Genomic DNA, 57,671 nt, shown 5'->3' with positions numbered 1-57,671 from the left:
TGAATCTTTAAAAGGAGATATCCATGCGTTTTAATCAATTTAGTTATTATCCCGTTACACCCCAACAAGCTTTAGAGGAATTATCTGAGCTTGGATTCAAGCTTGATCTTTCAGCTTCACATAAAGAACAGTTTGAAGCTTTTGTTAGAACTTGTTTTTTCAATTATAAAAATACGGATTATCCCCTCACTACTGTAGCAGTTGATAAAGAAACAGATTTGCTTACTTTCTTTAATTCAGACCGTGAATTGACAGCAGAAATTTTCTACACTGTTGCCTTTCAATTGCTTGGATTCAGTTACTTAGTAGACTTTGAAGATGGTCTTGCTTTTCACAAAGAAACAGCGTTTCCGATTGTTTACGGAGATTTAATCGACAATTTCTACCAGCTTTTAAATACACGCACTAAAAAAGGGAACACCCTTATCGATCAGTTAGTTAGTGATGGTCTTATTCCTGAGGACAATAACTATCACTACTTCAATGGCAAGAGTTTAGCGACTTTCTCAACTAACAATGTCATTCGTGAAGTAGTTTATGTAGAGACTCGTGTTGATTCTGATAAAGATGGTCTACCTGACCTCATCAAGGTAAATATCATTCGTCCAGCATACAATGGAAAGATTCCAGCTGTCATGACAGCAAGTCCATACCATCAAGGAACCAATGATAAAGCAAGCGATAAGGCTCTCTATAAGATGGAAGCCGAACTAGAAGTCAAGGAACCACATGAAATTACGTTAGAAAATCCAACCCTGGACTTGGTTGAACCTGTTGGGGATGCTGAACTTGTTTCTGAAGCTGAAGAAAAACTCACTCATATCAATAGCAGCTACACACTTAACGACTACTTCCTTCCAAGAGGATTTGCCAATATCTACGTATCAGGTATTGGTACTAGGGATTCTCAAGGTCAGATGACCAATGGAGATTACCGCCAAGTTGAAGCCTATAAGAATGTTATCGATTGGCTAAATGGTCGTTGTCGTGCCTTTACGGATCATAGTCCTAAACGTCAAGTTAAAGCAGATTGGTCAAATGGTAAAGTAGCAACTACTGGTCTATCCTACCTAGGAACAATGTCTAACGGCCTTGCCACTACAGGAGTTGATGGCTTAGAAGTCATTATTGCCGAAGCAGGTATCTCATCATGGTACAACTATTACCGTGAAAATGGTCTTGTGACAAGCCCAGGCGGCTATCCTGGAGAGGACTTCGATTCATTAGATGAATTAACTTATTCTCGTAATCTCTTAGCTGGTGACTTTATTCGTGGAAACGAGGCTCATAAAACTTCCATTGAAAAACTCAAGAAAAATCTTGACCGTAAAACTGGAGATTATAACCAATTTTGGCATGACAGAAATTACCTACTCAATGCCCAAAAGGTTAAGGCTGAAGTTGTCTTTACCCACGGTTCACAAGACTGGAATGTAAAACCACTTCACGTCTATCAAATGTTCAATGCTCTTCCAGGTCATATTAATAAACACCTCTTTTATCATAACGGAGCCCATGTTTATATGAACAACTGGCAGTCAATTGATTTTCGTGAATCTATGAATGCCCTTTTGACGCAGAAATTATTGGGTCAAAACACTGACTACCAACTTCCAAGAGTCGTTTGGCAAGACAATACTGCTCCTCAAACCTGGTTGTCACTTGAAGATTTTGGAAATCAAACTGACCATAAAACTTTCTCTTTAGGTACTGAAGAAGCTGTCATTCAAAACCACTATGAAGACTCTGATTTTGAACGATTTGGAAAAACTTACCAAACCTTTAATAATGAATTGTATCAAGGTAAGGTCAATCAGATTACAATTGACCTTCCAGTGACAGAGGATCTTCATCTTAATGGACGTGTTAAACTAAATCTTCGTCTCAAGTCAAGTACAAACAAAGGCTTACTTTCTGCTCAACTTCTCGAACTTGGTCAAAAGAAATATCTACAACCGTATCCAGGAGTCTTGTCCGTTCGTACGATTGATAATGGTCGTTACCATATGCTGGAAAACCTTTGCGAACTACCATTTAGCCCAAATGCTCAGCGTGCCATTACAAAAGGCTACCTCAATCTCCAAAACCGTCATGATTTATTGAAAATTGAAGAAGTTAAGCCAGATGAATGGATGGCATTCCAATTTGAACTCCAACCAACAATTTACAAACTAAAAAAAGACGATACAATCCGACTCGTTCTTTATACTACTGACTTTGAGATTACTATCCGTGACAATACAGACTATCAATTAACTGTGGACCTTTCGCAATCAAGTCTAGAAATTCCTTATCAAAAGTAGTAAGTTAATCAGAAAACCCGTGATATTATTATCACGGGTTTTTTATTCTTATTTTTTTTCTTCGGCTTGTTTCTTCATTCTCGCAAGTCTCAATGAACGATTGGGATTGAGGCGATTAAAAAGTTCTTCTAATTTCTTTTCATTCCAGACGTCTGCTGCAGAAACAAAATTTCCGTCAGCATCTCGGAAAGATATTGGTTTATCACCCATAGCTATCTCCTAGTCTACAAATTCAAACTCAAATTTTCCAATACGGACAAGGTCGCCGTCCTTAGCACCACGAGCACGAAGAGCTTCATCAACTCCCATACCACGCAACTGACGCGCAAATTTCATGACAGACTCATCACGATCAAAGTTAGTCATGTTAAAGAGTTTCATGAGTTTTTCACCTGACAGAACCCAAGTTGCATCGTCATCACGACCAATCTCAAATGGTTTTTCTTCTTCATCAAAGCCATAGTAAACCTCTTCTTCCATTTCTGATTCGTCATAAAGAAGGAATTCTGGCGTTTTATCAAGAAGTTCAGCCGTTGCGTCTAATAGAGGCGCAAGACCTTGCTTAGTCAAACCTGAAATTGGGAAGATTGGCGGTAATTCTTCAAATTCATCATAATTAGCAGCCAATTTCTTCTTGAACTCTTCAAGATTTTCTTGACTTTCAGGCATATCCATCTTATTGGCAACAATAATCTGTGGACGCTCCATCAGACGAAGATTGTAAGATTCAAGTTCCTTGTTGATTGCTAGATAGTCATCGTAAGGATCACGTCCTTCACTAGCTGACATATCAATAATATGCAAGATAACGCGGGTACGTTCGATATGGCGCAAGAACTGAGTCCCTAGTCCAACACCTTGGCTAGCACCTTCAATCAATCCAGGAAGGTCTGCCACTGCAAATGAATCCCCTGACTGAGTACGGACCATACCAAGATTAGGAACAATTGTTGTAAAGTGGTAAGCACCAATCTTAGGTTTTGCAGATGTGATGACACTAAGCAGAGTTGATTTTCCGACAGATGGGAAACCAACCAAACCTACATCAGCAAGAATCTTAAGTTCTAACTGTAATTCACGTTCTTGACCAGGTTCTCCATTTTCTGAGATTTCAGGGGCAGGATTTTTAGGTGTTGCAAAGCGGATATTTCCACGTCCACCACGTCCACCATGAGCCACAATAAATTCTTGACCATTCTCAATCAAATCAGTGATGACTTTCCCAGTCTCCGCATCACGTACAGTTGTCCCTTGAGGTACACGGACAATCAAATCTTCTGCCCCTCTACCATGCATTCCTTTTGTCATCCCTTTTTCACCTGATTGGGCCTTAAAATGACGATTGTAACGGAAGTCCATAAGGGTACGCAAGCCTTCGTCTACAACGAAAACAACGTTACCACCACGTCCTCCATCACCGCCCCAAGGTCCACCGTTAGGGACATATTTTTCACGACGAAAGGCAACCATGCCATCGCCACCATTACCAGCCTTTACTTTAATCTTGGCTGTGTCTAAAAACATACTCATATTCTCTTCTCACTTTAAAAAGGGCTGGGAAAATCCCAGTCACCAACTATTACAATTTGTACCTACAACAAGTATTTTAAAATCTGCTGAATACACCAATTGCAGTCGCAAAAATACCTGCTAAAGTAACAAACAACATGATTAATACGACAAACATTGTAAGTTTTTCAAAGAATGTTTTTTTACGTTTACCATTATCACCGAATGCCATGTTTTCTCCTTTACTCTAATACTCTATTTTTAAAATTCATCTGATACAGGAGCAATTGCCCACAAGATCAAGTAAGCAATAAGTCCTGCACCATAACAGAAAGCCAAAACTCCCCAAATAACACGAACAATTGTAGGGTCAATATCAAAATAATTAGCTAAACCAGCACATACACCACCGATTTTTTGATCTCTACCACTTCTCATAAATTTCTTTTTCATATTTTTATTTCCTTTCTTTGATTTGATTAATCATTTAAATATTTTCTTAAATTTCTTAATTGTTTTCTAGATGCCTTAAGAATACGCTTCGAACTTTTAACTGGCATCGTAACAGCCTGTTGCGGAATATAGAAGACTGTCTTTAAAATACGTTTTGTAACAGGTTCGTCAGCCCCTGTTTCCTTGGCAAAATTATTTGAAATAATGACGTCTAGATAAAATTCATGGACTCTTCTACCAAAATTCTCAGCAGAAATTTCATATAATTTTTCAGCCAAGTGTTTTTCATCCATTGACGGTGTTACAAGTAAGGCTTCAAGAATCGCTCCTGCCAAGTCCCTTTCCTCATAATAAAGGGTTCCAAACATTTTATCATTGATGAGATTATCCAGATAAGGATTCCCATGGGCAATAACAGGAGTCTTACTTGCCAAACTTTCCAAATAAGTCAATCCCTGAGTCTCACTTGTAGAAGCCGATATGAAGAAATCAGCTGCCTTATAATAGAGTGCCGTCTCATTTGGCGGAATCATACCTGTAAAGATAACAGAATCTTGAATTTTTAAATCTTCTGCTTGCTCCTTAAGGTTGTCTAAATGAGGTCCATCTCCAGCTACAACCAGTTTAACATTTGGTTCTTCTTTTAGGACATCTGGTAAAGCTCTAAGAACTGCTTGAATATTCTTCTCATAAGAAACTCGAGAAAGACTTAGAAGCATCTTTTCGGCTTGTTGGATCCCTAGTTTATCCCGTAAGTCACTAATGTGTTCAGGACCAATCTCAGGGCGTTCAAATTTGGCAAGTTCAATACCAGTAGGAATGACACGCTTTTCAACCTTTACCTTATAATCGGATAAAAGATCACGGACTATCTCACTAGGACAAATAACTCCGTCGACATCATGTAGAAAACCACGGACTAGGTATTTGACCATACCTGGACGAATCAACATCCCCTTAGCAATATAGTGGACATAATCCTCATACTGGGTATGATAGGTATGAATGACTGGGATTTTCAGTTCACGAGCAATCCATATTCCCAATAAACCAAGAGAAAACTCTGTCTGGGTATGAATAATGTCTAACTGATATTGTTTCGCAATCTCAAGAGCTTTTGTAAATCCACGGTAAGCAAAACGACGATCTTTAAAGGCAAAGAATGGAACACTAGGAATACGGATAATTTGCCAGTCTTCATAACGATTGACATCCTTATCAGTTGTCGTAAAGATAAAGACTGCATGCCCTTGCTTTTCAAGCTCTGTTTTTAAGGTTCGAATACTGGTTGCAACACCAGAAACCTGTGGGAAATAAGTATCTGTAAATAATCCAATTCGCATATACTACCTCATTTTTTTCCTAAAGCTGCTTGCTCCCGATAGAATTTTAGCCAAATTTCTAAGAGATGCTCTTCTGAATATTCTTTTGAAATAGCCTTAGCCTTTTCTTTTAACTCTTTCAAAGCTTCTGGATGCTCTCGATATTCCAAAATGGCTTCTTTCATTTCTTCTACATCGATGGTTGGTCTGTAATTTCCTTCTAGAATCACCTTATAAAGATCTAAGTCCCGAAGCATAATGGGAGCTTCACAACTCGCAGCTTCTAGAATAGTCATCGGAAAGAGCTCATTATAGCTAGGAAGTAAGAACAAATCTGCCAAAGCATACAGTTCTTTCATCCGTTCTGGCTCAACAATTCCAGGGAAAATCAGATTCTCTGGAGGATTATCCATGATTTTTTTATAGCGTTCATAACCATCTGTAATCCCACCAAATGAGAAGCCTCCAGCCCAAATAAAGGTGATGTCCGGTAGTTCCTCAGCAAGAGTGATGAAATCATCGATTCCCTTACGCTTCTGAACCTGCCCAGCTCCTACTACTACAAATTGATTTTCATTCAACCCCATATCTTGTCGAAGTTGACTTACCTTTTCTGCAGAAAGTGGGTGCCATTTTTCTTTGTTAACAAAGTTAGGAATATAGGTCACCTTTTCACGAGGAATACCAGCTGCAACCAAATCTTCGATAAAAGTAGGATTAACCACAACCAAGTGTTCCATACGGTCATAAAAAGAAAATACGTAGCGCTTAACAATCCCTTTTAGAAAGAATGGAATCTTCAAACTACCTTCTAAGGTGTCAGGCAAGAAGTGGACATAACCAATTCTACGACCTGAACGCTTCTTTTGAAAAGTTGACAGATAATAAGGAAGGTCGATTGTATGAAAATGAGTAACATCAGCTTCTACAGGAAGATTCTCCGTTACAATTAGTTGGTCTTTCGCATCACGTTTCAAAAGTTGCACAAGTTCACGGTAAGCTCCAGAAACACCTTGTCCTGCTACCTTTTCACTCGAACTTAGCATGTTGATGCGTAATTTCTCTTTTTCCATACTATCCATTATATCATTTTATTGAAAGAAAATCAGCAAATTAAAAAAGAGATAGCATAAAAGCTAGGGAATTTCCTAACACTTATACTATTTCTTTTTTTATATCATTCTATTTAATACCTAAAGCGATACGTGCATAGCGACTCATTTTTTCAACTGTCCAAGCTGGATACCAAACTAATTTCACTTCAACGTTAGTAACCTCTGGTACATCTGTCATAGCATCATAAATTTGATCGGTCAAGAGGTCTGCTAATGGACAACCCATAGTCGTTAAGGTCATATCAATCTCAGTATCACCGGTATCACCATCAAATCGAATCTCATAAATCAGACCTAGGTTGACGATATCGATTCCTAATTCTGGGTCGATAACTTCTTCTAATGCAGATAAGATTTTCGTTTTGATAGTTTCAATTTGCTCTTCTGTATAAGCCATGTGTAATCCTCCAATTTTAATCTTCGATAAAGTCACGAAGTGGTTTACTACGACTAGGCTGGCGAAGTTTTCTCAATGCTTTTGCCTCAATCTGACGAATACGCTCACGAGTAACATTGAAGACTTTACCAACATCTTCTAGAGTACGCATTTTACCGTCATCTAGACCAAAACGAAGACGTAATACATTTTCTTCACGGTCAGTCAAGGTGTCTAACACTTCGTCCAACTGCTCACGCAAGACAATACGAGTTGTGTAGTCCACTGGATTTTCAATCACTTCATCTTCGATAAAGTCACCAAGATGACTATCGTCCTCTTCACCAATTGGTGTTTCAAGAGAAACTGGCTCTTGAGCAATTTTCAAGATTTCACGAACCTTGTCAGGAGTCATATCCATACGTTCGGCAATTTGTTCAGGAGTAGGATCTTGTCCCAACTCTTGGAGAAGGTTACGCTGCTCACGAACAAGTTTGTTGATTGTTTCTACCATGTGAACTGGGATACGGATGGTACGAGCTTGGTCAGCAATAGCACGTGTGATAGCCTGACGAATCCACCAAGTTGCATAAGTTGAGAATTTGAATCCTTTAGAGTAGTCAAACTTATCAACTGCCTTCATCAATCCCATATTTCCTTCTTGGATCAAGTCAAGGAATTGCATACCTCGTCCAACATAGCGTTTCGCGATAGAAACTACCAAACGAAGGTTAGCCTCTGCTAGACGTTGTTTCGCTTCAACATCTCCTGCTTCAACAGCAAGAGCTAATTCTTTTTCTTCTTCGTTAGTAAGAAGAGGTACGACACCGATTTCCTTCAAGTACATACGAACAGGGTCATTGACTTTGGCAGATGTTGAACCAATTAAGTCTTCATCGCTAAGTTCTGGTTCTTCCTCTGTACTTAAGACACGTTCACTCGGATTTCCTTCGTTATCAGTGATTGCAATACCTGCATCTTGAATCCGTTGCAAAAGGTTCTCAATGCCTTCTACATCAAGAGCAAAAGGAATTACAAGTACATTGTTAATTTCATCATCTGTCGCAGTACCAGTTTTCTTATGGTTACGAATAAATTCTGCAACTTGGACATCAAAAGTTGTTACTTCTTTTTGTTTTTTTGCCATTCTTACTCCATTCTTCTTTTTTGGGCAATTAAGCGTTCAAGCTCTTCTAAAGCAGTATCTGTGTCGCCTACATGACTAGCTTCCTGAACTTTCTTTTTAATTTGCAAGTTTTGTTGATTCAAAAGAGCACGATTACGAGACTCCTCCACTTCCTTTAGTTCTTCTGGAGACATCTCAGAAGGTAGATCCAAAGCTAACACCTGGTACCAAGCATTTTCCACTTCTCTAGTCTGATTTGCCAAGTCTTCAGAAGAAATCGAACCATTATCAATCAAGAGTCCATACAAGGTCTGAAACTCTGGAGTTTCAAATACAAAATCATCTCTCAAACGATAATCATTCAACACAAGGGGGTGCTCCATCATACGATAAAGAATATGTGCTTCAGCTCTCATGACTGCCGTCAATTGTTTAGAAACCGACATAGTAATTGGTGTCGGATTAACAACCTGCTGCACTTTTTCTTGTCTTTGTCTGACACGACTTTCGTTGATAATATGCTCAACTTGTTGATAATCAAAAGATGGTAAATAATCCGTCAACAAATGAATATAGGTGTTCTGGGCTGTGATAGAAGGTTCTTTGACGATAAGAGGTGCAATTTTCTCAATGAACTCAATCTGTGCTTGGAGATTTTCACTATTACTAGGTTTGTAATGATGGATATAAAACTCAATTGGACTGATTCGAGTATTGGATAAAAGATAAGCCAAATCCTCTGAAGAATTCTTTTGTAAATACTCATCAGGATCCATTGCATCAGGAATCTGGACTACTTGTACAGGTAGATCTTTAAGCTCGTCCAAAGCTTTAGCAGTTGCAGCTTGTCCTGCCTTATCACCGTCATAAGTGATAATCACTTTTTTTGTAAAGCGTTTGAGATGTTCAACGTGTTCAGCAGTCAAGGCCGTTCCCATGGAAGCTACTGCATTTTCAATACCAGCACGGTAGGCTGCAATAACATCCATAAAGCCTTCCATCAGGTACATTTCAGGAGCTTTACCTGAGCCTTTTTTTATCCTATCCAAATGATATAATTCGTAACTCTTGTTAAAAATCGCCGTCGCTCGACTATTTTTATACTTGGCAGTTTGAGAATCTGTCTCTTGCCAAATCCGTCCAGAGAAAGCAATTACCTTTCCTTGGTCGTTTGAGAGTGGAAATATAATCCGGTTATGGAAAGTATCAAAAAATTGGTTACTTTCAGATAGATAAAATAGACCTGAGTCCAGCAAGTCCTTCTCACTATAATCGTCTGCTAAACGCTGATAAAGATAAGAGCGTTCTGCTGGAGCTAGACCAATCATAAAGTGTTTAATGACATCATCAGTCAAGCCACGTTTATAGAGATAGTTTCTCGCCTCCTCACCCATTTTAGTCGTCATTAGGATTGCATGATAAAAGCGTGCAGCCTTGTCATGCATATCGTAGAGATTTTGATGGGGTGACGTGTGTGGGACAGGGTTATGTGCAGGAGCTTCAAGGTGCATTCCGAGACGTTCGCCCAACATCCTTACCGCATCCGCAAAAGTTACTTGTTGATACTCTTCTATAAACTTAAAGACGTCTCCAGAACGACCACAACCAAAACAGTGGTAAAATTGCTTATCTTCGACCACGTTAAAGGAAGGGGTCTTTTCACCATGAAAAGGACAGAGCCCCAAAAAGTTCCGTCCAGATTTTTGTAAAGAAATCACTTCTCCTATGATTTCGACAATATTGGTATTGCTTTTGATTTCTTCGATGACTCTCTTGTCAACCATAGACAATACCTCCATTTTATCACAGTTTACTTTATATAGTATAGCTTATTTCTGAAAAAAAGTAAACCATTTCATACACTTTACATGCTTCTATTTCATAAAACTAGCTAGTGACTTTCTCAACTTTTACATCGTTTTCGGATACAAGGTCCACTAAAAAATGCGTTGACATTAATTTGTAGTGATGGAGTTTTTATTAACTATATTTGCAGAAGCGACCAAGTCCCCAAATTCTGCATTCTCGACTTCATAGATATAGTTGGTCAGATAAAGTGGTCTGTTCTTTTCTAATCCTTGCTCCCAGTAACTATCTTTTAATTCTAAACTTTCGTAGACTGAACGGAAAGCCCAAATTTTTGTAAAGGTAACACATTGGTTACTACCTTATTATTCTGAAACGACTATTGCAAAATAAAAATTTTCTCCATTACTATTTGTATACTGTTTGATATAATTTTTGGCCACAGAAATCGACTCCTGTGAATCATTATCTTTATTTTTAGGAGTATAGTACCAGCTATCATAAGTTATATCAAACATATCGCCTTGTCTTGAATACACATCTCCACCAAGAATAACAAACTTTTTTGATTTTATCCAGTCTATATATGCCAACATATCTTGATATGTATATGCATAACTTGCGACACCCAATTCTGCTAAAGAGTTACCTTTATTTTCGAAATTAAATTTACCTAGTTTCATATGATTGGACTCCTACTTTTTTCGTTTTTAATACGTTAGTTTTTCGAGCTGGTTATTGACATTATAGGTATAGATCTCCTTATCTCCGAGACTGGTCATGCGCTCCATTAGATTGAAAAGCTGGTCATAGCTATAGCTTGTGACCTTGCCATTTACATTCGTGACCAAAGTGACATTGCCCACACTGTCGTAGGTATAGCTAGAGGTGGAAGCCTTCTCTCCACTTCCTTGTGTCGCTGTAAGCAACTGTTCCTTTAGGTCATAGGTGTGACATAAAACTCTCAAAGAAACCCTTCCTAAAGAGTTTTTGCATGTTTCTATCACAACAGAAGATAGCTGTTCAATATAGAGCAACTAAATCCTAAAAGCCTAAAATTTGATTAGTCTATTTAGAAAAACTTAGTGGCACAATCTCTACATCCCCAAGATTGTCAACTGAGTAACGTTGACTACCATTTTTAAACCAGCGTTTTAGAACGACATCATAGAGCATGAAGTGGGATTTTTCGTTAATCCAAGCTTCATCAATCCCATGAGGTTTTAAATACTCTAGTACTTCGTTTGGATTAGTTAAGTAAAAATTTGGTTTTTCCACAGTGCCCGCTCTCTTAAAATACGACTCCAAATTTATCTCTCCGCTATCCTTATTTCTTATATTATACCCAGCTAAGTAGTATGCCAGTGAACTTTTAGAATCTGAAATTTCGATAGTTTGGTTAAGATTTTTATTCTTATAATTGTATCTAATAAATAGATATCTCCCATCAGATAATAGTTGCTGGTATTCAATAATAAAAGTTTCTTCAAAACCTACAATCACTTCTAACCTTTCATTTTCAGACAAGCCTGCATCAAGTCCTATGGGAATTATCCAGTCTGGATCTCTAAACGACTGACTTCCATCAACGGCTTTGCTAAAATCAGCGAGACAAGGCAAAATACCACTATGGGTTTCTGCATAGTTCATCTCTAAAAAGACATTACTTAAAGATTCATACACTCCTTTAAAATAATTCTTTTGATAGACACGATATAGACCAAACAAAGTTAGAAAAACTAATATCGTTATGACTAGAATTTTTAAAATTTTTTTCATTGACATTTTTCCTTACTTAAATCTTGGATAAACTGATAAGCAACATTGTTCTTCTCTTTTAACAGCTCCATTGCTTGGGCATCATCCTATTCAGATAAACTTAGTGTCACAATCTCTACATCCCCAAGATTGTCAACTGAGTAATGTTGACTACCATTTTTAAACCAGCGTTCTAGAACGACATCATAAAGCATGAAGTGGGATTTTTCTTTAATCCAAGCTTCATCAATCCCATAAGGCTTTAAATACTCTAGTACTTCGTTTGGATTTGTTATCTGAAAATTTGGTAAGCCTTTAGTCGAACTAAAACTATAGGAACTTTTTAAATGTAGCTCTAAATCAGATTCTTTTCCACTCTTCACTTCTATATTATAACCAATTAACCCGTAAGCTAATGATTGATCAGATTCTGAAACCTCAATAGTTTCTTTGAGTATTTTATCGCTATAATCATAGTCAATAAAAAGATATCTACCGTCAGGTAACGTCCGCCTATACTCAATTAGAAATGTTTCTTTAATACCTACATACACTAATATAATTTCACTTTCAGATAAGCCTGATTCAAGCCTCATACCAACTGTAATATCCTTATCGCGATATGATTGGCCTCCGTCAACGGCTTTACTAAAATCAGCAAGTCCAGGTAAAACACCACTATGGGTTTCTGCATAATTCATTTCTAAAAAGACATTGCTTAAAGACTCATACACTCCCTTATAATAATTCTTTTGATAGGCACGATACAGACCGAACAAAGTTAGAAAAACTAATACAGTTATGACTAGGATTTTTAAAATTTTTTTCATTGACATTTTTCCTTACCTAGAACTTATATACTCTTTGCTGTCAAAATATATTTTTAACGTCTTATTTTAAAGACGAGATAACGTTCAGACGATATAATCTTTTTAGAAATTTTATATCTCTAGATACCATATCCTTAGAATCATTATACTATAAAATCTTAGACGGTGACAATAAGACTAGTTTTTGACAAACTCCCTTTAACACAAAAAAAAGAAGTAGAAATTCTACTTCTAAGTTTTTAATGATACATGTTTTAAAAATTATCTATTCAAACAACTGATAGTAATCTGAAATTTTCATCTTGGCTTTTTCATCCTTGTTTAAATCTTGGATGATTCGTCCTTCCTTCATAACAATGAGACGATTTCCATACTTGAGAGCATCTTCCATATGGTGGGTGATCATAAGCGCAGTCAGCTTATCCTTGCTGACAAAGTCACCTGTCAATTCCATCAAGGCTACACTTGTTTTAGGGTCAAGGGCTGCCGTATGTTCATCCAACAAAAGGAGTTCAGGACGTTTCAAGGTTGCCATCAAGAGGCTCAAGGCCTGTCTTTGTCCACCTGACAAGAATTCAATCGGTGTATCCAAGTGTTTTTCTAGACCATTTCCGACTTTCTCAATGGTTGCTTGAAATTCTTCTTTGTAAGCTGAGAGTCTTCTCGGAAAAAGTCCACGTTTTTCACCACGAAACTTTGCAATCAAGAGATTTTCTGCAACCGTCATACGAGGGGCAGTTCCCATCTTAGGATCCTGAAAGACACGAGAAAGATACTTGGCGCGTTTTTCAGGGCTAAAATGAGTCACATCCTCTCCCATGATGCGGATACTACCACTAGTCAATGGTAGCGTTCCAGCTATACTATTAAAGAGAGTCGATTTACCTGCTCCATTTCCACCCAAGATTGTGATGAAGTCATGTTCATAAATATCAAGCGAAACATCGTTTAGGATAATCTTTTCTTCATCAAATCCATTTTTCACAATTTTTGTGGCATTTTTCAATTCTACAATCGCTGTCATTTGCTTAACTTGACTCCTTTCAAGTATTTATCCTTAAGGGTTGGAATGACTAGACAAGTTGCTAGGATAAGAGCACTGTATAGACGGAGGTAGCTAGTATTAAAGCCAAGAGCAATGACTCCCCATACCAAGAATTGGTAACTAATAGAACCAACAACAATAGTAACCAGACGTTCTGCTAATGTAAGACTCTTAAAGAGTACTTCACCGATAATTAAGCTTGCAAGACCAACTACGATAACCCCGATACCACGAGAAACATCTGCATAGCCTTCTTGTTGAGCGATAAGAGCGCCAGCAAGTGCGATCACACCATTTGACAATACCAAGCCCATCAACTCCATACGTCCAGTATTGATACCAAAACTACGAGCCATATCTGGATTATCTCCTGTTGCGATATAAGCTTGTCCCAATTTAGTATCTAGGAAGAAAAGCATAAGAAGGATAACCAAAGTCACAAAAATCAAACCTGTAAATAATTGATTAACCTCAGATGAGAAAGGAAGAACGTCCTGGATTTGTTTAGTTCCTAAGAGCCCAAGGTTTGCCCGTCCCATAATCATGAGCATGATAGAATGGCAAGAAGTCATCACCAAAATACCAGACAAGAGTGTTGGAATCTTTCCTTTCGTGTAAAGAAGACCAGTCGCTAAACCTGCAAGACAGCCTGCTCCAACAGCTACTAAGGTAGCAAGAAAAGGATTGACACCTTGTGTAATTAGTGTTACTGCTACCGCTCCGCCAAGCGGGAAGGAACCCTCGGTTGTCATATCTGGAAAGTTGAGGATTCGAAAGGTCATAAAGATTCCCAAACCTAGAATAGCCCAGACAAATCCTTGTGAAATAATCGATACTATCATGTTACATTCATTTCCTTCTTTTAAAAATTGGAGGAGATGTCTCCAACTCCTCCTTTATTCTTATTCGATTACTTGACCAGCTTCTTTAAGAACTGATTCAGGTATAGTGATTCCAAGTTCTTTAGCAACTTTTTTATTGATAACGGATTTACCAGTTGAGAAGACATTAACTGGTGTATCTGCAGGTTTTTCACCCTTCAAGACTTTAGCGATCATCTTACCAGTAGCCACACCAAGATCGTGTTGATCAACAACTACTGATGCCAAACCACCTGCCTCTACCATAGCAGTTGCACTTGGGTAGATTGGTTTTTTAGCTGTTTGATTACTTGATACTACAGTTGAGAACGCAGATGCGATTGTGTTGTCAATTGGAACCCAGATTGCATCCACTTTTCCAGTCATGACATTTACTGTAGAAGCAATTTCGTTAGTAGACGGAACTGCAAAAGTTTCTACCTTCAAACCAGCTTTTTCAGCGTAAGCCTTGAACTCTTCAACTTGTGATTTAGAGTTATCTTCGCTACTTGAGTAAAGAGCTCCAACTGTCTTGACATCAGGAGTCAATGTTTTAATCAATTCAACCTGTTGTTCAGCAGGGTTATGGTCAGATACCCCTGTGATGTTTCCACCTGGTTTTTCCAAGTTTTGTACAAGGTTAGCTCCAACTGGATCTGTAATAGCTGCCATGATAACAGGAAGGTCTTTTGTTGCACTTGCTAGACCCTGAGCTGCAGGTGTCGCAATTCCGACAACAACATCATTTCCATTTGACACCAATTGTTTACTCATTGTGGCAACCTTACTTTGATCACCTTCTGAGTTCATAAAGTCGATTTTAACTTGATCACCTTTATAGCCTTCTTCAGCAAGTCCATCTTGGATACCTTGGTAAATCAAGTCGAGTGATGGGTGACTGACGAACTGTAGAACACCAACCTTAGCTGTTTTGTTAGCTGTCTCGGTTTTAGTATCTTGTTTCGTTAAGTTAGAGTAGACCAAGCTTCCTCCAACTACAAGTGCTAGTGCTGCAATAATACCAATTAAACGTTTATTCATATCTATTTCTCCTTATTTCACTTAAACTTAGTAATGTTCATGTCACTTTCATTATAACTTTACCAAGCGTCGCCATCGTTTGATTTCCATCATTTTTTCCTCCCCATAGAAAAAGTCCTCACACAAAAAACTTGTGTGAGGACGTCGATGCGCGGTGCCACCTCAATTATAGGAATTATTCCTATCGCTCTTACTCGCTTCACGAGTTGCACTATAAGGTGTGCTCACCGAATTCTTATGATTTCAAATTCTTAATAACATCCAGCCCAATTTCATCATCTTCTTCTATCTGTTTCCACCAACCACAGACTCGCTAAAAAAATTCAATGATTACTTTCTGAATGCTTAAATTATATCATTTTACTAAAACTTGTCAAGGATTTTCATGAATTATTTTAAAAAATTATGAAAATTCCTACGGTTTTTGGAAAATATTGCTTTTATTAACCTGAATTACGTAATCCTGTAGCAATTCCGTTAATGGTCGTATGAATCAATCTTTCCTCATGTGAGGACAACTCTCCGCGACGTTGACGCTTAATCAACTCTAACTGAATGTAGTTAAGAACATTGAAATAAGGCATGCGGTAATTTAGACTGTCTTTCAAATAAGTGTTTTCTGCCAAGAGTTCTTCATGACCTTCGATAGCCAAGATAACGTTCTTAGTCAATTGCCATTCATCCAAAATAGTATAGTAGATTGCTTGTACTTCTTCACTTTCACAAAGTTTAGCATATTCAAAAGCAATATTCATATTTGATTTTGATAGAACCATATCAACGTTAGATAGGAGTGACTGGAAGAAAGGCCAATTTTGATACATGTCACGAAGATATTCAATATTTTTTGGATCTTGATCAATAAATTCCTTGAAACTTGAACCAACACCATACCAACCTGGGAACATGACACGACTTTGTGACCATGAGAATACCCAAGGAATGGCACGTAGACCACCAATTTCAGTGATTGTTTTACGTGCTGCTGGACGAGAACCAATATTAAAGCTTGAGATATTCTTGATTGGACTAGATTCAAAGAAATAATCGTAGAAATGATCATTTCCAAATACTAGTTCACGGTAGATATCATAGCTACGACTGACTACTTGGTCCATGATCGCCTCATAGCGATTTGATGTATTAGTATCACTCTTCTTCTGTGTAATCATACGGTTGATAGCCGCTGATACCAACATTTCCAAGTTATAGTAGGCTGCATCCTTGTTTCCATATTTATTTCCGATAACTTCACCTTGTTCAGTTAATCGAATGCGGTCCTTGATTGATTTGAGTGGTTGAGAAGCAATGGCGTCATAAGTAGGGCCACCACCACGACCAACAGTACCACCACGACCGTGGAAGAAGGTTACTTTGACTCCAAATTCATCACCGATAGCGGTTAATTGTTGTTGAGCTTTGTATAGAGTCCAACAAGATGATAGATAACCACCATCCTTATTACTATCAGAGTAACCTAGCATGATTTCTTGATAATTATCTTTTGAAGCAATCCACTTCTTAGCAAGCGGTAAAGAGAAATACTTTCTCATAGTCTCTTCAGAATGATCCAAGTCCTCAATTGTTTCAAAGAGAGGCACGATTTGAACACGTGCTTTTTCAGCATCAACAAGACCGACTTCTTTCAGCATAATCGCCAATTCTAACATATCAGACACGCTGGTTGCATGAGAAATAATCGTTTGACGAATGACGTCTTCTCCCAAACGATCTTTTAATTCACGTGCAGTTTGGAAAATGGCTAATTCTTTTTCAAGAAGTTCAGACTTTTCAGCATGAGTAGCTGACAAGATTCGAGGGTCTTCTAATAGTTCATGTAAAAGCAACTCGCACTTCTCATCTTCTGAAAGATCGCTATAATGGTCATTAATTCCAGCAGATGCTAACAATTCAGCAACACAGGCTTCATGAACACTTGAGTCTTGGCGCATATCGATAGATGCCAAGAAGAAACCAAAGACTTCAACAGCCTCCAAAAGCTCGGCAAACTCTCCAGTAAGCAAAGCCTCTGCCTTATTTTCAAGCAATGAATCTTTAATGATAGCTAAGTCTTGTTTAAATTCTTCAATTGTTTCGTAGTAAGGAGGACGATCTTCAGCCAATTCTTGAATGGCTCCTGAGAGACGGTTACTAATATAGTCAGTAACCACTCCTTGTTGATGTCCTTGAGTTCCAAAGAGTCGTTCAATGTGATGGCGTTCATCTGCTGATGAGCCTACAAGAGCCCACTCTTTCAAATTTAAAAGAGTTTGAATTAATTTTGATTGAATAAAGTGAAAAGCCCGACGATAAGGTTCTTTCTCGCGGAAAACAGAAGTATCTTGAGATTGAGCTGCCATTTCTTCAACAGCCTTACTTGTCTTAGATAAATTAGTAGAAAGAGAGAAAGTACGGTAGAGACTAGAAATCTTACTGATGTAGTAGTTTAAGATCACTTCACTTTGAATGGTAGCCGAACGCATGAGTGTTTCAGCAGTTACAAATGGATTGCCATCACGGTCTCCACCAATCCACATTCCCATGGTGATAGGTTTTGCTTGTTTTAGGTCAATTCCCTGCTCTTTTGCAAGACGCTTATACTCTAACATTAGATTTGGTACAGCTTGTAGGAAAGAACTATTGTAATATTCCATCACGTTTGTAATTTCATTCGTTACTTTTAGTTTCTTCTCACGAATCATATCCGTCTGCATGATAATCTCAATGTAGCGACGAAGATCATTGTGCCATTTTTCTTTGTTAATAAGTCCCATTCTCACATCACGGTATTTACGCAAGAGAGTATGGATATGATTAGTCAAGTCCAGCATACTCTTACGTTGAACCTGAGTTGGATGGGCTGTTAATACTGGCACCACGTTCAGATGTTCAAGAATTTCAGCCGCATTTTCTTTTTCAGCAACCATTTCAATGGTTGTTGACAATTTACCAAGATAATCTTGATCAATATTGTTTAGATGGTTAATCTCATAAGCTAAGTCTACGTCTTCGGAGATGTTAATCAAAAGTGGTAAAATAGAGAAATATCTAGAGATGTAGACCATTTCATCATTTGAAAGGCTTCTCACTACCTTATCTAGTCCTTGATAGTCTAGATTTGATGATAGCTTCTTCAACTGCATAATCTTGTCAAAAGTCTCAGCAGGAAGCATATTTTTCGTGATATCTTCAAGTAAATCTGTCAAGATTTGAACTTCTTCTTGGACTACAGTTTTGTTTCTGTTATTTTCTAGTTTTTGAAGAGACATATTTTTCTCCTTGTCACATTTTCTTAGAGCTGTGCTTCATATTCGCTGTAGAGTTTTGCACGTTTTTCACTAGCGTCAATATTTAACACAAAGGCGATAGCTACTGAAAGAACCAGGAGACTATTCCCCCCTTGTGAAAGGAATGGGAATGTTACACCTGTTGAAGGAATCAATCCTGAAATCCCTCCGATATTAACGAATACCTGAATTAAAATCATTCCACCAATACCGATTGCTACCATAGAGTTGAACGGATCTTTTGCCCGTACCCCCACTAAAATAATACGAAGAATTAGGAAGAATAATAGAGCTAAAATAAGACTGGCACCAACAAATCCAAACTCTTCAATCACAATAGAGAAAACAAAGTCCGTGTGTGCCTCAGGTAGATAGCCTCGTTTTTCGATAGAGTTTCCTAATCCTAGCCCAAACCATCCTCCATTTACCATAGCATAGTATGAATTCGCCAACTGGTGTCCTGCACCAGCGACATCATCAAATGGATTAAAGAAAGCACTGAATCGTTTAGCTACGTATCCAAATACTGGAATCTTAGAAAACTTATCAACACCAACAAGCTTAATGGTTGATAGAGAAACAAAGGATAAACTGGTCAATACTCCAAGAATAGTTGCAAACCATCGGTGAGCTATCCCACTAATTGAGTACATCAACAATGCTACCAAAAAGAGAATTGTAGCATTTCCAAGGTCAGGGAAAATAGCCAAACTACCAATCATGACTAAAAGTACAAATCGCCAATCGTTAAACGCTCTAGGCAACCATTGGTTTTGAGTTAAAACTTGGAAATCATAAACGGCAATTTCTTCTTGTTGTTTTGAAAAACGTTGAGCCAAGTACCAAATGATGATAATTTTCAAGTATTCCGCAGGCTGAACAGTAATAGGTCCTACTTTGATCCAACCGTAAGCACCATTGATGGGAATCCCAATCAAACGTGCTAAAGCTAGTAACACTAACTCAGCAAACATAACGATAAATAACAAACGTTCGTTTCGAAGAAAACCAAGTTTCAGCTTATAGATTACTGCAATAAGCAACAAACTAACGATCCAAAACAAGCCCTGATTTCGAACTAATTGAAAGGCGCTCTTACCCTCCTGAATCAAGGATGCACTCGTTGTTGAATATACCACTATCAATCCCAGAACGGATAAGAGAATATAGGGTACTAAAATAGAGTAATTCAACAGGTGCCTTTTACTAATTTTCATATTTCACCATCTACTAAATTTTTAATTTTCTATTAATTCTAGTTTTACATGCTATTATACCACTTTTTAGACTAGAAAAAAACTCTTATCCGTTAAAGCCTAGAATTTAAGCTTTTAGAATTCACAAACATTTATTTACATTTTTGACTTTTAGCTAAGAAAACTTCAAAAAAACTCTACCTTTCAAGAGTAGAAAGATAGAGTTTTCATCTTTAGTTTGAAGATGTTGTTGTCGTTTCAGCTGCAGTTGTTGTCGTTTCAGTTGCTACTGATGTAGTTGTCGTTTGAGTTGTTGTATCACTTTGAATGTACTGAGTAAAGATATTTTGGAAGGCTTGATCTTTAACCTTGATATTTGCTGCCTGCAACTCTTTACTAATTACACCTTGAACAAAGGTAGCATCATTTTGTTTTTGAGTCAGGATAACTGTCTTCAATTTTTCTTTATAATCATCGATATTAGAAGATTTTTCAGTTTTCTTAGTCAATTTCACAATATAGAAACTGTTTGAATAAGCTTGTGTACCTGGAGCTGTGATCACATCAGAGATTCCATCAACATTAAGGGCAAAGGCTGCTTTTTTAACAACGTCTGGCAATTCTGTTGATGCAGAGTCAAAAGTGATTTCTCCACCATTTGCTTTTGTCTTTTCGTCAGTTGAATTATCTTTAGCCAATTGTGCGAAGTCAGCTCCAGATTCTTTAGCTTTAGCAAGAACTTCTTTAGCTTTATCTTCACTATCAAGTTTAATAATTTGCGCAGTTACTTCTGGTGTGTACTCATCGTAAGCTTTTTTGTAGTTCTCATCTGTCAATTCAGCTTCTGCAGCTTTCTTAACAGCATACTCAACCAATTTACTTGTACGAATCTGAGCCTTACGACTTTCAGCTGTCATACCAGCACGAGAAAGAACGATTTGATAGCTATCACCATATTTCTTCTGTTCTTCTGCTACAGCTTCTTCAACTTCTTTATCACTTACTTCAGAACCATATTGTTTTTCAAAAACTTTTTGAATAGTCATGTTAAGTAAGACTTGTTGAGCAGTTGGATTATTCTTAACTTCTTCAAAGAATTGATGTTCAGTGATTACATCACCTTTCATGCTAATTAAATCAGCTCCTTGAGAACTAGTTGAACATGCAGCTAAAGTAGCTACTGACAACAATGTAACGGCACCAGCCAATAATTTTTTCTTCATGTTTACTCCTTTTTATACACTAGATAAATGTTTACCTTATCTATTTTACTAAATTGTCTTAAAAATATCTGAAATTAATCAACATCAGGCAGTTCAATTTCTGCTTGATTCTTTCTTAGCATCAAGATTCCATCTCCAAGAGGAACTAGACTAGCTGTTAATCCCGGATTGTTTAGAGTTGCGTCAAATAGTCTTTGCAAACCACGATAAATGGTTCGTTGCCCGCGTCGGACTTCCATAATATCCTTAGCAATGTCTCCACCTTGGAAAATATCATCCAAGACAACTACTCCACCAACCTCAAGGTGTTTTAGGATTTCTGGCAAAAATACGATGTATTTGGATTTTGCAGAATCCATAAAAACAAAATCATAGGTCTCTGTCAATGTTGACAAAACGTCTACCGCATCGCCTTCCAAAAGAGTGATTTGTTGGCGATTATCAAACTTGGCGAAATTTTCCTTGGCAAAACCAATCATTTCAGGATTTCTGTCAATGGTTGTAATTTTAGCCTCTGGGGCATGTTGAGCCATCAAAAGTGCCGAAAAGCCAATTGCCGTTCCAATTTCTAAAATACTTTTTGGTTGAATTGTTTCCATTAGGAAACGGAAATAAGCGACTGTTTCATGAGGAATGATAGGAATATTCTCCTTGCGAGCAAAGTTTTCTAGTTCTTTTAAAGAACCAGTCACCTGCTCTTGTCTGTGGCGCATAAATTCCACAATCTCATCCTTAACAACAGGCCGTCGCATGTTATGGTTAGCATTTTTACTGTATGACTCAACCATCTTATGCCAATCCTAATTTTTCAACAAGGGCTTCGAACTCATCCAAACGGCGTTCAAAGACTGCAAAGGCATCATTAAGATAGTCTTCTTTTTCCATATCAACACCAGCTTTTCGCATGATATTTAGAGGGTAGTCTGACTTCCCAGCCTTGAGGTAATCAATATAACGGTCACGATCATCTTGACTACCGTGAACAATCTTTTCAGCCAAGGCCGAAGCTGCTGCAAAGCCTGTTGAATATTGATATACATAGTAATTATAGTAGAAATGAGGGATACGAGCCCACTCGTACTGAATTTGAGGATTGTCTTCCTTGCTCAAACCATAATATTCTTGGTTCAAGTCAGCATAGAGATTGTTTAAGAACTCGCTTGTCAAGACTTCACCATTTTGATCGGCTTGGTGAATAGCATGTTCAAATTCAGCAAATTGAGTTTGGCGGAACACTGTTCCACGGAAACCATCCAAGAAGTTGTTGAGAATAGCAAAGCGTGTTGCGTCATCTTGAACTTCTTGCAATAATTTTTCAGTTAAGATATTTTCATTGGTTGTTGAAGCAATTTCTGCCAAGAAGATTGAGTAATCTCCATATACATAAGGCTGGGTTTCACGCGTGTAGCTAGAATGCATACTATGACCTGTCTCATGTACTAGAGTAAAGAGATTGTCTAGGTTATCTTGCCAGTTAAGAAGCATGAAGGCATTAGTATCGTAGGAACCACCAGAGTATGCACCTGAACGCTTGCCTTGGTTTTCATACACATCAATCCAACGTTCGCTAAAGGCGCGTTTAACACGACTCAAGTAATCCTCACCAAGAACAGCCAAAGCTTCCTCTGCCTTCTTCAAGGCTTCCTCATAAGTAAAGCTGTATTCTACTGAAGACAATGGTGTATAGACATCGTACATTTTAAGGTCTGGAATACCCAAGATTTTTGAACGAAGTGCGAGATAACGATGCAATAATGGTAAATGCTTACGAACAGCAGATACTAAGTTGTCATAGACACTTTCTGGAACAAAGTTGGCCGCAAGAGCTGCTTCACGCGCACTCTTGTAGCTCCGAACTTTTGTACGGTAGTTTTGTACTTTTACATTGGTCTGCAAGGTTTTAGCGTAAGTATGCTGGTATTGTTCATAGGTAGAGTATAGTGCTTCATAAGCACCACGACGAACTTCACGGTTCTTAGATTCTACTAAGCGCATATAGACGCCGTGTGACAACTGCACTTCATTTCCATCTTCATCTTTAACAAATGGAAAAACGATATCTGCATTATCTAAGATAGCGAAAGTTTCACTAGCAGCACCAAAGATTTCACCAGCACCTGCTAACAACTCTTCTTCACGTTGTGAAAGGACATGTTCCTTATTTTGCAACAGTTTATCAAAGAAGTGTTTATAAGGCTGGAGTTTTGGTTCTTCTGCTAAAAAGTTTTGATACTGCTCTTCAGTAATTGCCATAAATTCTGGCTCATAGAAAGAGAATACCTGGTCGAGTTGACTATAAAGAGTCATTGCCTTTGCATAGTATTCTTGATATTTAGCAACTCGTGTATCCTGGTCGTTTTTCATATGAGCGTAGACATAGAGTTTTTCAAGACGACGGCTCAAATCCAAATAACGCTCTGTAATGTTAAGAAGGCTTTCTGCGCTATCCAAAAGATGCCCTTCAAGTCTAGCTGCTTCTTTTGTATCCTCGGTTAATAGGGCTAATTCTTCTTCCCATTTTTTGTCTGTTTCAAAGATCGTTGATAGATCCCATGTATCTTTTTCATTGATTTCATTTCGTTGTAATACCATAAATTTCCTCCATCCTTTCTATTCTACCATATTTTTCGAAAAATAATGCTGATAAAAGGCAGGTGGATAGAGCTTTTGTTGCTGATTTTGTGGATTCAGTTCATAATAAGCCTGAAAGTTACGGTAATAATCATATAGATTTTGACTTATCTGACAAAAATGACCATGTTCTATCGGCCTTACTTGGGGATACCAGTCCTGAGTCTTCAAATTTAATAGGTTTTCTCCTCTCAAGTAAGCTTGAGCTTGTTGTTTCATCCAATAGGGATTTTGATAGTAGAGCTGTTTTTGAATGTAATGACAAATATTCTTGTCCTGTTCGACAGAAAAAGCAGTTAACTCATGCTGCTGGTAGGGACTACGTAAAATTTCTAGGAGATTTCCTTTGCCATAAGAAAATTCCTTGAGCTGATAATAGAGTTTCCCTTTCAAATCTTGGTGAAGGAGGTACTTGAGCCTCAAAACTTGTTTTTTATGGTCTAACTCCCAAAGATAAAATCCCATATTATGACTAAAATAAAGAAAATCTCTTTGAAGTTTAGTTAGTCTCTCTTTTAGCCAGAGCTTTTCTCCCAGTAGCCAAAGAACTTGAATTCCCAAACTTCGATAACCATTGCTTCTCTCCCGTAAAAGTTCGCAAGAAATAGGACTACACTGAACTTCCAGTGCTAATTGCTTATTGATGAGGATATCTGCGATTTGCTTCAGTTCAGGAATAGGGTATTCCATTTCTGCTTCAGCATCTTTCTTAGCCCAATTAAAAAGTGCCACCTTATTCTCCAAATGTTCTGGTCCTTCGTTCTCATAATAAAAATCACAACTTTTTAAACTTTCATGCGCAAAATGAGTCCTTACATTTTTCCCTTTTCTCAAGCGAACACTTGCACCACAAGCTGGACAATAATAAGCTTGTTTCTTTACTTCATTCTCTAACGCGTTGATTAAATAACCTTTTTTATCTCTAGCTAGAAACATATATCCCCCTTTTCTACTTTATTCGAAAAGGATAAGAAAAGAGAGTGGGACAGAAATCGGAAATTTGTTAGAATTCGATTTCGTCGTCCCACCTCCGCACAGTTGAGTAGGGTTGTAAAAGCTGATGAAATCAGCGTAGTAGAGCCCACTCAACCACTGCGTCTTGCTCGACAATCCAAAGACAATTGAGAGTCTAGAACTATTATCCCAGACTCTTCTGCACTATAACATCTAGTATTATTTACGTTTGTTCTTCATATATTTCCGTAACATGGGAATAAGATTCTGTATTTGATCCTGCTTTATCACCATTACACCATATTCCTGACAACGATGACTGTAAACTGGGTTAATCTTACCTGAACAAACAATCATTTTCAAACAATTATCACCTGCAAAATGATTGGCATAAACCTCAAGTTCGTTAATAGCCTCAACTGCTAGATCTGTCATTTTACAAGAAATGAAAACTACAGAGTGACCTTTACGAAGAATAACATCAATCTCATTTTGAACATTGTCTGCCTCAGGGAAAATCCCATTCCAGTCAATTTCAGTACCAATCATACATTCATCAAAATACTCTGATTCGAGGGCTAGTAAATAGATATACAATTCTAAAATATGCCCTTTTGTTCGACATAACAGATGTGCTTCTGGTGTTGGAAATGTATAAGTGACAGTATCTGTTGTTTCCTCTTCTACTTTCAATAAATTAGCTTTTGTGAACAAAGGAATCAAGCTACTGGGGTAAGAATAAATTTTTCCATTACTCTCCAAAACTTTTACTGTTTCAGCGTGAAAATCATTTGTTTTTGCCAGTGCAAAGAATTGGGTAATCTGATACCATTTTTCAGGATTTTCGATAGCATATTTGGCCAATTTTTTAATAGCTAGCACTTGCTTATTAGAATGCTGAGGCCTTCTTGATTTAAGGATTTTTCCACCACGTAAAGCTATCAATTGTTCAATGGATAAACTAGGAATCTCTAATTTTTTATCATAAATCTTATCCCTTTCCCAGGCATACTGCATTCCTTGTTCTACATCCATAGCAATAATGGGAATACCTTTCTCCAAACCATACTGATATAGAACTATTGCTAATAGATTATCTCCACCAAAAACATCGATGGTCACCGTCTCAAAATCATTGATAAATACGTCTAATTCCTGGCAGATATTTTCTAGGTGGAATTGTCGAAAATGTACTTGTTTTAAGTGTGGAACTTGTTCCATTAGAAAATGCTTCAAGGATAGCTTTTCTTCCTCAGAAATTTTTCTTGTAGAAAGGTATAAAATCTCATCGAAATCACTGACAAAAGCTTGGTAGACATTTTTCTCAATGCTATGACGATCGTATAGTTCAATTAAAAGACTAGTCATCTTAAGACCTCCTAGACAAAAAAGTCTGAAAGAATAATGGTCGATCAGAATCGTTTTAAAACTATCACAATTCTGATTAATTTCATCGACTTCTCCTACTTCTAGTATAGCATAAATTGAGATTTCCCTTTCTTATTAGGGTAACAAATAAGGAATAGAAAACGACCGCTCTCTATCCCTTTTATTCATTTATTTTACTTTTTTAGCCAACATTGTTGCAAAACGTAGTTGGATACGATTTCCGTTTTCATCGCGACGGTGGAGATGGCCAGGATTTTCATTGTACTTCACTAATTCCCAGTCCTTGTAGTAATTTGCCAACTCACCCTCTTTGAAGGTAAATGGGAAATGAACAGAACATGGATAATCTTCTGTATCCATAGCACACACAATCAAATTGTAACCTCCAATTGAGGTTTGTTCCTGCATGTTTTGAATAATAGCTGGAATGCGATCTGCTTGTAAAAACATCAGAACAACCGTTGATACGATAAAATCATAAGTTTGGCCAATGCTAGCTGAATTGATATCGTAGATACCGACAGGCATTTCTAAATCTTCTTGCTCCACAATGCTTTGCAAGATTTCAAGAGATAGCTCATTTTGATCTACAGCTGTGATATCAAAGCCATGTTGAGCTAGAAAGAGTGCATTTCTTCCTTGACCACATCCTAGGTCTAGTGCCTTACATGGTTTTACTGTATCCATAGCTTCTAAGACTTCCGAATGGACTGGATTAGTATTGTATTTCTTGGGGAAATAATCCTCTGCTTTACAATAAAATTCCAAGTACCATTCCACATCATCTGTGGCTGCTTCTACTCTGTGCCAGGCTTGAGGTTGCGCCATAGGATTATCAGCACCTGCTTCAAAGAGATGCTCAGCTATAATTTCTCCCTCCTCAGTCAATTCAATAAACTTAAGAGTCCCTTTTAATACGGTAATCTTGCCCCAGGTTCCGACCTTAGTATTGTGTTTTCTTTGAACAGCCTCTGGCATGGTGTCTTTATTCCAGACAGGCATGCGTTTGTAGGCAACTAGTTTTTCCATATTCTTCACTCTTTCTATCGATGGTTAACAGCTTTCATGACACGCGCAATATCACGATCTTGCTCGCGGCGTTTGATAGACTCACGTTTATCGTAATCATGTTTCCCTTTTGCAAGTCCTAAAAGAAGCTTGGCGTAACCATCTTTGATATAAACTTTAAGAGGAACCAAGGTCATACCTGTTCCTTTAGTTTCTTGCTCCAATTTCTGGATTTGTTTTTTATGTAGGAGGAGTTTTCGACGACGTTCTGGCTCCTGGTTCCAGATATTGCCCTCTTCATAAGGAGCGATATGCACATTGCTCAGCCAAACTTCCCCATTTTTCACTTGGGCAAATCCATCCTTCAGATTGATGCGAGCAGCTCGAACACTCTTGATCTCAGTTCCTGTCAGGACCATTCCTGCTTCTAGCGTATCTACGATTGTATAGTCGTGGTGCGCCTTTTTATTTTGCGCGACGACCTTTCCCTCGCCCTTTGCCATGCTTGGCTCCTTTCTTTGCTACTTCTTTGTAAAAAGGTTTCTTGCTTTTTTTCTTCTTGTCTTTTGGAGAATGCTTGCGCTTATCACCTAAGCGACCAGATTTTCTCTTGTCTTCTTTCTTATCTGAACGACGCCCTCTATCCTTACGACCAGAGTCTTTCAAACCTTTTTCAATGACATCAAATTCACTTGGAATAAAGGAGAAATCAATCTCGCCAGTCATCTTATCGGCTCTTTCGACACGAATACGGATCTGCTGTCCCACTCGGAAAGTGATTCCTGATTTCTCCCCACGGAGGGTTAAATCGCGTTCATTAAAGTGGTAAAATTCAGGTAGATTGGTAATGTGAATCAAGCCTTCGACTGTATTTGGCAATTCAACAAAAAGACCAAATTTAACAATACTTGAAACAACTGCATCATACTCTTCACCAACATACTCTTCCATGTACTCAGCTTTTTTCATAGCTTCGACTTCACGCTCTGCCTCGATAGCACGGCGCTCACGGTTGGAAGACTGGGTAGCAATCTCTGGAATGACTTGTTCAAAATGATCTGCTACATCCTTAGAACGTCCATAGTCACGAATCATCCGGTGAACAAGAAGGTCAGGATAACGACGAATTGGGCTAGTAAAGTGAGTGTAGTAGTCTGCAGCTAATCCATAGTGACCGTGATTATGCTCAGAATAACGAGCCTGCTGCATCGAACGCAGAAGCATCATGGACAATACATCCGCATATGGCTCGCCTTCAACAGCACACATGATGTCTTGAAGGGCTTCCTGACTTATCTCACTAGCAGTTCCATAGATACGCAATCCAAAACTTGAAGCATAATCAATAAACTTCTGAACTTTTTCAGCTTTAGGTTCCTCATGGATACGATAGATAAAAGGTAAATCAAGCTTGCTAAAGTGCTCGGCAACTGTTTCGTTAGCAATCAACATAAAGGACTCAATCATACGTTCAGCAACGCCACGATGACGAAGAACAATATCAACTGGCTTGCCTTTTTTATCTACCAAAATCTTAGCTTCATTGGTATCAAAATTTAAAGCACCACGCTTAATTCGCATACTTTCCAAAGTCTCATGGAGCTTGGCCATAAGTTCGATACTAGGAACAATTTTCTTATAGTCTTGTACCTTCTCCTCATCACCTGCTAGGATGTCATTGACATCACTATAAGTCATACGGAAACTTGTTTTGATAACGGTCTGTGTAATCGTATAATTACGAACACGACCATTTTTATCAATTTCCATAATAGCAGACTGAGTCAAGCGGTCCACTTGAGGGTTAAGAGAACAGATTCCGTTTGAGAGGCGCTCTGGCAGCATTGGAACTACACGGTCTGTCACATAGACAGAGGTCGCACGATTAAGAGCTTCCTTGTCTAGAGCAGATCCCTCTGTCACATAGTAGGAGACATCGGCAATGTGAACACCTAGTTCGATATTTCCATTTTTTAATGGTTTGATATGAACAGCATCATCCAAGTCCTTAGCATCCGCTCCATCTATGGTAAATGTAATTTCATCTCTCAGATCTAGACGTCCGTTCAAATCCGCTTCAGATGGTGCATCTGGAACGCTCTCTGCTTCCTTAAGAACAGCCTCTGGAAACTCTGACACAATGTCCATTGATTCCAAGACCTCGAGGACATCAATCCCTGCATCTGTAGAATGTCCAACAACATCTAGGACACTAGCGACAAAGAAATCATGTTTCTTACTTGGGTACTTATCAATAAAGACCTTGAGAACTTCTGTACCGTCTAATTGAATGGCTGGCTTTTTAACATAGATTGGTTGACTAATTTTTTGATTTTTTGAACGGATGTAACCTGCATACTTTGGCTTTTCCTCATCAAGAACAATTTGACCAACAACCGTTGTCAAACTGTGTTCTAAAATATCGATAATCTTAGCTTCAGCTGCGGTTCCTTTTTGACGATCCGCAACCTTCTTGATTACAATTTCAACAGTATCGCCATCAATGGCATAGTTAACATCATTTTTTCCTACAAAAAGATCGTCTTCCTCGCCTTCAAGACTAACAAAGCCGAAGCCATTTTTATGGGCATGAAAAGTTCCTTTAAGAGTAATCTCGTGTTTCTTCTTTTGGTCCAAGGTGAGACTACCATCTTCTTCAAAGCGAATTTGGTGTTTTCTCTCCATCAGGGACAAGGTTTTAATGAGCTCTCGAAAGTCCTTGGAACCATCCTTTCCAAGAGCTTGGGCCAAGTCATTTACAGTGACTCGTCCCTTTTCTTTTAAATATTCTTTTATTCTATCTTTCATGTTTTCTTTCTAGATTGTTAAATTTTTTTGGTGTAAATCCTTATTTCTTTAAAAAATAAAAATAGGCAAAGACCTAGTCCCGCCCATTATTTTCTTATCTACTTGATAATATCGTCAATGCTAAGGCAATGGCTAGCCAGAAAAAGACTAAGATTCCTGTCAAACGTTGCATTACGGCTTCAAAACCACGCGCTTTGCTACGTTCAAACAAATCACCTGAGCTGGCATCAAATACATTGCTAGATTGATTTTTAGTTGGTTGCATAAAAATTGCAATCACAATCACAACAGATAATACTAATAAAATGGTTAATAATAGGTTATACATATCAAACTCCTTAAAATCCCTATTATTCTACCATAATTTCTACTTAGATTCAAGATGTAGAGTCACTTTTCTTTCTTTGGGACAATACTTTAAGACTTCAATCTTATCTGGATGTGTTTTGGAGTTCTTACTGGTTAGATAATTCATGCTGCCACAAGAGGAGCATTTTAGATTAATTTTTACACGCACTAGATTTTTTGTATTTGATACTATTTCAATCTATGATGATTTGGACAAACAATACCAAAATTCTCCTTCCTAACAATGTTAATTTATAGACACATTTCTTCAAGCAACTGAACTACTTGAGCTATCAACTGTTCCTGATTTCCATTATTATCTAGACTGTGACTAGACAGACTAATTTTTCTTTCTAAAGGCCATTGAGAATTTAAACGGGATTCAGCTGCTTCTTTTGAAATTTGGTCCCGTTTCATTAATCGCTCCATTTGAACATCACGATTTACATAGACTAGCCAAGTTTCGTCAAACCATGAAGCATAGTTCTGCTCAAAAAGTAGGGGGATATCCATGAAAAAGAGAGCTTCTGTCTTAGCAAACTGATTTCGTAATGCAGCTAACTCCTCACGAATAATCTCACCTTGGATTCTCTTAGACCATTCTTGCTCTTCAGGATTTGAAAAAATAAGGCTAGCAAGTAAGGGGCGATTCAGTTCACCATTTTCAAGAAGGATTTTCTCCCCAAAATGCTCCACTAAAACCTGATGCAGTCGTCCACCAGGATTTTGTAGTTGGTGGACGACTGCATCCGCATCTACAACTTGAAATCCTTTTTGTCTTAAAAATTCTGTGACAGTGGACTTACCTGACGCAATACCACCGGTGATTCCGATTATTTTTCCCATCACTTTCTCCTTTGACACTTAGGACAAAAGTGGGTTCCACGACCACCTAATTGAATTTTTTCGATGATGGTTTCACAACGCGAACAAGCTTGACCTGCCTTGTCGTATACTTGATGGAATTCCTGCATGGTGCCATCTTCCCCAAATGCATTGGTATAAGTGCGAATTGTTGAACCACCCTTTTCAACCGCCTGACCTAAAACATTGATCGTTTCATCATGGACTTTTCTAGCCTCTTGTGCTGTTAAACTATTAGAGGTTCTAGAAGGATGGACTTTCGCTCTCCAAAGAACTTCATCAACATAGATATTTCCCAACCCTGCAACCAAAGTCTGGTCGAGAAGATGCGATTTGATTGGTTTTTTAGATTTTTTCAAGGCAAGTTTAAAACTCCCTAAATCAAAATCCTTCTCAGTCGGTTCCGGACCAAGTTTTTTTGAAATAAAGTAAGAATCCAAGAGTTCGGGTGCTAACAGTTCCAAGGTACCAAATTTACGAACATCCTCGTACACCAAAGTACCACCATTCTCAAAATGAATCAACACATGAGCATGTTTGCGTTCTGGCACTTGGTCTGGATAATAAAAATACTTGCCTTCCATTCTCAAATGAGAGATTAAAACTTTGTCGTCTAAATAGAAAAGTAAATACTTGCCACGACGTCCCATTGATTGAATGACTTGACCAGGCATTTCCTTCTGAAATTGCTCCAAATCTGTCTTAATCATCTTAGGATAGTGAATCTCAATGTTTGAAATTTTCTTCCCTAGGATCAATTGTTCCAGACCACGTCGGACAGTCTCAACTTCTGGTAATTCAGGCATAGCCCCTCCTTCTCTAAAAACAAGAAGCAGGCTCCTGCCCACCTCTTCTTAATATTCTTTTTCGTTGTAACCAAAATCGGCAAGATCTAATTTCTTATCGCGCCAATTTTTCTTAACCTTAACCCATGTTTCTAGGAAGACCTTGTCTCCTAGCATGAGTTCGATATCTTTACGAGCCATGGTTCCAATTTTCTTGAGCATAGCACCGCCTTTACCGATGATAATCCCTTTTTGGCTGTCACGCTCGACCATAATGGTTGCTCGGATATGAACCTTGTCAGTCTCTTCATCTCGTTTCATAGAATCAACCACTACTGCAACTGAGTGTGGAATTTCCTCACGCGTTAAGTGTAACACTTTTTCACGAATCATCTCTGATACTAGGAAACGTTCAGGGTGATCGGTGATTTGATCTGATGGGAAATATTGGAAACCTTCTTCTAAGTTTTCGCTCAAAATATCAATCAAACGCGAAACATTATTTCCTTGAAGGGCTGAAATCGGAACAATTTCCTTAAAGTCCATCTGATTACGGAAATCATCGATTTGAGCCAAGAGTTGATCTGGATGAACCTTGTCAATCTTGTTTACCACAAGAATGACTGGTACTTTAGCAGCCTTGAGGCGTTCGATGATCATATCGTCACCCTTCCCACGTGGTTCATCTGCTGGCACCATAAAGAGAACTGTATCGACTTCACGAAGAGTGCTATAGGCAGACTCAACCATGAAATCTCCAAGGGCAGTCTTAGGCTTATGAATCCCCGGTGTATCGATAAAGACGATTTGTTCCTTATCCGTGGTGTAGATTCCCATAATCTTGTTACGCGTCGTCTGCGCCTTATCACTCATGATGGCAATCTTTTGCCCCATGACATGATTCAAAAAAGTTGACTTCCCGACGTTAGGACGTCCTAAAATGGCTACAAAGCCTGATTTAAATGTCATAGTTACCTCTTTAGTGTTTTAAAATAGCAAATCCCAAATCCTAGGGATGAAAATGATAAGTCCAGTCACTGCAGCAAATAAAGACACAACAAGAACTGCACCTGCTGCCATGTCTTTAGCCTTCTTTGCAAGCATATCGAAGTGATAATGGCTAGCCAAATCCACTACATTTTCAATAGCAGAATTCAAAATCTCAAAAGCAATTACTAAAAAAATGCTTAATAGGAGAAAGAGCCATTCAATTCTCGAAACTTGAAAAACAATGCCTGCAAGTAGAACTAAGAGAGAAGTCACTGCATGCTTTCTCATATTACGCTCTTCTTTTATGGCAGTAAAAATACCTGTCAGGGCAAAATCTAAACTTGAGAGCAAGTCGCGATTCTTCCATTTTCGTTTATTGTCTTGTGAGTCCATAGGCTGTTAAAATTTCTTCTTGTAAACCGAACATCTCCGCTTCTTCTTCCGGAGTGTAGTGATCATAACCGTTTATGTGTAAAAAACCGTGCACAGCTAAAAAGCCCATTTCACGTTCGAAACTATGACCGTACTCTTCAGCTTGCTCATGCGCTTTATCAATTGAAATGAATAACTCGCCGATATAAGAATCAAATTCTGACATCATTTCTGCTAAGTCAGGATCTTCTGCCAAATCCTCTTCGTCAAAGGTAATCTCTAATTCAGGTTTGTATTCAAGGCTAATAACATCTGTTGGACGATCTGTATCTCGATACTCTAAATTGAGCTCATGACTGCGTTCATTGGTCACAAAAGTGACTGCCATCTCCTTGTCTTCTTTTCCAATCTTTTTAGCAGCAAATTCTAAAATTTCTTGAGTTTGCTTTAAAATTTCTTTAGAAACCTGACCAGTTTCATCTACCATTTCAATATACATGCGTTTCTCGATTCTCTTTACTTGGCTTTATTATACCATATTTCTATGATTTTATTCTACCTTTTTGATATAATACTATGGAATACATTCATAAGGAGAGAACCATGTCATTTGATGGATTTTTTTTACACCACATGGTTGAGGAATTGCGAGCTGAACTACTAAACGGTCGCATTCAAAAAATTAATCAACCTTTTGATCAAGAATTGGTCTTACAAATCCGTAGCAATCGCCAAAGTCATCGTCTGCTCCTTTCTGCTCATCCTGTTTTTGGACGCATCCAGTTGACAGAAACGACCTTTGAAAACCCTGCTCAACCTTCTACCTTTATCATGGTTTTAAGGAAATATTTACAGGGTGCTGTTATCGAGTCTATCGAGCAGATTGAAAACGATCGAATCGTTGAAATCACTGTTTCTAATAAGAATGAGATTGGGGACGATATTCAAGCCACCCTCATCATTGAGATTATGGGTAAACATAGTAATATCCTCCTCGTAGATAAGTCTAGCAACAAAGTTCTTGAGGTTATCAAACACATTGGTTTCTCTCAAAATAGTTACCGTACACTCCTACCTGGTGCAACTTACATAGCCCCACCAAGTACAGAGGCCCTCAATCCTTTTACCATTAAGGATGAAAAACTTTTTGAAATCCTACAAACACAGAAATTGACAGCTAAAAACCTTCAAAGCCTCTTTCAAGGTTTAGGCCGTGATACGGCAATTGAATTAGAGAATTTATTAACTGATGATAGACTTTCTAAATTTCGTGACTTTTTTAAGCAAGAAACCAACCCATGCTTAACTGATAAGTCTTTTTCTTGTGTCCCTTTTTCAACTAAAATTGAAGGACATTTTTCAAGCTTATCTCAACTTCTTGATGTTTTTTACAAAGATAAGGCAGAACGTGATCGTGTCAAACAACAGGCTAGTGAACTCATTCGTCGTGTTGAAAATGAATTGCAAAAAAATCGTCAAAAGCTTAAGAAGCAAGAAAAAGAACTGCTTGCTACTGAAAACGCTGAAGAGTTCCGACAAAAAGGCGAGTTACTAACGACTTTTCTACATCAAGTTCCAAATGACCAAGACCAAGTCGTCTTAGATAACTACTACACCAATCAGCCTATCACGATTTCTCTCGATAAAGCTTTAACACCAAATCAAAATGCTCAAAAATACTTCAAACGTTATCAGAAGTTAAAAGAGGCTGTTAAATATCTGACTGAATTGATCGAAGAAACAAAGGCTACTATTCTCTATCTCGAAAGCGTCGAAACAGTCCTCAACCAAGCTGGGCTAGATGAAATTGCTGAAATTCGTGAAGAATTAATTCAAACAGGCTTTATTAGAAGACGCCAACGCGAAAAAATTCAAAAGCGTAAAAAGCCAGAGAAATATCTGGCTAGCGATGGGAAAACTATTATTCTCGTTGGACGAAACAATCTTCAAAACGAGGAACTAACCTTTAAAATTGCACGCAAAGAGGAACTTTGGTTCCATGCTAAGGATATCCCAGGAAGCCACGTGGTCATCTCAGGAAACCTCAATCCTTCTGACGAAGTCAAGACAGATGCTGCAGAACTCGCAGCCTACTATTCGAAAGGACGTCTTTCTAATCTCGTTCAAGTTGATATGATTGAGGTTAAAAAACTCAATAAACCGACTGGTGGAAAACCTGGTTTTGTTACCTATACCGGGCAAAAAACTCTTCGTGTTACACCTGATTCCGAGAAAATTGAATCCATGAAGTTGTAATATCAGTCTTATTTTAAAAATATTATTACTTCACTTTTACACAAAAATAGGAGGGGAGCTCAATGCTACGGCATATTAAACCAACTATAACTATTATATTCGGAGCTGCTATCTTCGCCTTCGGACTTACTTATTTTGTTGTTCCACATCACTTGTTCGAAGGTGGAGCAACAGGGATAACCTTGATTACCTACTATCTCTTTAATATCCCTATTTCGCTGATGAATATCTTAATTAATATCCCTCTCTTCCTACTAGCTTGGAAAATATTTGGACTAAGATCACTGTATTCCAGTCTACTTGGAACCATTGCCGTCTCCGTCTGGTTAGCTATCTTTGAGAAGATTCCTCTTCAGTTTAACCTTGAAGGAGATCTCGTTGTGGTTGCTTTAGTAGCTGGTGTCCTCCTAGGTGTTGGACTTGGTGTTATTTTCAACGCGGGTGGAACAACTGGTGGTACTGATATCGTCGCTCGTATCCTTAATAAATACACCAATATCTCTGTTGGAAAATTGCTTTTTGGACTTGATTTTCTGATTCTAATGTTGATTTTAATCATCTTCCAAGACCTACGTCTTGTAACCTATACTCTCTTATTTGACTTCATCGTTTCAAGAGTTATTGACTTAATCGGTGAGGGTGGATATGCTGGAAAAGGATTTATGATTATCACTCAAAAACCGATGGAATTAGCCGATAAAATTAACGAAGAACTCGGTCGTGGTGTTACCTTTATCTCAGGACAAGGCTACTATAGCCAAAAGGACTTAAAGATTATTTACTGTATTGTCGCAAGAAATGAAATCGTGAAGATGAAAGAAATGATTCATACAGTTGATCCGATGGCCTTTATCACTATCACGGAAGCTCACGAAATCCTTGGAGAAGGGTTTACTTTCCCAGCAAGAGACGAGGTTTCTTAACCTTAAAATAAAAAAGTAACTTCAATAGTTGAAGTTACTTTTTTTGTCATATCATCAATTATTTTTCTGCTGTAAGTGCAGCCATTGTGATGTAGTTGTATGGTTTATTGAAGTGTGGCAAGAAGAATAGGTCTGTCAATGCTAATTTATCAATTGTAACGTGTTCTTGAATAGCAAGTGAGAACATGTGAATTCCCATGCTAATTGCTGAATCACGAGATACCATTTGAGCACCAAGGATTTCACGGCTATCTTTATCAAAGACGATCTTGATAGCTACTTCATAGTTGTCATGTTTCATAAATTCTGGTTTTTGAAGGTCGTTAAATCCAGTTTCAGTTGCATTGTAACCTGCAGCTTTTGCTTTTTCAAGTGTTAAACCAGTTGAAACCATGTGAAGACCATAGATTGAGATACCATTTGATCCTTGAACACCGATTCCTTCAAGCTCATGTCCACAAGCGTTGTAAGCACCAACGATACCAGTACGAACAGCGTTTGAAGCAAGCGCGATGTAGCTAGTGTCTTTACGAGCGTTGTCATAAACAGTCGCACAGTCACCAACAGCATATACACCTGGGATAGATGTTTCTTGTTTCTTGTCAACAAGGAAAGCACCGTTACGGAAGAGTTCGATCTTACCATCAGCAAGTGCAGTGTTTGGACGGAAACCAACTGCAAGAACAACCATATCCACATCAAATGTTTCTTTGTCAGTGATCAAGCGTTCAACTTTTCCTTCACCTTCGATAGCTTTAACAGTTTGACCAAGTGCCAAACGGATGTTGTGGTCTTCCAAGTTTTTAGCCATCATTTGTGTGAAGTCTTTGTCATAGTATCCGTTCAATACAGTGTCAACGATATCAACAAGTACAACTTCTTTTCCAAGACGTTCGAAAGCTTCAGCAAGCTCAACACCGATGTAACCACCACCTACAACAGCGATACGCTCAAGGTGTTTGCTCTTGTCAGCAAGTTTTTCGATAACTTCTTCTGCGTTTTGGTACAACTTAACAAATTGTACGTTTTCAAGAGTTGCTTTGAACTCACGGTTACCTTTAACGATTTCAACGCCTTCGATTGGTGGCAAGATTGGAGTTGAACCAGTAGCAAAAATCAATTTATCATAAGATTCTTTGTGTTCTTTACCTTCTACTTCTGCAGTTACAACTTTGTTGTCGTAGTCAATTGAAAGAACTGGTGAGTTCATGTAAACTTTAGCACCTTTCGCTTCCAATTTTTCTTTGTCAGAGTAGAACAAACCTTCAGGTCCATCAATTTGTTCACCAATCCAAAGTGCCATTCCGCATCCAAGGAATGAAATGTTTGAGTTTTGGTCAAATACAACGATTTCGTTTTCGTTTCCAAAGTTATCCAACATAGTGTTGATACATGCAGTTCCAGCGTGGTTAGCACCCACGACTACGATTTTACTCATAAGATAAATCCTACCTTTATTTTTTTATTTACCTCTCAAGTATACCATTATCTGTTAACGTTTTCAAGACTTTTGACCCGTTTGATGTTATTTAAGAAAGTTTTTGAAAGATATATCAATTTGTTTTCAAAGAGTTCTTATTGATTTGGAGCTGTTTTTATTTTTTTAAGCATATTTCTTGACTTTTTTTAAAAAATGATTTGTGAAAACGCTGACTTTATGATATTCTATTTATATGGAAATAAATTATAAATTTTAAATTTCTTATTAATTCAAGATTTGTAGCTATTTCCCAATGATTCGAAGGGAGTTGATTCTTTGTCTCTTAGTTCATCATCTGAGCGATTAATGGGAACTACGATTACTATTTCCTTAGTACATGAACAAGCCGATAATCTTCTCCGTCAAGCTTTTGATTTGCTCAAGGAACTTGAATTCCGCTTCAATGCCAACAGTACTGAATCTGAATTAATGGAAATTAACTATCAGGCAGGTATTGCCCCAGTTAAAGTCCACCCTGATTTGTTTGAGCTGATTTCATTAGGTCTAGAACACAGTCTAGCTCCTAAAAGTCATCTCAATATTAGTATAGGGCCTTTGGTTCAAACCTGGCGTATTGGTTTTTCCGATGCAAAGGTTGCAAGCCCTGAAGAAATTGCTTCAGCCTTACCACTAATAGACCCTCATTTTATTAAACTCGATTCAGTCAATTCTACAGTTTTCCTAGAGAAAAAGGGAATGAAAATTGACTTAGGGTGTTTAGCAAAGGGGTACAGTGCAGATAAGGTTGCAGCTTTCTTAAAAGAAAACGGCGTCACTTCTGCTCTTATCAATCTTGGAGGAAACATCCTCACAATTGGGAACAACCAATCAAAAGATGGACGTCCGTGGCAAATCGGCATTCAAGACCCAAATAATCCACGCGGTAATCACCTGATGACCTTGTCTATTACTGGAAAATCAGTTGTTACATCTGGGATTTATGAACGGCATCTTGAAATCAATGGCAAGGATTATCATCACATTTTTGATAGTGAGACAGGCTATCCCATTGAAACGGATTTAGCCAGTTTAACCATTGTATCTGACCGCTCAGTCGACGGTGAGATATGGACCACTCGTTTATTCGGAGAGCGAAGCGCTTCTATTATGTGGCAAGTCGAAAATATTGATGGTATCGAAGCCATCCTCATTGACAAAGATGGACATGTCGCTTGTTCATCTGGTATCCAACGGTAATTAATTTATAATGCAAAAGAGAAAGGAAAGCCCATGCTTAAACTTATTGCTATTGTAGGAACAAACTCAAAACGTTCCACAAACCGCCAACTGCTTCAATATATGCAGAAACACTTTGCTGACAAAGCAGAAATCGAATTGGTAGAGATTAAAGATCTGCCTGTATTTAACAAACCAGCTGACAAACAAATCCCAGCTGAAGCTACGGAAATCGCTGCTAAAATCGAAGCTGCTGATGGAGTTATTATCGGTACTCCAGAATACGACCACTCAATCCCAGCTGTTCTTATGAGCGCTCTTGCTTGGATTTCATATGGTGTATTTCCACTTTTGAATAAACCTGTTATGATTACAGGTGCTTCATATGGTACACTCGGTTCATCACGTGCTCAATTGCAACTGCGTCAAATTCTTAATGCTCCTGAAATCAAAGCAAATGTTCTCCCAGATGAATTCTTGCTTTCACATTCTCTTCAAGCATTTGATCAAAATGGTGACTTGGTAGATCTTGATGTCATCAAGAAATTGGATGCCATCTTTGATGACTTCCGTATCTTTGTTAAAGTTACCGAGAAATTGCGTAATGCACAAGAGCTTCTTCGCAAAGATGCTGAAGATTTTGATTGGGAAAATTTGTAAGATAGGAGATCGAAAGAATGAAATTTGTTGGACTTGTTGGATCAAACTACGATCAATCATATAACCGCAAACTCTTGGAGTTCATCCGCCGTCAGTTTAAATTTAAATTTGAACTAGAAGTTTTGGAAATCGATGAAGTTCCAATGTTTAACCAAGACGAAAAATGGGACGAGAGCTTCCAATTGCGCCTTCTTTACAACAAAATTACTCGAGCTGATGGTGTGATTATTGCTACTCCAGAGCACAACCACACTATTTCTGCTTCACTTAAGTCAGTCCTTGAATGGCTTTCATACGAAGTTCATCCATTTGAAAACAAACCAGTTATGATTGTGGGTGCTTCATACTACGATCAAGGAACTTCACGTGCTCAAGTTCACCTTCGTAAAATTCTTGATGCACCAGGAGTAAATGCCTACACATTACCAGGTAATGAGTTCCTTCTTGGAAAAGCCAAAGAAGCTTTCGATGCAAAAGGAAATATTATTAACGAAGGAACTGTTAAATTCCTTGAAACTTGCTTAGATAACTTTGTCAAATACGTAGGAGTCGTATCTAATTTGAAAAAACCAAAACCAATTGAACCAGAAGACTTAGATTGTGGAAAACCAATTGCCACAACTATTACAGAAGTTGACCCTGATGATCCAGAATGGGTAGAAAAAGTTGCAGAAATCACAGGAGCTGTTTCAGGTGATACATACGTTAAACTTGACCATGGTATCCTTACAGTTAACCAAATCGATATGTTCTTGAAAGCTATGCCTTTTGAATTAACATATGCTGATGACAACAACCAATTCCTATACTACAACAACGCTCATCAAGATCCAGATACAATGTTTGCGAAACGTGTACCACCTCAATCTGGTAGCCGTATGTCAACAGTTCACGGATCACTTCCACCTGCACGTATGAAAAACGTTGAGTGGGTTATTGGTACGCTTCGCAATGGCAACCAAGAATACGTACGTACAATTGTTCCTGGCTCACCTGCAGGTGTTATCAACACTCACAACTACCAAGCTATGTACTATCCTGATGGATCATATGCTGGTATCAATGAAATTGTCTTTAACTTCCAACCATGGCTTGACTGGTACTTGAAAGAAACTGGTCAACGTTTGGTAGGCGGTAGCGGACCTTTTGCTCCTGCTGCTGGAGGTCACGGAGATGCCGATGCTACTTCTGGTGCATCTGACGCTGGAGGACATGGTGATGGTGGCCACGGAGCTGCTGATGCTACTTCTGGTGCAAGTAACTAAAAAATAACCTAAAGGAACCACTCGGTTCCTTTTTTCAATAAAAAAATCTCGGTTCACACACAAACCGAGAATTTTTTTATTTATGAATTCGGATCATCAAGACTACGGCCGTGTAAACCTTTTTCGCGTTGTACTTGACGAAGTTTTTCAGGAGTCACATCATTACCATCTTCATCGACGATTTTGATTCCTTCAACGTGATGACGTACTGAACGACGATAGCCTTCGATATATTCCTCACGAAGTTTGGCTTGTTCTACTTTTTCTTCCGCAGTCAAGCCTTCTGTTTTTTTCTTTTTAGCAAGTTCATTAATACGAGCGATTTTTTCTGGTGTCATATTTGGGCCTCCAATCTACTTTTTAATTACTATTTTGTATTAAGAAGGTTAAAAGCAGCCACTGTTTTTGCTTTATTGACAAGTTCAGCTAGAATAGCCAAACGATTATTCTTAACATCAATATCCTCTGCCATAACCATAGTATTGTCAAAGAACGCATCAATAACTGGACTAAGAGCAAATAGTTGTGTTAATTTATCGCTTGCTGAACCTTTTAATTCTAGGTTATCTACCGCTTGAGCTAGTTCTTTTTCCTGCTCATTTTCAAAGAGACTTGCATCAACTTTGACTGAACCTTCTGCCTTTTCTGCTAGGTTAAAGGCACGAGATAATGACTCAACTGATGATTTGTAATCTTCAGTTTTCGCAGCTTCTGAAAGAGCTTCTGCTACTTCAATCATATCAGAGACAACAAAATTTGAACTTGCTAGAACAGCCTCTTTAATATCTTTTGCAGTAGAACCCATCATCTTATCAACACGAGCTTTGATGAAGTTAAGCACTTCTTCTTGGTTATCGTAAGTTAAACTATCAAACGATAAATCATAAAGACTCGCAATCAACTCGTCCATTGGAATATTCCATCCAAAGTCTTCTAAGATTCGAACAATCCCTTGTGTTGCACGACGAAGGGCATAAGGGTCGTTTGAACCAGATGGAATCAAACCAACAGAGAAGAAAGATAAGAGAGTATCTAATTTATCGGCTAGTGCAAGTATTGCTCCAACTTTAGATTCAGGAAGAGCTCCGTCTGCTGAGTCTGGAAGGTAGTGCTCTCGAATAGCTTGCGCCACTGCAGCATTTTCACCTGCAAGAAGCGCATACTTCTCACCCATGATCCCTTGAAGCTCATCAAATTCACCAACCATACCGGTTAAGAGGTCAAATTTATAAATGGCTGCAGCACGAGCAAGATCAATAGATTCATCAACTGATAGACCAGCTTTTTCAGCTAGCAGGATAGCAATTTGTCCTGTACGAATCATGTGTTCACGAAGTGAACCAATCTTTTCATGGAAGGTTACGTGTGAAAGTTTTGCAACTAATTCTTCAATCTTGAGTTTTTGGTCTTCACGCCAGAAGAATTCTCCATCTTCCAAGCGGGCAACCAAAACTTTCTCATTTCCTCGAATGACATTTTCCAAGTATTCAGCATTTCCGTTACGAACTGAAATGAAGTTTGGTTTTAGATTTCCTTCAAGATCACGGACAACAAAATAACGTTGATGAGTTTCCATTGAAGTAACCAAAACTTCTTCTGGAACTTCTAGGTATTTAGGATCAAAATTCCCCATAAAAGCAGTTGGATATTCAACCAAGTTTAAGACTTCGTTTAAAAGTCCTTCATCAATCTGTACTTGAACGCCATGTTCTGCTTCAATTTCCTTAATTTGTTCACGAATCATATTTTCACGTTCAATGCTATCAGCAATGACATAGACTTTACGTAAGTCTTCTTCGTAACTATCAGCATGACGGATTTCAACTTCATGTCCAAGGAAGCGATGTCCTCGACTCACTCTGCCTGAATGAATATCTAAGAAATCTAGTTCAAGAGCTTCATCATCCAAAAGCACTGTCAAAGTGTGGACTGGACGGATATATTCAAAAGTATTGTTTGCCCAACGCATGCTAACAGGGAAACTTAAGCTAGCCAAGACTTCTGGAATTCCATTCAGAACTTCTTCCGCTGGTTTTCCAGCTTCATGCTTAGTTACATAGACATATTCTTCACCTTTAATTTCACGGAATTCAATATCATCAACAGTCAAGCCTTTTCCACGGACAAATCCTTGGGCAGCTTTAGAGAAATTTCCTTCTGCATCCAAAGCAATTTTCTTAGAAGGTCCTTTAAAATCTTCAGTCAAATCTGTTTGTTGGTCTGCTAAACCAAGTACACGAACAGCTAAACGACGTGGAGTTGAGAAGGTTTGAATCCCTTCATATGAAAGGCGGTTGTCATCCAAGAAGGCTACCATTTTTTCGCCGAGTTGTTTTTCACTTGGTGTGACAACGTAGGCTGGTAACTCTTCGAGTCCTAGTTCTACTAATAAGTTTTTTGTCATGTTTTTTCCTTTACACAATTAATGTTCTTCAACAAGACCTTTAGTAGTGGGGGACGCAAGCAAACCTTCGGTTTCATTGCTAACTGTCAAGCCTTAAGTCTCGTCAGTTCCCCAGTCGGATAAGAAACTTCTTATCCGACTTTCACTACAGCGGTCTTGTTTTATTTAGCGACCTACGGTCGACTTTCAGTCATTTATTCCTGTAATTATGCCTATTCTTCCTCTTCTGCTAGGAGTTTGGCGCGTGTGGTTTCGTCTAGAAGTGGGTAACCGAGTTTCTTACGTTCTGCGACGAAGGTTTTAGCTACGACACGGGCTAAGTTACGGATGCGGGCAATGTAACCGGCACGTTCTGTAACCGATACCGCTCCACGAGCATCAAGCAAGTTGAAGGTATGTGAACATTTCAAAACGTAGTCATAGGCTGGGTGCACAAGGCCTAATTCCAAAGCGCGTCCAGCTTCTTTTTCAAACTTTTCAAAGTTTTCAAGAAGCATGTCTTGGTCAGAAACTTCAAAGCTGTATTTTGAATGCTCATATTCTGGTTGAAGGAAAATTTCTCCATATTTAACACCTGGAGCCCACTCAATATCGTAAACTGAGTCTACTTCTTGGATATAAGAAGCTAAGCGTTCCAATCCGTAGGTAACCTCAGCAGTAACAGGGCCTGTTGCTAAACCACCGACTTGTTGGAAGTATGTAAACTGGGTGATTTCCATACCATCAAGCCACACTTCCCATCCAAGACCAGCTGAACCAGTTGATGGGTTTTCCCAGTTGTCTTCAACGAAACGAATATCGTGTTCCAATGGGTTGATGCCCAATTTTTCCAAAGACTCTAGGTAGAGCTCTTGGATATTTGATGGAGATGGCTTCATAACCACTTGGAATTGGTGGTGTTGGTAGAGACGATTTGGGTTTTCTCCGTAACGACCGTCAGCAGGACGACGTGATGGCTCTACATAAGCTGCATTCCATGGCTCAGGACCAATGGCACGAAGGAAAGTATAAGGACTCATGGTTCCCGCACCTTTTTCGTTATCATAAGCCTGCATAAGCATACAACCCTGGTCATTCCAGTATTGTTGCAAAGTCAAAATTATTTCTTGAAAGGTTAGTTTATTGGACATTGAATACTCCTTAATTAAAAATGATTTCTTGCGACACGAGTCTGCCTCGTCGATTATACGAGGCAAGACGAGTTAGTACTGCGTCTAGCTCAGGCACCTTAGTGCTGAGCGTGGGGCAGTCCGACTGTAAGGAGGTCTCTGCCACTGACACAGTGGAAAGTCAATTTTTTAGACATTGTTTTCTCCTTTAATTTATATTATCTTCTTATATTTATTTATCAAGCAACCAAGAAAAGGCTGGGTCCTGAAAAATATGACGTTTAGGAATAGTTTGTAAATTCTGATTGCATTCATCTATTGTACCTAATTTCAAAGCACAGACTTCTGGTATATTTTCTTGAACAGTGAAAATTTGACTATGACAGTTCTGGCAGTAATAACGCTGTTTTCCTGGAGAAGAACTATACGTAACAAGTTTTTCTTTTCCATGCAATACTAGATTTTTACTGCTAACTTTGGCATTAACTGTATAGGCAGACGCAGTTGCTTTCCGACAGAATGAACAGTGGCAAAAAACTAATTCAGATAATTCCTCATCCAGAGTGTAAGTCACTGCTTTACATAAACAAGATCCTTTAAGCATTGTACTCCTTTCTACTTAGGCATTAGACGAATTCAAAAAGAACCGAATTTCAACACCCAAGCCTTGCGACTAGGGGCGTCAGAAACGCGGTTCCACCCTAATTTATTACTTCATTGTTTTTGAAAATACTACAGAAAGCGCCACACTTATCTCTCAATCACCTGACTCTCACTATCTCAGGCTCGCTTAAGATCTACCGATAAGATATTCTTTCTTGCGTCTATTATAACAAAATGCAATTAAAAAGTAAATTTTTTTCATAAGGAATCTCCAATAATTCACCTTAAATAGAAATACTAATCTAAAGTCATTCCTTTTCATGCTCCTTTTTGAACAAAAAGAAAAACCGCTACTCCTAAGAATAGCGGTTTAATCATGTTTTTAAGCTACAAATGTAGTCGCTCTATTATTTAAGAGTAACAATTTGCAAATCCTATTTTCTCCCAGTATTAGTGGGTTAATTCCTCAATTTTCAACTCTGGCAGGAATTTGGTAGGTAAATTGATAATCCAAGATTATCTAAACTGCTTGTAATCTCTTCTGAAATTGTTGAATCACCTGAATAATACCAATGACTATATGTATTCAACGTGGTTGACTTATCAGCGTGTCCTAATCGATATGAAACATATAAAGTATCCTTATGTAACACATTTATAAGATAAGATGCATGACTATGTCTTAATCCTTTCCCCGTAATTTCTGGTACACCAGTAATCTTAGCATGCCTTTTTATTATCCTAGAAATTGTAGACTTACACAAGGGGGCGCCAAAACGTGATATTACATAATCTTTTTCATCATTCTTGATTTGAACTTCTCGCCATTTTTTAAGTATTGTAATCGTAAAATCATCTAAATCAATTTTACGATTCCCTGCTACTGTCTTTGTTTGTTGTTTAGCATACCATACACCGTTTTTGTCTTTCTCAATTGTCGAATGAACATGAATCCATTTACGTTCAAAATCAATATCTTCCCATTTAAGAGCAATACCCTCACTAACTCTTAAGCCAGTCATAAAATATAACCAGATCGTCATGTAATTATGGAGTCCCTCATACTCACTAATATCAAAAGAGTTTATTACCTTCTTAAATTCATCAAATGTCCAAAATTTTGTATCAGGGTGCTTTCCTCTAGGATTATCTAATCCTTTAAAAGGAACTCTATCAATATAACCCAATCTTTCCGCATAGCCCAGACATGCTTTAAATCTAGACCACATATTTTTAGCATAGTTACTAGAATACTTGTCTATAATAGCTAAGCGAAATCTTTCACAGTCAATAGTACTAATATCTGATAATTTTTTACTACCAAATTGCTTAACAAATAACTGATGATGTGGTAAAGCGGTCTGATAAGTTACAAATTGAACTTTTTGTTGATAATATTTTAAATAAATCTCTTCCATAAACTCTCTAAAAGTTAGAAAACTATTATTAATAGTAGAGTTCACAAATTCATGTTTTAAACGAAGTATCTCTTCATATGCTTCCTTAAAAGAATTAAACGGTAGTCCCTGTTGATTTTTCCTTCCTTTCTTTTGAATTCTTTTCCCAGTTATTGGATCAACTCCTAATTCAATTTGAAAGTAAATTTTTCCTTTTGAATCTTTGTATACACCTTTATATTTCTTTGTCTTTGATATAACCATTTTTCTCACCTTCTATATCTGAAAAAGAAATACCAATTAAATTTTCTACAATATTTTTAGGAGCAATGCCTAACCTTTTATTATCGAAAGGTGAACATCCTAATTGTACCGCATTCTTATCATTTTTTCTAGCTTCTTCAAACTTTTTTACAGCAATCTTTTTTGCTTGTCTAATAATATTTCTAGATGTGTGCTCTGGAAAACCAATCGCAACTAAATCTTTATAGTTTACTGTTTCCATGATTTTACTACTTCCTTTCTTAGATTTTTTCACCTCCATGGCATGACTGATGAAGTCATCATAAGAATTACACTTGCTGCTCTTTTACGGTGGCAGCCTGAACGGTCAGAAGTATCATTGTATATCATTTGTATCATGGCATATAAAGTATCGCTCTATTTTATTGATGGTTTTAATGTCGCTCTTATCATGGCGAGCCATTCAAAACTGCTCCACAAATGAGGAAAGTACCATTTTGGACTATTCAATTGTCAAAGAACAAATAAAAAATCTCCTCATTTTTACACTCTATGAAATTGAGGAGATTATTTTCTAAAGCGAATTTTATCAGGAAAATCTGTCAATCCCAATAGATAGTCTGTACTGACATCGTAAAAGCTTGAGAGAGTTACCAATACATCTGCCGTCAAGGCATGCTCACCCCGTTCAATTTTAGCATAAGCTGAGTTTGTAAACGAAAGTATTTTAGCTATTTGTTTTTGGGTCAAATCGTGATCTTCCCTCAAATCTCTCAAACGTCTGTACATCTAGCTTTCTCCTGAGAAAAGTATAATATATAAAACTAAGAAATCTTTCAAAGTGTCCAAACTGGACATTTTGAACTAAAATTAATTTATTAAACACTTCTCATAAGCATATCTATTAACCGTCTGAGAGCAAAGATTTTATCAACTATTTAAAATTACTGACTTTCAAAAATTAGTCTTATTGTAAAATCAAGTGAAACACAAAAGACATGTTTATCTAATATATTATAGTCTCAAAAATATTACAAAATTATAGGAAAATGTTCACAAATCAATCATACAAGCACTTCTCTGAAGCTGAACAATACTAAATTTTAGTTTTATTTAAACAAAGGAAAAAACTGCTTATACTGCTCGTCGTTAGGATAGAAAACATTCTATTTTTACTTGTAAAACTAATCGAGATTCTATAATACCGGTGAAACAAATCAATGATAGAAGATCTACTGATAACAGTATTATGCAAATCCAATCTAGAATTTTCATTATCATTCTATAGAAGCTAGCCATTACTTATAACTAAATAAGATTTAGCCTGACTTTCTGACATAGTTCACATAAGTGAAGAAAGAAAAACCAAGGAGACATAGTATGAAAATTTTTATTCACACTTATAAATTCCAACATTTTGATTATGTGAATACTAGTCAGCATATTTCAGGAGTATAAAAAATTAAGCATTGAAAGTTGCACACTATATTTTACTACTGATTATTCCAAAACATTCCCTCCTAATAACAAGTTACTCTAAGTTGATCCCAGTGGGAATGACTGGTGATATTACTACTCATGGGAGTTTCACCCACTATCTTTTTACGATGGCAGCCTAAACGGTTAGAAGTATCATTGTCCTCACTTGTGTCATGGCAGATAGAGTACCACTCTATTTTATAGCTAATAATTTTCGCTCCTATCACGGCGTATATCACTAAATTGCTCGACAAATAAGAAAGTCCCACCTCGGTTTATTCAATTGTCAATGAACAAATCAAGGAGAGACTATTTCATTTTATGTTTTATTATATCTGGACAATCTGGTAACCCTAATAGGTAATCCGTACTAACGTTATAGAGTTTAGAAAGCTGCACAAGGACATCTGCCGTTAGGGCAACCTCTCCTCTCTCAATTTTTGCATAATTTGTATGAGGGAAGGAAAGTAAATTTGCAACAAATTTTTGGGTGAAATCGTGATCTTCTCTCAAATCTCTTATCCGTTAGTACATCTAGCTTTCTCCTAAGAAAAGTATATGTCACTTTCAGAAAAAGCTGGGAAATTGTCATAATATGACAGAAGTTTTTTATCTGTCTATTTTTTACAAAAATCAACACCAATTGAATAACTCATCATAGTAATTACTTCAATGCCATTTCGAATTCATTTTAAACTCTTCAATGCAAATTTTAAGAGTATACAAGTTAGTAAGTCACCTACTCCTACAACTCCAAAAACAAGTAATGTTTTAAAGTTAAAATATGAAAATACAACCGTTCCTAAAGGCATTAACATTAAAGCAAAAAATGCAATTATACTAAATACCCTTCCTAAATATTCCTTTTCAATTGTAGACTGTAAATACGATAACATTTGAACATTAAAAATTGTCATAGCTAATGATGATAATGAAAACAAAAGTAAAGTAATCGACCAGATCTTCACTAAAGGAATCATAATCAGTGGTAAAGATGATATCAAAAGGAATGTACTATATTGGTTTGACGAAAAACTTCTTTTAAAAAAATTATTCGATACAGCCCCAATAATATTCCCAACTGCTTGACCAATTAAAATCATGCCATATAACTTATCCAAATCGTACATTTTATTAATAAACGGTAAATAAAAGTTTATTCCTGATGAAAAGAAGTTAATCATCGAACTTGAAATCAGTAAAAGAAGTAACTCTTTATTGTTATAAATGTAACTAAATCCATACTTTATTGAAAAGGCGTCAGATTTTTGGGGAGAGTTATCAAAAAAATTTAATTCAGTGAAAAAAACTGATAAACACCCAGATAATAAAAAGCTAAGAGAATTAACTAGCATTCCATATTTATATCCTACTAATGCTATCGTGAGCATCCCAATAACTGGAGATAGGATGCTCAAAAATTCCGAAATTGATTTTGAATAAGAATTATATTTAATAATGTTATTTTTACTTAATAAATCTCCTACTATTGCTCTATAAGCAGGAGCATTAAATGCATATAGAATTGCTAAACAAATATTTGTAACTATCAACATATATACATTACTTTCACTATAAAACATAAAAACTATAAAGGTAAGTAAACTAGCTATAAAATCAGTAACAATTAATATTTTTCTCTTATTCTTACTGTCCGCAAATACACCTCCAAAAAGGCTGAATAACAATTGTATAATGATCTCTGAAAATTGATAAATCCTCATGTAGTAATTTGATTTACTCTCCGAAGAAGCTATAACCAATTTATTGGCGTAATCATAAATTGTAGTGCCAAATTCATTTAATTGACTACTGATAATTAATAGAAAAATATTCTTTTTTTCTAATTTGTTGTTTTTTGATTCCATCTAAATATCCCTCCCATGATATTCAAGATAAAAAATTCTCAAATTCTTGTTTGACTAGTTTACAAAACTCTTCCATGAATTCTAGTGAATAGTGTTGTGAGTCGCTAGTAATACTAATTTCAAATGCATTGTCTTTCTTTTCAAGAAGTACCATAAAAATTGATTTTTGATAATTATTATCCGATATCATGTTATTAATTGAATAATTAGTTCTTTTTAAAACTTTCCATGAAGTATCTGCAAAAGAGTCGCCCAAATAATTAAATAATATATCTGGGCAAGCAACCTTTGATAAAGATTTTTTCACCTTGCTATACATGAGACCATTATTTGGAACTGCTAACATTCTTCTTTCAATTTCATCACATTGAGCAACAAGATCTCTTTTTACATCAAAATTTATTGGATATTCTGAAGTAAACCACCCAACTACATCAATAACATTTTCTAAATAGTCTTTAAACATTCGTCCATGCCCTTCTAACATGACTTGAATATTATTTTTTTGAGATATCATTGCAAAACATCGTACAATTAGTGATAAAAGAAAATGCTCAACTTTTAAATTACTTTGAATCACTTTTAAATTATCTTGTGAGAATTCTAGCTTTAAATAGTTTTTTTGTATTTCTTGTGAGAATTCATAATTTTCAAAGTTATTTGATTTATGCGCCAAGGTTACTTGGTTCCAATAATTAAATTCTTCCTCATCTACAGGTAATTTGTTAATACTTTCAATTGCTTTTAATAGTCTAGATCTACTAGTATCACATTCTTGGTTACAAATATAATCATCTAAATCCTGTAAAATAATCCCCCAAGAAACAACATCTACTAACAGATGATGAATACAAATAAAAGCATAGTTAGTATCTGGAGTCTCAACATATTCGACTGCAATTAGATTGTTATCTTCTAAATTAATTTTAGAAATTATTTTTTCTGAGATTACATCAACAATTTGTTGAGATATTTGTTCTTTCAAGATTTGATTTTCAAAATAATACTTTCTGTACCCCGGTAAATTTATCTTAAAGTTGTGTTCCTCAGTAATCGACAGACGTAATGAATCATGTCTATCAATTAAGTAATTAATTCCATTTAAAAGCGTAGCAAGGGAAGTTTTAGAGATATCAACTACAATTGCTTGGCAAAAATGTGATGAATTTGGAAGATCTTTTTTAAGAAAGTCTTGCATGATCGGAGTTCCTAATGTCGTGTAGATGTTACTTTGTTTATTTTCATTATGAACATAATCCTGTAAATTGGTATTTGTAATAAAGTCTTTCAAACTCTTTGTTTTTAATAAATCCCTAACAGATGCAGAATAATTATTCTTCTTCAACTCAGATGTTACTTTCATTGCTCTTAAAGAGTCTCCACCATTATCCACAAAAGAACATTCAAGGTTTAAACTATCTCCTAATTCTTGCTTTAATATTTTGTAACATACTGTGCATAATATCGCTTCCTCTTCTTCAGCTTTTAAATTTGATTTCGCAATATTGCTAATATTTATCAATGCTTTTTTATCAGGTTTACCATTCGATGTTAAAGGAAATGATTCAATATTGATAAACTTATGGGGTATCATATACATAGGGAATGTCTCTGACATTCTTGCTTTTAAAATTTCACCGCGAATTGAATTACTTTGAATAAATGCAACTAATTCTTGTTTCTTATAATCAAAAACTACCACTACATCTCTTACTTCTTTTTGACTTAATAGATAGTTTTGAATTTCACCAAGTTCAATTCTATGCCCATGAAGTTTTATTTGTTCATCTTCTCTTCCGCGGAATATTAGATTACCTGAGCTATCCCAATTACCAATATCACCAGTTTTATAAAAAATATTTTGTAATATTTCGTCAAAAATAAATTTCTCATGTGTTAAATTGTCATTATTCCAATATCCTTGAGAAATACTTTCTCCACTAATAAGTATTTCACCCTCTTCTCCCTCTTCACAATATTTATTTCCATTCTTAATCGCTATATTTATATTACAATTAGGGATTCCAATCGGAACTTGTTTATTTTCAATATACGTTTGAAGTTCAAAGTGAGTTGCAGCTACAGTACATTCTGTTGGGCCATAAGAATTTACTATACGTTTTGTTCCAATATACTTTCTCAAACTTTTTTGATTAATAACCGTACCGCCATTTATTAATATTCTTAGTGGAGATAAATCATACATTGATACAACATGACTCGGGATAGCTGCTATCGTAACATTATTGACTTTAATAATATTATCAACTTTTTCGGGAATTAATCTATCATCTTTATCAATAAGTTGTAATGTAGCACCATTTAGTAAAGCCATAAATATTTCCCAAACCGATCCATCAAATCCTATATTTGCATACTGTAATACTGTATCCGATGGCTTAATACCTAATTCATTAATAAAATATGAATTAAGATTTAATAAATTTCTATGTGTTACCTTTACCCCTTTAGGACTGCCTGTTGTCCCTGAAGTATACATCACATAAGCTAAAGAATTTTCTGAGATTTGTTTTTCCTTAAATTGTTTTTTATCAATTCTTGAGAAAATTTCTTCAAATGAAATCTTTGAACCTTTTACATTAAAATCTCCTAATAGATCTTTTCCCGTAATCATAAGAATTGGATCAACCTCCTCCAATACTTGTTGAATCCTTGCAGTGGGAAATTCTTCATTAATGGGAACGTAGCAACCTCCTGCCTTTAGAACTGAAACAATTGCTAAAATTTGATTTACTGACCTTGACAGATGAATAACAACATTTTTATCAAAAACATCGTATTTCTGTAATAATAAATTAGCAATATTTGATGAAAGATTGTCTAGTTCAGAATATGTTAATTCTACATCATTATGGCGAACCGCTATCTTCTGAGGATAATTCCTAACAGTATCACTAAATCTTTTAATGACATTCGGATAGCCAATTTCTATTTTCTTTCCTTGATGTAAATATTTTTGTTTTATGTATTCTCTAAAATTAATAAATGATTGAAATTCATTTAGATCCATCACAAAATTTTCTGCTTCATTAAGCGTAGAAATAAACATTTTAAAGAAACATTCAATAAAATATTCATTGTATCTATTTACGTTATAATCTAACTCTATCTCAAATTTATTATCAATACTATTGACAATAAGGTTAATATCAAATTTACTAATATCATTATCAACCTGTAATGCCTTGGCTATCGTACCATTTAGATTGAGGTCATCTAAAACCATGTCATTAAAAACAAAAAAGTAGGTATACGGATTTAAATTTTTTATTTTATGATTTTGAAGTTTTTTATTCAATAATTCAAATGTTCCCTTTGTTGATTTATCCAAAAATGTTTTAGATAAATCAGAAACATTTTGCAACACATCACCAAACGTTTCGCTTTTTGATACTTTTACTCCAAAAGGAATAGAATCACTAAACATTCCTAAGGTATTATCTAATTCTAAAAATCTTCTTTGATTAATAGGGGTTCCAAAAATAACTTGACTATTATTTTCTATTTGTCTCAAAGAACATGCATAGCAAGAAGCAAAATATGAAAATAGTGTCACATTTTTTGAAGAAAGAATCTCTCTTAGTTTAGGAGATAACTCGATAGTTTGCTTTATACGACGTACTTTTTTATCATCATTTCCACTGTCTAAATTTGCTAGATTATCTAAATTAAGCGATGAAAAATACTCATACCAATAGTCATCGATTTTTTCATTAATTCTATTCTCTGAAAAATCAATATATTGATATTGTTCTTCATCATTTTCATTTACAGATTCTAAACCATTATTATAGCTTTGAGTAATTTCATTAATTAATATTTGATTACTAATTTGATCAGTTACAATGTGATGTAGATCAACAATAAACAGCCATCTATCTTTACCCAATTTATAAATTGCTGAACGAATGACTTCGCCTTGACTCAAATTAAATGGCCTAACAAAGTTATTAATTACTTCTTCGATACTAAAATTATATCCAACTAAGCTTTTTACTTCTACATCCATTTCTTTTATTACGCCTGGAATTTGAATGTATTCTCCATCTAGTAATTCAAATACTGTTCCTAATATTGAATGTTTATGTACAAGATTATTTAAAATTTTTACTAATTTGTTACAATCTAGGCTCCCATCAATAGTGTACGCCATTGTAACGTTATATGCTGTATCTTCTTGAATTGTCTGAGTTATAAACATTCTCTTTTGCATGTCTGTCATCGCATATTTTGCTTTTTTAGGTGCATGGTTCAAAGTTTTTAAAGTAGAAGTTTTTGTATCAATTTTTAATCTTTCCCCTATTTTTTTCGATACATCCTTCACAGTATCACCGTCGAAAATTTCTGAAATTGTTACTTCTACCCCAAACTCCTCCTCAATTAGTTGTAAAAGTCTCATAATTAAAATTGAATTACCACCACTAGCAAAAAAAGAACTGCTTGAATTAATTGAATTTTTATCTCTTGATAATAAGAAGGCAAAAATATTAATAACTTTTTCTTCTACTGAGTTTCTTTCTTCCAACTGAGAAGTTTTTTCAGTTATTTCTATCAAATTTTTATTATTAACAATTAAATTTCTATCTATTTTACCTGATGCTAATCTAGGGAATGATTTAATAAAATAATAAGTTGATGGTCTCATGTATAGCGGTAAAGTATTGATAAAAAAGCTATCAATTTCCTTTTTAGTTATCTCTATACTGTCTCCTTCAAATACAACAGAAATCTTTTTATTTTCATCATCACCCGTAGCAAAAGCTATTACATTAGAAATTGATTCAAGATTTAACGCAGCATTCTCGATTTCCTCTAATTCAACACGGATTCCAAGAATTTGTACCTGATTGTCTCTTCTACCATTAACTACTAACTTTCTATCAAAGTTAATCTTTCCAACATCCCCAGTATCAAAATACTTCTCGTTGTTAATATTAACAAATTTTTTATGATTTTCACCGATCTCATTATCATAGCCAGTAAAAATACTCTCTCCTTTTACAATAATACGACCAACAGTTTCTAAAGGGACTGGATTATTATTATCATCTACAATCAAAATATCCGTATTTGTGAATGGTTCCCCCTCTACGACATCATCTTTACATTTTATTTCACTCCCCGCAATATAAACAGCTGTCTCAGAAGAACCATATAAATTAATTAATTTAATACCTAATTGACCAATTGTTTTGTAAAAAACAGAGACCTTTTGCTTACTTAATTTTTCTCCAGCACACATAATCACTAAATTTAAGTGCTTACCAATCCCTTTTATTTTTCTATATAATACATTTGAAAAATTATCAATAAAAGATGGTACAAAATTTATGTAAAATATATCATAGTCAATGATAGCCTGAGTAATTAATTCAATATCTTTTTCTTCTCCGTCATTTAATATTACTAATGGAGATAGATGGAGTAAGAATCCAAAAACCTCTGTTAATGATACTCCAAAACAAAGTGGAGTTTTATGTAAAATGCGACCATCATCCAAAATATAGTGATTAAGATTTAACATTAAGTTTTTCACACTACGATAACTATTTGGAACTAACTTGGGAACTCCTGTTGAACCCGAAGTACATATTATATAACATATATCATCATCTTTACCAACTTGTTTATCTTCGATTAATTTTTCATTATCTAAAGAAAAAGAATTTATTTCATCGATAATTTGCTGGATCCTGACTCTTCCCTCACTTTCTACTTCTGAAAATGTAATTTTGGGTTTTAAAATTTTTAGTAAGTTATCTACCTTTGCATTCGGATATTCTTTTGAAATTGGGACATAAATTCCCCCTGCTAGCAATACAGAATATATTAAAATTAATGAATCAATACTTCTCCCTACTAAAAAAGCTACTTTATCTCTGTGAGAAACATTATACTTCTCTCTTAATAAAAATGCACCTATTGTTGAAAGTTGATATAGTTTTCCAATAGTGATTTTTTTATCTTTCTCAATTAAAACCACCTTATCAGGATGCTTTTTTGCTTGACTCTTAAATAAATCTAAAATACTTTTTACATTATCTAGTTCTACTCTACTTCCATGTAGTTCAACAATACCATTATTTGATATCATTTTTTATATCCTCCAAAATTTCTGTCTCTTTATTAAACTTGGCAATTTTACATACTTTATTAAAAATATTCACAATAGTTTCAGTCGCTGCCTTATCATAAAAGGATTCTAAGAATTCAAATTGAAACGTAAACTCATCTTGTTCCTCATACACAGTTAACGAAGCTCCAAATTTAGGAGTTAAATCATGAAGAGGAATCATATTTAATAACAATTCTTTTTTCTTAATTCTTTTGAAACTATCTTCTTTTGCATGATATGAATAAAAAATATTAAATAATGGATTACCTTTTGCAGTAGGTATAACATGTCCCAGTTCAACAATTTTATTGAATGGATATAACTGATGTTCCATACAACTTAAAAGATGTTCATTCTCTCTGTTTATAACATCCAGTAAACTAATATTTTTTTGTTCAAAATCATAAATTATAGGAAGTGTATTCGTAAATAACCCAATAATTGAATCAGTCTCTGGTATAGCCCTACCACTAACCGGAATTCCTATAGTTATTTGATCACAATTATGATAAATACTCATACTGATGGCAAATAACGTTTGAAAATAAGATGCCGATGTTAAATTTGGTACTGGTGTATAAATTTCATTTCTTCTAACTTTAATATTTTTTTCAAAATAGCTATTATCTTCTGTTATAACTTTTTTTATCACCTTTACTGCTTGTTCAATTTTCAACATCTCATTTTGCCAAAATATTTCTGATGGTGAAAAATCTAATTTATCAATATATGTACTATAATCCAAATAAGTTAAATTACTTCTTACAATTTTCTCTCCTAGTAAACCGGCAATAAATTCATTCCAAAAAATCTTCATTGATTGTTCATCTGATACTATATGGTGTGAATCTAAAAATATAAATTGTTCTCCCCTAAAATTAAAAATTCGCATCCTGATCGTATTACCTAATTTTAGATTAAATGGTTGGATCAAATTTTTAGAAAATTCAATTGGTGATTGAATAATTTCCCCTAAGTCTTTAAAATCTACATCGTAATCATTGACAACCTCTTGAAAGAATCCTTCTCTTTTTATTTTAAATGCAGTTCTGTACTCAACATGATTATTAATAATAGATTCAAATACTTTTCGAATTTTATCCGAACATATAGGAGTAGAGTTAGAATATAAAAATGGAACATTATAAGTTAGTCCTCCCATACTCTCACTTAAATAAAGCATCCTCACTTGTGCATTTGTCATAGGAGCAATAGATAGCTCCTGATGTGTTAGATGTTTAAAATCACTCTTAGTTGCATATTCAATCATTTG

51 protein-coding genes and 1 other annotated feature (1 of these 52 only partly in view) are annotated in these 57,671 nt (G+C 36.4%); of the genes, 6 read left to right on the top strand and 45 right to left on the bottom strand.

What is annotated here, in order from left to right; translation table 11 throughout:
* Window positions 1–23: 23 nt before the first annotated feature.
* Window positions 24–2,303 (top strand): Xaa-Pro dipeptidyl-peptidase, encoded by a 2,280-nt coding sequence (locus ACESNQ_RS00815; protein WP_373074272.1) that lies wholly within the window; start codon window positions 24–26, stop codon window positions 2,301–2,303.
* Window positions 2,304–2,351: 48 nt separating this feature from the next.
* Here the strand turns inward: ACESNQ_RS00815 and ACESNQ_RS00810 are convergent, their stop codons facing one another.
* From ACESNQ_RS00810 to ybeY, 33 genes are all read right to left on the bottom strand, one after another.
* Window positions 2,352–2,513 carry a hypothetical protein gene (locus ACESNQ_RS00810; RefSeq protein WP_006148428.1) on the bottom strand — a complete coding sequence of 54 codons (162 nt, stop codon included), beginning with the start codon at window positions 2,511–2,513 and terminating at the stop codon, window positions 2,352–2,354.
* Window positions 2,514–2,522: 9 nt separating this feature from the next.
* On the bottom strand, window positions 2,523–3,833 hold the full coding sequence (gene obgE, locus ACESNQ_RS00805) for a GTPase ObgE (protein WP_373074270.1): 1,311 nt from the start codon (window positions 3,831–3,833) through the stop codon (window positions 2,523–2,525).
* A 76-nt stretch (window positions 3,834–3,909) separates the two neighbouring features.
* Window positions 3,910–4,044: a DUF4044 domain-containing protein gene (locus ACESNQ_RS00800; RefSeq protein WP_000863850.1), complete on the bottom strand. Its 135-nt coding sequence runs from the start codon at window positions 4,042–4,044 to the stop codon at window positions 3,910–3,912.
* Between the two features lie 29 nt (window positions 4,045–4,073).
* Window positions 4,074–4,265: a PspC domain-containing protein gene (locus ACESNQ_RS00795; RefSeq protein WP_000726417.1), complete on the bottom strand. Its 192-nt coding sequence runs from the start codon at window positions 4,263–4,265 to the stop codon at window positions 4,074–4,076.
* A gap of 26 nt (window positions 4,266–4,291) precedes the next feature.
* Entirely contained in the window at window positions 4,292–5,608 is a 1,317-nt protein-coding gene (locus tag ACESNQ_RS00790; RefSeq protein ID WP_373074267.1) for a glycosyltransferase family 4 protein, read from the bottom strand.
* An 8-nt stretch (window positions 5,609–5,616) separates the two neighbouring features.
* Entirely contained in the window at window positions 5,617–6,660 is a 1,044-nt protein-coding gene (locus ACESNQ_RS00785; RefSeq protein ID WP_373074703.1) for a glycosyltransferase family 4 protein, read from the bottom strand.
* 109 nt (window positions 6,661–6,769) lie between these two features.
* Complete coding sequence (locus ACESNQ_RS00780; RefSeq protein WP_004252676.1) at window positions 6,770–7,099, bottom strand: metal-sulfur cluster assembly factor; 330 nt, start codon at window positions 7,097–7,099, stop codon at window positions 6,770–6,772.
* 16 nt (window positions 7,100–7,115) lie between these two features.
* Entirely contained in the window at window positions 7,116–8,225 is a 1,110-nt protein-coding gene (gene rpoD, locus ACESNQ_RS00775; RefSeq protein ID WP_004252673.1) for an RNA polymerase sigma factor RpoD, read from the bottom strand.
* Between the two features lie 2 nt (window positions 8,226–8,227).
* Entirely contained in the window at window positions 8,228–9,988 is a 1,761-nt protein-coding gene (gene dnaG / locus ACESNQ_RS00770; RefSeq protein ID WP_373074265.1) for a DNA primase, read from the bottom strand.
* 387 nt (window positions 9,989–10,375) lie between these two features.
* On the bottom strand, window positions 10,376–10,693 hold the full coding sequence (imm40, locus tag ACESNQ_RS00765; protein WP_368909721.1) for an Imm40 family immunity protein: 318 nt from the start codon (window positions 10,691–10,693) through the stop codon (window positions 10,376–10,378).
* A 27-nt stretch (window positions 10,694–10,720) separates the two neighbouring features.
* The gene (locus tag ACESNQ_RS00760; protein ID WP_368909720.1) at window positions 10,721–10,978 is read right to left on the bottom strand and encodes a hypothetical protein; all 258 of its coding nucleotides are present in this window, start codon (window positions 10,976–10,978) and stop codon (window positions 10,721–10,723) included.
* A gap of 100 nt (window positions 10,979–11,078) precedes the next feature.
* Complete coding sequence (locus ACESNQ_RS00755) at window positions 11,079–11,789, bottom strand: TipC family immunity protein (RefSeq protein ID WP_373074263.1); 711 nt, start codon at window positions 11,787–11,789, stop codon at window positions 11,079–11,081.
* Between the two features lie 86 nt (window positions 11,790–11,875).
* Window positions 11,876–12,598: a TipC family immunity protein gene (locus ACESNQ_RS00750; RefSeq protein WP_373074261.1), complete on the bottom strand. Its 723-nt coding sequence runs from the start codon at window positions 12,596–12,598 to the stop codon at window positions 11,876–11,878.
* A 265-nt stretch (window positions 12,599–12,863) separates the two neighbouring features.
* Window positions 12,864–13,622, bottom strand: coding sequence for an ABC transporter ATP-binding protein (locus ACESNQ_RS00745; RefSeq protein ID WP_373074259.1), 759 nt, complete (start codon window positions 13,620–13,622; stop codon window positions 12,864–12,866).
* Window positions 13,619–14,485 (bottom strand): ABC transporter permease, encoded by an 867-nt coding sequence (locus ACESNQ_RS00740; protein ID WP_036752806.1) that lies wholly within the window; start codon window positions 14,483–14,485, stop codon window positions 13,619–13,621. Before ACESNQ_RS00740 ends, ACESNQ_RS00745 begins: the two co-directional genes overlap by 4 nt.
* A 60-nt stretch (window positions 14,486–14,545) precedes the next feature.
* Window positions 14,546–15,544: a tryptophan ABC transporter substrate-binding protein gene (gene trpX, locus ACESNQ_RS00735; RefSeq protein ID WP_373074257.1), complete on the bottom strand. Its 999-nt coding sequence runs from the start codon at window positions 15,542–15,544 to the stop codon at window positions 14,546–14,548.
* A gap of 134 nt (window positions 15,545–15,678) precedes the next feature.
* Window positions 15,679–15,893: a binding site (T-box leader), on the bottom strand.
* 94 nt (window positions 15,894–15,987) lie between these two features.
* On the bottom strand, window positions 15,988–18,813 hold the full coding sequence (gene ppc, locus ACESNQ_RS00730; RefSeq protein WP_373074255.1) for a phosphoenolpyruvate carboxylase: 2,826 nt from the start codon (window positions 18,811–18,813) through the stop codon (window positions 15,988–15,990).
* 23 nt (window positions 18,814–18,836) lie between these two features.
* Window positions 18,837–20,048 (bottom strand): cell division peptidoglycan polymerase FtsW, encoded by a 1,212-nt coding sequence (gene ftsW / locus ACESNQ_RS00725; protein WP_373074253.1) that lies wholly within the window; start codon window positions 20,046–20,048, stop codon window positions 18,837–18,839.
* Window positions 20,049–20,260: 212 nt separating this feature from the next.
* Entirely contained in the window at window positions 20,261–21,250 is a 990-nt protein-coding gene (gene prsA / locus ACESNQ_RS00720) for a peptidylprolyl isomerase PrsA (protein WP_373074251.1), read from the bottom strand.
* Between the two features lie 74 nt (window positions 21,251–21,324).
* Window positions 21,325–22,038 carry an O-methyltransferase gene (locus ACESNQ_RS00715; RefSeq protein WP_373074249.1) on the bottom strand — a complete coding sequence of 238 codons (714 nt, stop codon included), beginning with the start codon at window positions 22,036–22,038 and terminating at the stop codon, window positions 21,325–21,327.
* A 1-nt stretch (window position 22,039) separates the two neighbouring features.
* On the bottom strand, window positions 22,040–23,842 hold the full coding sequence (gene pepF / locus ACESNQ_RS00710; protein ID WP_373074247.1) for an oligoendopeptidase F: 1,803 nt from the start codon (window positions 23,840–23,842) through the stop codon (window positions 22,040–22,042).
* 18 nt (window positions 23,843–23,860) lie between these two features.
* A complete protein-coding gene (locus tag ACESNQ_RS00705) occupies window positions 23,861–24,817 on the bottom strand; it encodes a competence protein CoiA (protein WP_373074245.1) in 957 nt (318 codons plus the stop codon).
* Window positions 24,818–25,054: 237 nt separating this feature from the next.
* Window positions 25,055–26,203, bottom strand: coding sequence for a PDDEXK family nuclease (locus ACESNQ_RS00700; protein WP_373074243.1), 1,149 nt, complete (start codon window positions 26,201–26,203; stop codon window positions 25,055–25,057).
* A 189-nt stretch (window positions 26,204–26,392) separates the two neighbouring features.
* Window positions 26,393–27,253 (bottom strand): SAM-dependent methyltransferase TehB, encoded by an 861-nt coding sequence (gene tehB, locus ACESNQ_RS00695; protein ID WP_373074241.1) that lies wholly within the window; start codon window positions 27,251–27,253, stop codon window positions 26,393–26,395.
* A gap of 14 nt (window positions 27,254–27,267) precedes the next feature.
* Entirely contained in the window at window positions 27,268–27,735 is a 468-nt protein-coding gene (smpB, locus tag ACESNQ_RS00690; RefSeq protein ID WP_001051741.1) for an SsrA-binding protein SmpB, read from the bottom strand.
* A complete protein-coding gene (gene rnr, locus ACESNQ_RS00685; protein WP_373074238.1) occupies window positions 27,698–30,040 on the bottom strand; it encodes a ribonuclease R in 2,343 nt (780 codons plus the stop codon). The genes smpB and rnr overlap by 38 nt, the downstream gene beginning before the upstream one ends.
* A 94-nt stretch (window positions 30,041–30,134) precedes the next feature.
* Window positions 30,135–30,368, bottom strand: a complete 234-nt coding sequence (secG, locus tag ACESNQ_RS00680) for a preprotein translocase subunit SecG (RefSeq protein ID WP_373074236.1) — start codon at window positions 30,366–30,368, stop codon at window positions 30,135–30,137.
* 39 nt (window positions 30,369–30,407) lie between these two features.
* Complete coding sequence (gene rpmG / locus ACESNQ_RS00675) at window positions 30,408–30,557, bottom strand: 50S ribosomal protein L33 (RefSeq protein ID WP_007519517.1); 150 nt, start codon at window positions 30,555–30,557, stop codon at window positions 30,408–30,410.
* An 83-nt stretch (window positions 30,558–30,640) separates the two neighbouring features.
* On the bottom strand, window positions 30,641–31,234 hold the full coding sequence (coaE, locus tag ACESNQ_RS00670; protein ID WP_373074234.1) for a dephospho-CoA kinase: 594 nt from the start codon (window positions 31,232–31,234) through the stop codon (window positions 30,641–30,643).
* Entirely contained in the window at window positions 31,234–32,058 is an 825-nt protein-coding gene (gene mutM, locus ACESNQ_RS00665; RefSeq protein WP_373074232.1) for a DNA-formamidopyrimidine glycosylase, read from the bottom strand. Before mutM ends, coaE begins: the two co-directional genes overlap by 1 nt.
* A 48-nt stretch (window positions 32,059–32,106) precedes the next feature.
* On the bottom strand, window positions 32,107–33,006 hold the full coding sequence (gene era / locus ACESNQ_RS00660) for a GTPase Era (RefSeq protein ID WP_004252648.1): 900 nt from the start codon (window positions 33,004–33,006) through the stop codon (window positions 32,107–32,109).
* A gap of 18 nt (window positions 33,007–33,024) precedes the next feature.
* Entirely contained in the window at window positions 33,025–33,420 is a 396-nt protein-coding gene (locus ACESNQ_RS00655) for a diacylglycerol kinase family protein (RefSeq protein ID WP_004252647.1), read from the bottom strand.
* Entirely contained in the window at window positions 33,401–33,898 is a 498-nt protein-coding gene (gene ybeY, locus ACESNQ_RS00650; RefSeq protein ID WP_368909702.1) for an rRNA maturation RNase YbeY, read from the bottom strand. The genes ACESNQ_RS00655 and ybeY overlap by 20 nt, the downstream gene beginning before the upstream one ends.
* Window positions 33,899–34,002: 104 nt before the next feature.
* On the opposite strand from ybeY, the gene ACESNQ_RS00645 reads away from it, so the two are divergent.
* Together ACESNQ_RS00645 and ACESNQ_RS00640 are read left to right on the top strand one after the other, a co-directional pair.
* Window positions 34,003–35,655, top strand: a complete 1,653-nt coding sequence (locus ACESNQ_RS00645; RefSeq protein WP_373074229.1) for an Rqc2 family fibronectin-binding protein — start codon at window positions 34,003–34,005, stop codon at window positions 35,653–35,655.
* 62 nt (window positions 35,656–35,717) lie between these two features.
* Entirely contained in the window at window positions 35,718–36,578 is an 861-nt protein-coding gene (locus ACESNQ_RS00640) for a YitT family protein (RefSeq protein ID WP_074324730.1), read from the top strand.
* A 58-nt stretch (window positions 36,579–36,636) separates the two neighbouring features.
* Here ACESNQ_RS00640 and nox read toward each other — a convergent pair whose 3' ends face one another.
* Window positions 36,637–38,016: a H2O-forming NADH oxidase gene (gene nox / locus ACESNQ_RS00635; RefSeq protein ID WP_371499209.1), complete on the bottom strand. Its 1,380-nt coding sequence runs from the start codon at window positions 38,014–38,016 to the stop codon at window positions 36,637–36,639.
* A 318-nt stretch (window positions 38,017–38,334) separates the two neighbouring features.
* Here nox and ACESNQ_RS00630 point away from each other — a divergent pair, with 318 nt between their 5' ends.
* Genes ACESNQ_RS00630 through ACESNQ_RS00620 form a run of 3 tightly spaced genes read left to right on the top strand, consistent with a single transcriptional unit; the run spans window position 38,335 to window position 41,159 of the window.
* On the top strand, window positions 38,335–39,255 hold the full coding sequence (locus ACESNQ_RS00630) for an FAD:protein FMN transferase (protein ID WP_373074226.1): 921 nt from the start codon (window positions 38,335–38,337) through the stop codon (window positions 39,253–39,255).
* A gap of 33 nt (window positions 39,256–39,288) precedes the next feature.
* Window positions 39,289–39,894, top strand: a complete 606-nt coding sequence (locus tag ACESNQ_RS00625) for an NADPH-dependent FMN reductase (RefSeq protein WP_004252640.1) — start codon at window positions 39,289–39,291, stop codon at window positions 39,892–39,894.
* Between the two features lie 17 nt (window positions 39,895–39,911).
* Window positions 39,912–41,159, top strand: a complete 1,248-nt coding sequence (locus ACESNQ_RS00620; RefSeq protein WP_373074224.1) for an NAD(P)H-dependent oxidoreductase — start codon at window positions 39,912–39,914, stop codon at window positions 41,157–41,159.
* Window positions 41,160–41,239: 80 nt separating this feature from the next.
* Here ACESNQ_RS00620 and ACESNQ_RS00615 read toward each other — a convergent pair whose 3' ends face one another.
* From ACESNQ_RS00615 to ACESNQ_RS00565, 11 genes are all read right to left on the bottom strand, one after another.
* Window positions 41,240–41,497: a DUF896 family protein gene (locus ACESNQ_RS00615; protein ID WP_070678121.1), complete on the bottom strand. Its 258-nt coding sequence runs from the start codon at window positions 41,495–41,497 to the stop codon at window positions 41,240–41,242.
* 29 nt (window positions 41,498–41,526) lie between these two features.
* On the bottom strand, window positions 41,527–43,563 hold the full coding sequence (gene glyS, locus ACESNQ_RS00610) for a glycine--tRNA ligase subunit beta (protein WP_373074221.1): 2,037 nt from the start codon (window positions 43,561–43,563) through the stop codon (window positions 41,527–41,529).
* A 212-nt stretch (window positions 43,564–43,775) separates the two neighbouring features.
* Window positions 43,776–44,693 (bottom strand): glycine--tRNA ligase subunit alpha, encoded by a 918-nt coding sequence (gene glyQ, locus ACESNQ_RS00605; RefSeq protein ID WP_373074219.1) that lies wholly within the window; start codon window positions 44,691–44,693, stop codon window positions 43,776–43,778.
* 211 nt (window positions 44,694–44,904) lie between these two features.
* Window positions 44,905–45,276 carry a GFA family protein gene (locus ACESNQ_RS00600; protein ID WP_006148389.1) on the bottom strand — a complete coding sequence of 124 codons (372 nt, stop codon included), beginning with the start codon at window positions 45,274–45,276 and terminating at the stop codon, window positions 44,905–44,907.
* 472 nt (window positions 45,277–45,748) lie between these two features.
* Window positions 45,749–46,936, bottom strand: coding sequence for a tyrosine-type recombinase/integrase (locus ACESNQ_RS00595; protein WP_373074217.1), 1,188 nt, complete (start codon window positions 46,934–46,936; stop codon window positions 45,749–45,751).
* Complete coding sequence (locus ACESNQ_RS00590) at window positions 46,908–47,177, bottom strand: DUF3173 family protein (RefSeq protein WP_000450956.1); 270 nt, start codon at window positions 47,175–47,177, stop codon at window positions 46,908–46,910. The genes ACESNQ_RS00595 and ACESNQ_RS00590 overlap by 29 nt, the downstream gene beginning before the upstream one ends.
* Before the next feature lie 305 nt (window positions 47,178–47,482).
* Complete coding sequence (locus tag ACESNQ_RS00585) at window positions 47,483–47,704, bottom strand: helix-turn-helix domain-containing protein (RefSeq protein ID WP_049498444.1); 222 nt, start codon at window positions 47,702–47,704, stop codon at window positions 47,483–47,485.
* 999 nt (window positions 47,705–48,703) lie between these two features.
* Window positions 48,704–48,916, bottom strand: coding sequence for a helix-turn-helix domain-containing protein (locus ACESNQ_RS00580; protein WP_239683319.1), 213 nt, complete (start codon window positions 48,914–48,916; stop codon window positions 48,704–48,706).
* Window positions 48,917–49,080: 164 nt separating this feature from the next.
* Entirely contained in the window at window positions 49,081–50,262 is a 1,182-nt protein-coding gene (locus ACESNQ_RS00575; protein WP_023916205.1) for an MFS transporter, read from the bottom strand.
* Window positions 50,263–50,284: 22 nt separating this feature from the next.
* The gene (locus tag ACESNQ_RS00570; protein WP_373074214.1) at window positions 50,285–56,377 is read right to left on the bottom strand and encodes a non-ribosomal peptide synthetase; all 6,093 of its coding nucleotides are present in this window, start codon (window positions 56,375–56,377) and stop codon (window positions 50,285–50,287) included.
* Window positions 56,364–57,671 carry the final stretch of a non-ribosomal peptide synthetase gene (locus ACESNQ_RS00565; RefSeq protein ID WP_373074212.1) on the bottom strand. 5,925 nt of this gene lie beyond the right edge of the window, so the window shows 1,308 of its 7,233 coding nt (coding positions 5,926–7,233); the start codon falls outside the window, past its right edge; the stop codon is at window positions 56,364–56,366. The genes ACESNQ_RS00570 and ACESNQ_RS00565 overlap by 14 nt, the downstream gene beginning before the upstream one ends.

The sequence above is a fragment of the Streptococcus infantis genome (assembly GCF_964243025.1).
Lineage (GTDB): Bacteria > Bacillota > Bacilli > Lactobacillales > Streptococcaceae > Streptococcus > Streptococcus infantis_N.
Note: the sequence above shows the minus strand (reverse complement) of the source record. Positions and strands in the feature narration are given on the sequence as shown.

Coding starts and splice junctions, on each gene's coding strand:
- glyS (WP_373074221.1), bottom strand. CDS start 43,563: ATGACAAAAAACTTATTAGTAGAACTAGGACTCGAAGAGTTACCAGCC.
- ACESNQ_RS00575 (WP_023916205.1), bottom strand. CDS start 50,262: ATGGAATCAAAAAACAACAAATTAGAAAAAAAGAATATTTTTCTATTA.
- ACESNQ_RS00620 (WP_373074224.1), top strand. CDS start 39,912: ATGAAATTTGTTGGACTTGTTGGATCAAACTACGATCAATCATATAAC.
- imm40 (WP_368909721.1), bottom strand. CDS start 10,693: ATGAAACTAGGTAAATTTAATTTCGAAAATAAAGGTAACTCTTTAGCA.
- coaE (WP_373074234.1), bottom strand. CDS start 31,234: ATGGGAAAAATAATCGGAATCACCGGTGGTATTGCGTCAGGTAAGTCC.
- ACESNQ_RS00800 (WP_000863850.1), bottom strand. CDS start 4,044: ATGGCATTCGGTGATAATGGTAAACGTAAAAAAACATTCTTTGAAAAA.
- ACESNQ_RS00600 (WP_006148389.1), bottom strand. CDS start 45,276: ATGCTTAAAGGATCTTGTTTATGTAAAGCAGTGACTTACACTCTGGAT.
- ACESNQ_RS00785 (WP_373074703.1), bottom strand. CDS start 6,660: ATGGAAAAAGAGAAATTACGCATCAACATGCTAAGTTCGAGTGAAAAG.
- ACESNQ_RS00740 (WP_036752806.1), bottom strand. CDS start 14,485: ATGATAGTATCGATTATTTCACAAGGATTTGTCTGGGCTATTCTAGGT.
- ACESNQ_RS00625 (WP_004252640.1), top strand. CDS start 39,289: ATGCTTAAACTTATTGCTATTGTAGGAACAAACTCAAAACGTTCCACA.
- secG (WP_373074236.1), bottom strand. CDS start 30,368: ATGTATAACCTATTATTAACCATTTTATTAGTATTATCTGTTGTGATT.
- mutM (WP_373074232.1), bottom strand. CDS start 32,058: ATGCCTGAATTACCAGAAGTTGAGACTGTCCGACGTGGTCTGGAACAA.
- ACESNQ_RS00780 (WP_004252676.1), bottom strand. CDS start 7,099: ATGGCTTATACAGAAGAGCAAATTGAAACTATCAAAACGAAAATCTTA.
- ppc (WP_373074255.1), bottom strand. CDS start 18,813: ATGTCTCTTCAAAAACTAGAAAATAACAGAAACAAAACTGTAGTCCAA.
- ACESNQ_RS00700 (WP_373074243.1), bottom strand. CDS start 26,203: ATGACTAGTCTTTTAATTGAACTATACGATCGTCATAGCATTGAGAAA.
- smpB (WP_001051741.1), bottom strand. CDS start 27,735: ATGGCAAAGGGCGAGGGAAAGGTCGTCGCGCAAAATAAAAAGGCGCAC.
- dnaG (WP_373074265.1), bottom strand. CDS start 9,988: ATGGTTGACAAGAGAGTCATCGAAGAAATCAAAAGCAATACCAATATT.
- ACESNQ_RS00585 (WP_049498444.1), bottom strand. CDS start 47,704: ATGTACAGACGTTTGAGAGATTTGAGGGAAGATCACGATTTGACCCAA.
- ACESNQ_RS00815 (WP_373074272.1), top strand. CDS start 24: ATGCGTTTTAATCAATTTAGTTATTATCCCGTTACACCCCAACAAGCT.
- trpX (WP_373074257.1), bottom strand. CDS start 15,544: ATGAATAAACGTTTAATTGGTATTATTGCAGCACTAGCACTTGTAGTT.
- tehB (WP_373074241.1), bottom strand. CDS start 27,253: ATGGAAAAACTAGTTGCCTACAAACGCATGCCTGTCTGGAATAAAGAC.
- ACESNQ_RS00755 (WP_373074263.1), bottom strand. CDS start 11,789: ATGAAAAAAATTTTAAAAATTCTAGTCATAACGATATTAGTTTTTCTA.
- prsA (WP_373074251.1), bottom strand. CDS start 21,250: ATGAAGAAAAAATTATTGGCTGGTGCCGTTACATTGTTGTCAGTAGCT.
- ybeY (WP_368909702.1), bottom strand. CDS start 33,898: ATGTATATTGAAATGGTAGATGAAACTGGTCAGGTTTCTAAAGAAATT.
- ACESNQ_RS00715 (WP_373074249.1), bottom strand. CDS start 22,038: ATGGTTGAGTCATACAGTAAAAATGCTAACCATAACATGCGACGGCCT.
- ACESNQ_RS00745 (WP_373074259.1), bottom strand. CDS start 13,622: ATGACAGCGATTGTAGAATTGAAAAATGCCACAAAAATTGTGAAAAAT.
- ACESNQ_RS00570 (WP_373074214.1), bottom strand. CDS start 56,377: ATGATATCAAATAATGGTATTGTTGAACTACATGGAAGTAGAGTAGAA.
- ACESNQ_RS00810 (WP_006148428.1), bottom strand. CDS start 2,513: ATGGGTGATAAACCAATATCTTTCCGAGATGCTGACGGAAATTTTGTT.
- ACESNQ_RS00645 (WP_373074229.1), top strand. CDS start 34,003: ATGTCATTTGATGGATTTTTTTTACACCACATGGTTGAGGAATTGCGA.
- ACESNQ_RS00795 (WP_000726417.1), bottom strand. CDS start 4,265: ATGAAAAAGAAATTTATGAGAAGTGGTAGAGATCAAAAAATCGGTGGT.
- obgE (WP_373074270.1), bottom strand. CDS start 3,833: ATGAGTATGTTTTTAGACACAGCCAAGATTAAAGTAAAGGCTGGTAAT.
- ACESNQ_RS00595 (WP_373074217.1), bottom strand. CDS start 46,936: ATGGTTATATCAAAGACAAAGAAATATAAAGGTGTATACAAAGATTCA.
- ACESNQ_RS00640 (WP_074324730.1), top strand. CDS start 35,718: ATGCTACGGCATATTAAACCAACTATAACTATTATATTCGGAGCTGCT.
- nox (WP_371499209.1), bottom strand. CDS start 38,016: ATGAGTAAAATCGTAGTCGTGGGTGCTAACCACGCTGGAACTGCATGT.
- ACESNQ_RS00655 (WP_004252647.1), bottom strand. CDS start 33,420: ATGGACTCACAAGACAATAAACGAAAATGGAAGAATCGCGACTTGCTC.
- glyQ (WP_373074219.1), bottom strand. CDS start 44,693: ATGTCCAATAAACTAACCTTTCAAGAAATAATTTTGACTTTGCAACAA.
- rpoD (WP_004252673.1), bottom strand. CDS start 8,225: ATGGCAAAAAAACAAAAAGAAGTAACAACTTTTGATGTCCAAGTTGCA.
- ftsW (WP_373074253.1), bottom strand. CDS start 20,048: ATGAAAATTAGTAAAAGGCACCTGTTGAATTACTCTATTTTAGTACCC.
- era (WP_004252648.1), bottom strand. CDS start 33,006: ATGACATTTAAATCAGGCTTTGTAGCCATTTTAGGACGTCCTAACGTC.
- ACESNQ_RS00750 (WP_373074261.1), bottom strand. CDS start 12,598: ATGAAAAAAATTTTAAAAATCCTAGTCATAACTGTATTAGTTTTTCTA.
- pepF (WP_373074247.1), bottom strand. CDS start 23,842: ATGGTATTACAACGAAATGAAATCAATGAAAAAGATACATGGGATCTA.
- ACESNQ_RS00705 (WP_373074245.1), bottom strand. CDS start 24,817: ATGTTTCTAGCTAGAGATAAAAAAGGTTATTTAATCAACGCGTTAGAG.
- ACESNQ_RS00615 (WP_070678121.1), bottom strand. CDS start 41,497: ATGACACCAGAAAAAATCGCTCGTATTAATGAACTTGCTAAAAAGAAA.
- ACESNQ_RS00790 (WP_373074267.1), bottom strand. CDS start 5,608: ATGCGAATTGGATTATTTACAGATACTTATTTCCCACAGGTTTCTGGT.
- rnr (WP_373074238.1), bottom strand. CDS start 30,040: ATGAAAGATAGAATAAAAGAATATTTAAAAGAAAAGGGACGAGTCACT.
- ACESNQ_RS00590 (WP_000450956.1), bottom strand. CDS start 47,177: ATGGAAACAGTAAACTATAAAGATTTAGTTGCGATTGGTTTTCCAGAG.